The sequence below is a fragment of the Dickeya lacustris genome (assembly GCF_029635795.1).
Taxonomy (GTDB): Bacteria; Pseudomonadota; Gammaproteobacteria; order Enterobacterales; family Enterobacteriaceae; genus Dickeya; species Dickeya lacustris.
This window is the reverse complement of the sequence record NZ_CP114280.1, coordinates 3,284,539-3,342,209: the sequence shown is the minus strand read 5'-3', so window position 1 is coordinate 3,342,209 and position 57,671 is coordinate 3,284,539. Positions and strand designations below refer to the sequence as shown.

Below are 57,671 nucleotides of genomic sequence, written 5' to 3'. Positions count from 1 at the left end.
ACCACGAACAGGGAAGCCAGCACAATGCTCACATCCACCGCCATCTGGAATTTTCCAGCGCGGATTCCACTTTTGTCCTGCAAATAGAGCGCCAGAATATTCACTCCGCCAAGGCTGGCGCGATGGCGGAACAACACGATAAAGCCAAGCCCCATCACCGTGTTGCCAAACAACGTGGCATAAACCGGTTGCAGATGATCGAAATGAATAAATAGCGGGTGCAAATCCGAAAATAGCGACACCAGCGCCACGGCACAGAACGTTTTTAGGGTAAACGCCCATCCCATACGGCGGATCGCCAGATAATAAAACGGCAGATTAAGCAGAAAAAACGCGCTGCCGAACGACAGTTTCACCGCGCTGTGCTGGGTAACATAATGCAGTAAAAACGCCATTCCCGCCGTGCCACCGGTTAACGCACCGGCCTGACGCAATAAAATCACGCCAAATGACACCATCAGCGTACCAATCAACAGCGCCAGAATATCTTCCAGCGCGCTGTGTGAAACGGTTTGAGGGGAAACAATGTTGTCCATAAAAGGTCTGCCTGAAATAATAACGCCAACGAACGATAAGCCAGTTCAAGCAAAAACCGCACCAGTTCACCCGCGCCCGACGAAAACCCGACGCCACAAGCAGGTTAAACCGCGCTAACACCTTGAATAAACATAATGAAAAATGATGATTGTTTCGTGCATTTTTTAACGGCTAATCGCTTTATCGTGTATTAATCAATGAGTAATTACACCAATCATGCGAAAAATGCACTTTAACAGGGCAACTCATGCACTCAATTAGAGCAAGGGTGACGCCGGCGTCATCAGCCCATTCTCTTTTAGCCGGTTCAGCACCACCGAGGTTTTCAGGTGCGCCACGCTTTTATTGCGCGCCAGAATCTGGCTAATCAGCGCGCTCAGGCTATGTAAATCAGCCACCGCAACCTTCAACATGTAATCGGCATCACCGGTGGTTTTATAGGCATCAATAATCGCCGCTACATCGCCCAGCATCTGGTGGAAGCTGTCTACACATTCTTGTGTGTGATTGATAAGCCGTACCTCTATCAGGCCCAGCACTTCAAGCCCAACGGCATCCGGCGCCAGCCGGGCGTGATAACCCAGAATCAGTTGCGCCTGCTCAAGCGCAATACGGCGGCGGGAACACTGCGAGGCCGACAAGCCGACCAGCTCACTCAACTCCTGATTGGTAAGGCGTCCGTTGGCCTGTAGCAGTGTCAGCATTTTCAGGTCGAAATCATCAATGTGGTACATAGCCCTGCCTTGCCAAAAGTCACAAAAATAACAGACTAACAGCTTTTTTTGCCACCGGAAGCCCGTTATGTAACATCGTCATCGCACTGGCGATTTTTTACCACGCCGCACTGCACCATACTGGTTCATGGTTGTGTATTAAGGTGGTTATTTTGGCTCAATTTTTGCCAAAAACCCGTTATTGATGCACAAAAAATCCACACGCCCGCCATAAGCGCAAGAAACGCGCGCCGCGATTTTTCTATCGTGATTCAGCCGGTTAACGCGCCGCCCGCGCACAACCGCGACAGCCAGCAATCCAATTGGCCCGATAATTGCTGTGTTGCAGGCAACATCATAACAATCACCGTCTGTTTTTGGGGGCAAAGGATGGATACACAGCAGCAACCTCAGCTTAAGCGCGGGTTAAAAAACCGCCACATACAGCTTATCGCGCTCGGCGGCGCCGTGGGCACCGGGCTCTTTCTCGGCATTGCCCAAACGATTCGCATGGCCGGGCCGTCTGTTTTACTCGGTTATGCCATCGCCGGCGTTATCGCGTTTTTCATTATGCGACAGCTAGGGGAAATGGTGGTGGAGGAACCGGTCGCAGGTTCGTTCAGCCATTTCGCACACCGCTACTGGAGCGGTTTTGCCGGGTTTATGTCGGGCTGGAATTACTGGGTATTGTATGTTCTGGTGAGCATGGCGGAACTGAGCGCCGTGGGCATTTACATTCAATATTGGTGGCCGCACGTGCCCACCTGGGTGTCAGCGGCGATTTTTTTCGTGGCGATAAATGCCATCAATCTCACCAACGTTAAAGTCTATGGTGAACTGGAATTCTGGTTTGCCATCATCAAAGTCGTCGCTATTCTTGGGATGATTGCCTTTGGCGGCTACCTGCTGTTCAGCGGCCTCGGTGGGCCGCAGGCCAGCATCACCAACCTGTGGCAGCAGGGCGGCTTTTTTCCTAATGGCCTCAGCGGTATGGTGATGGCCATGGCGGTCATCATGTTTTCGTTTGGCGGGCTGGAGCTGGTCGGTATCACGGCCGCCGAAGCCGATGACCCGGCAAGAAGTATTCCCCGCGCCACCAATCAGGTTATCTACCGGATTTTGCTGTTTTATGTGGGAGCGCTGGCAGTGCTGCTCTCACTCTACCCGTGGCAGAAAGTGGTGGAAGGCGGCAGCCCGTTTGTACTGATTTTTCAGGCGCTGGACAGTTCGCTGGTGGCGAATATCCTCAATCTGGTGGTGCTCTCCGCCGCGCTGTCGGTTTACAACAGTTGCGTTTACTGCAACAGCCGCATGCTGTTTGGGCTGGCGCAGCAAGGTAACGCGCCGCGCGCACTGCTGCGTGTCAACGCGCGCGGCATTCCGCTTATCTCACTAGCGGTCTCGGCGCTGGCGACGGCACTGTGCGTGCTGATTAACTACCTGATGCCGGGCAAAGCCTTTGAATTGCTGATGGCGCTGGTGGTTTCCGCGCTGGTGATCAACTGGGCAATGATCAGCATCACCCATCTGAAATTCCGCCAGGCCAAACAGCGTGCCGGGCAGGAAACGCGCTTTAAAAGCCTTGGCTACCCGCTCACCAACCTTATCTGCCTGCTGTTTCTGGCCGGTATTCTGGTCATTATGGCGATGACGCCGGGCATCCAAATCTCCGTCTGGCTTATTCCCTTCTGGCTACTGGCTCTGGGGGCGGGTTACGCCATCAAACAGCGCAAACAGGCGGTAGCAGTGTTGACGGTAGAGTAACGTTTTCGGGCTGTTGGTAAACAGCCGGGGTGCTGCTGGCGAATGTGCTTGTCGAATGTATGTGGGGACGGAGGGTGATTTCGTGCGGGATAAACCGAGTCGCTTCTTTGCCACATCATCGCACGCACGACAAGGAGAGGTGCAAGCGCCACCTCTCCTTGACCTCTGGCTTGATGGCTAAACTACGCCGCTGCGCGGTGCCTTCGCTGTTCGGACCGCCCATTACGCGTTTACTCGCCCCATCCCTGGGGCTCGCCCTTCGGGCCAGCGTAAACGCTGTTCAAAAACGCTCCCGGCGTTTTTGTCAGACGCGGAATGGGCTTGCACGGCATCCATGCCGTGCATCCGGCGAAGTCGCCCACCTCAGCGTAGTTTTAACGCCAGTAAACCCGTCAAGCGCTGCCTGTGCGGCAGTGAACGTTGGCAGCATTAATGCGCTGCCACAGCCAGCTTCCTAAGCTGCCTATCCGGCAGTGAACGCCAAGCCTGTGAGCCGTCACCTTCTAGGGCTTTTCTAAGCTGCCTATCCGGCAGTGAACATTTATCGGCCCCAGCGAGGGTGAGATTGCTTTTTCTAAGCTGCCTGTGCGGCAGTGAACAAGTGAAACGCTTTTGTCGAGTGCCAGAAGGCTTTCTAAGCTGCCTGTGCGGCAGTGAACTGGCCAGGGTTACAGCGTCATAACCGCTGTTCTTTCTAAGCTGCCTACTCGGCAGTGAACATGCGCGGGTGTCCGGCGATGCGCAGGTGTCCTTTCTAAGCTGCCTACTCGGCAGTGAACTTCCCGTAGCCCAGCCAATCGTAATCAATGCTTTTCTAAGCTGCCTATCCGGCAGTGAACGCTCTCTTCGTTGATTCCTGCGCTCTCACGCCTTTCTAAGCTGCCTATCCGGCAGTGAACCAACAAGCAAGGGCAACGCTCCACTGCAGCCGTTTCTAAGCTGCCTATCCGGCAGTGAACGAGAATAGCGCTAACCATTCATGTCGCCCTTTTTTCTAAGCTGCCTATCCGGCAGTGAACACCATCTTACTCTGGTTTATCCCCAGCAAGCTTTTCTAAGCTGCCTATCCGGCAGTGAACCTGGTTCGGGGGGATGGTGTAATGGTATCGATTTTCTAAGCTGCCTATCCGGCAGTGAACCCCTGAAGTATGTGCCTGCCGTGCCTGTCTACTTTCTAAGCTGCCTATCCGGCAGTGAACCCACGGGCGCTAATCTCTGGCCGCCTCAAACATTTCTAAGCTGCCTATCCGGCAGTGAACCAGTCCCCAACGATTCCAGTTAGGTTTCTGTCTTTCTAAGCTGCCTATCCGGCAGTGAACTTGAAATCGCCGGAAATCCGGCGTCAGGTCGTTTTCTAAGCTGCCTATCCGGCAGTGAACGAGTAGAAATGTATTATTACCTCATTCCAGACTTTCTAAGCTGCCTATCCGGCAGTGAACTGTAGCGAATAATCGCTTATCACCTGATTGTTAAAGAAAAATTGCCATTTTCCCGGAAAAACCCTTTTTTCTGGCGGTCAAATTGCGGTATTAAAAATCAATACGTTACAACTGGCCGCAAAAAAGGGTCAAAACCACGGGATGGTGGCGGTCGCGCTTAAGCCGTAGCTGGAGAACACACCGGCGACCGGTTTGTCCTGCAGCGGGCCGTGCTCGACAAACAGTAAAAACGTTTGTCCGCTGGAAAGGCTACGCAGCGGCAAATACGGCAGCGAGGTGCGTTTTTCCACCGCATAGGGAATGCGGGCATCGGCTTCATCCGCAGTCATTCGGCCTTTACTCACCGCCCGGCGGCGCAGGCGCTCGGCGCTGCTTTTCACCTGCACCCGGCGCACGGTGCGGTACTGCGCCCCCGCTGGCACCGGTAGTGCCTCGGTGATGGTGCTATAGTCGCGCAGCCCTGTGCGCCAGCCGGTTTGTTCCAGTGCCGTCAATGCCTGCACGCTGCCGTGCAACCGCAGCCGCGCACCCAGCGTTTTGCCCACCTCCGGGAAGCTCACGCCGATGGCACCCGTTGCGTGCTGCCCCAGCGCCCGGTGCAGCTTGGCAAACAGCGCACTTAGTAACTGCACCGCGCTGAACTCCAGGTCAGGCAACACCCGAATCTCGATATAGTAGTCCATAGGGTTACTCACCTTTTTCGCCAAACACCCCGCCGCGAATCAGTGTGGCGATCACGTAGTGCTGCTGCGCCACGTCTGGCACGTTGCCCTTGATAACCCAGCTATCCAGCAGGGTGTAAAAATCCATCTTGTCTTTTGGCTGGCGATACGCACGGCCACGACTGGTGACAGAACCATAGGGTTCAACCGCAATCGGCCCGGTTTCTGCCGCTTGCGGGTGCCAGTCATCCACTGTGCGCAGCGCATTGCCGATTTTCTGGGAATGCATCGCCGCCACGCCGTTAACCTGATACAGAATTTTGCTCTTGCCGTTGCGGGCGCGCTCATCCAGCACCAGTTCTTGGGACGGGAACACCTCCTGCCCATTGCCCAGTTTCACCTGCGCTTCCACACGGAAAAACGCCGAATCGCTGCCCGCCAGCGCCTGCTCAATGGCGTGGGCCAGTTCGGCCAGTGCGCCTGAAGGTTGGCTAAACTGGCGCAGTGAGTAGTCTTCGCCATTGAATTCCCAGCGCTTATCCTCGTGCGTCACCACCACCTGCACCGCTTCTGCGCCGATGCGGTTGCGCCACAAGAAGCGACCGCTGGCGATATTCTCGGCGTAACGCGCCGCCAGCACGCCAAACCCCTGCTCGCGGGCGTAACCGTTAATCAGTTCGGTCAGTGCTTCTTGGTAATCCTGATCGTTACACACCGACGGCAGCGCCAGATTGCCCAGCACCCGCAGGGTGAAGGCCACTTTCAGCGTGTCGGCATCAAACGGCAGCGCTGCCACATCCACCGTTTGCAGGTTGGCTTTTTGAATTTCGGCATCCAGTTTAGCCGGGTCACTGCTGAGGGCATTTTTTAACCGGTTGGAGATGGTGCCGCGTACCGATTTTTCCTGAATCACCACCGGCTGCCAGTTCTCCTGCTGCCAGTTGCCCGCCAGCATCTGAGCATCGGAATTCGCCAGTTTGCGCTCAAACGCCAGTACCGATGCAGTTTTCAAGGTAGTTGCTGCTTTTGCCATGGTTTCAATCCTTGTCTCAGTAGTTGAATTCAAGTTCTGGATAATCATCATCTGCTGCGCTGTCTGCGTCGTTGACGGTTTGCAGGCAGCGGTAGGTGTGGTGTTGATTGTCGCGTTGATAGAGGTAACGCCAGAAAATACGGTTGATGTCGTCAATACGGTGTGCGCCACGCCACTCGCCAACGCCGTAAATGGCTTCGGCAAAACAGAACGGGGTGGACGGGTCGCGGGTTTTCGCCACCTCGCCGGGGTTGTACAACGGTGAAATGGCGCGGTAGCCGGTCATCAGCGGCACCAGATAGCCGCCTTGCGGTTTCGGCAATGGCTGCCAGCTTACCGCCTCATCCGGGGAACGGACTGCCTGATATTTCAGGGCAGCGAAATCCAGCCAGGCATCCAGCATGTCCGCCTGCGGGTTGGTCTGTTGCAGGGTGTCAAGATGCGACGATAACAGCGCCGTGCGGTCTACCAGCACAAAGCCCGGCAGTAAACGGCGCATCAGGCTGCGGGTGGCAGTGCCATTGGCAGGGATGTCATGGAAGCTTACCTGTTCGATATCCACAATCAGCCCGCCCGCCAGCCGCTGTTGTTGTACCTGTTGCTGCACCTGCTGGCGAAGCGCCTCACGCCCGTCTTCACCGGGCAACATGCCGTGGCATTCGATAAGCAGCGACACGGTGAGGTGCATTCGCCCCTCTTCGTTAAAAGCGGCGGTTTTTTCCTCTTTGGTCAGCGGGTTACGCGTCAGCGCAAAGCTGCGGTTCCAGCCGTTGCCGTAAGCGTGAACCTGATGCTGATGGCACACCACACCGCAGCCTTCCAGCCGCAAACCGTGGGATGCCTGCAACTGGCGCGACAACGCATGGGTAAAGCCGAGAAAATGGCTGATGGCAGGAAAACCGTAGGTGTGCCCGGCAATGGCGTTGGCGTTTTCCACTACAATACGTCGCAAAATCATCAGGCTACTCATGCCAGTTCCTCCTTCAGCGCGCGTTCGGTTTCCCGCAGGCGCTGCTTAAACAGCGCGGCGGTGGACCACTCGCGGCGTTCCACCTCGCCGAAAATCAGTTTTTTGTGCTGCAATCGATCATTTAGCCACTGGCCAAATTCATGGGCGACCTGTTCCTTCCAGTCCCCTCCTTCGCGTGCATAACGAAAAGCGTCATCATGCTGGCAGCGCCTTGGGTCAAGCCACAGTTGCAGAGGGACATTCAGTTGGGAATACGTGCTCCAGCCCGCCTTGCCCAGGTTTTGTACCGTGGCGACATAGTCAAATAGGGCGTTGATCAACCGGTCGAGGTAACGCCTGCGCTGGTTGCGAATATCGCGGTTGTTGTCCACCTCTTTGACGCTGAGCAGGAATTGCTGCAGCTCCCGGCGCGCAGTGTAGGTCAGTGCATCCACCTCACCCCGTTCACGGAAGATGGTGTCATGCTCCAGCGGCAGTTTGATTTGGCTGAGCCACTGTGACGGCGCACTGCTGAGCAGATAGGAGCGACCACTGCGGGCAGAATTAAGCGCGGAAATATTTTGCGGCTTGGTGCCGCCCATATTCTGCACTGCAATACCGGGGTAGCTGACATAAATCTCATCGTGCCAGCGCTTCTCATACCGGGCCTCGCGGATGGCTTTGGCCTGCTCACCAAAGCGCACCGCGTTCAGGCGTTGGTCCAGCGCCTGCGACAGTGAAGAGGAATAAAGCGGGCTGAGTAAGTGGTATTCGCCGTCACCCACCGGAAAATAGATCTGCTTTGCCAGCTTGTGGGAACTGGGTTGTTTATCGCTCAACACCTGCCCGAACCCGGCCAGCCACTGTGCAAGCTGCTCTGCGTTTTCTGCCAGCGCTTGCAGCGCGCGGTGGTCGCCCCGCTGTAGCGCCGCCACCAACGAATCACCCTGATGCTCGGTTTGCAGCAGTTTGGCCACATCCAGCGCTGCGGCGTTGCCGACGGCATCAATCGCTGGTTGCGCCAGTGATGCGGTGGAGAGCACATCCGTAGCCGTTGCAGGCTCATTGCTGAACACACTGCTGCCTTTGGCATCGCTGTGGGTGAATTTCAGCGCGTGGGTCACCAGGCTAATCTGCCCGGCGCGGCTGGCGGCATCCGTCAGCCAGGTGCGCACCTCATAGGCCTGCTCAATCTCACGCCGCTGCTGCAAAAGCGCCACTTCCGCTGCAGCCAACGCTTCACCGCTTAACGCCGCCCGTTGTTTGTCGGCGGCCTTATCGAAGGCATCCAGCTTGGCCTGCTTTCGGGTTTCGATATACGACAGGATAAACGCTTGCAAACCCTCACTACTCATAGTCGATTCCTTGAGCGTGTTATCAATTGTGATTAGTTACGGTTAATATTTATAGAAAAAACCGAGAACCACTGGGCCTTTACTGACGAGTCCGGTGGATTACTGACAGTCATAGATACCGGCCTCATCAGCAGACCAGCAACAATACAAAGTACCGCGACACACAACATCTCTACGTTAGCTGGCCTCATATCATTAACGCCTCTTATCAATAAAGGATGAGGCGCATCATAGCTCAGCCGGAACAAAAATATCAACCTATATACCTCATCTTTTATTTCATCACTTTTGCCTTTATCAATATGACTCGATACAATAATTTCACTGCCGCATAGGCAGCTTAGAAGTATATGCATCAACTATTATCATTAACTGCCGCACAGGCAGCGGCGCACTCACTTGAGTGCGCCAAACACCCCGAGCCACGGGTGCCAGCACCACACCCGGTTGTCGCGGGTGCTGATGCTGATTTCACCAAAGCGGTCGCTGACTCTGGCGAGTTCCCATTGTTTTTCCTCGGCCAGTTGCAGATAACGCGCGGTGTAATCCATCTCTACCCAGAGGCTGACGCCATCGGCCATGGCCTGTTGCACTGAGCGAATCTCATCGATTTCTTTCCAGCCGCTCGGGCCGTCGTCCTGCAACATAAAGACCGGATCGTCGCCTTCGTCTTCCAATCGCAGCCAGTAACGCTGCTGCGGGTCTGAGCGGCGAAACGGCGTGTGCCGCTGCAGTTCGCCGTTCCAGTGCAGCGACTTGCGCCACCACAGCACAGCCGTTGGTTGTGAAGACGACCCGTTTTTCGGCCCAAACAGTTTTGTTGCCAGCGCCGCATGTTCCAGCGAAATCAACGTGAAGGGTTTTTTCAGCACCGGCTCGGTAATGCGCGGTGTGGCGCTGATGGTCTGGTAATCCTCCGGTTTGAGGATCTCCCGCAGGTCGTGACTGGCAAGCGTTAAGCCGTCTTTCGATTCAAAACCCGGCTGGCAAAACGCCACCGTCTCGCCTTTCAGCGCCCGCACGTTGTGGCTTAACAGATAAAAGTTGGGTGAGGCTGGCACATACTCGTCACGCTGGCGGTGGCGCAGAATACGCCCGGCCAACTGAATCACAGAACGCATCGAGCTGGGTTCGGCGATGGCCCAGTCATAATCGTGGTCACGGCCCACTTCCGCCACCGAGGTGGCCAACACCACAAACAGGTGATGCTGCGGCGGCTGCTGTTCGATGGCGTCACGAATTTCCGCCACCTGCCACAGTGCCTCGGGGTCTTTGCGCATCAGGGCTGCATCCAGCCGTGCTTCAATGTGGGAGCGCATCGCCAGCGGGTGCTGGCTGTGATAAACGCAATAGTGCACGCAGTGATCCGGCGGTGAAGGCATCGCCATCAGCGCACGCGCTACTGCCACCAGCGGGTTGATGTTTGCCATGCGAATCAATCCCAGCGACACGGTTTTGCCGCCGGAATGCGTCTGGTGATGGTGCTGATGCAGTGCAAACAACCGTTGGTGCAGGGTTTGCGCCAGCGCCTGACACACCGCGCTCGCCTCTCGCGTCGGGCTTGCCACCGGTTCAATTTCCGCCCAGCGCAGCCGCTGCTCCTGCTGTTGCAGCTTGTCGATACGCCCGGCGACAAACGCCTTATGCTGTTTGGCAAAAGCGTCGGTATCAGCAAGCTGATGGCACTGGCTGTCGAATTCATCAAACCAGCCGCAGCAAATACTCAGCGGCGTACCCGGTTCCCCGTAAGCCTGCTGCCAGGCTTCGCGCCCTTTCAGGTAGGCTTCGAACAGCGCGCGGATCAACGCCGGTGGCAGCGTGGCGGAGGACAGCAATACCCGTGAGCCGAGCATCCCCGCCCAGTTCACCAGCCGACACAGCGCGGGCAGGTCTTCCAGCCCAAAATCGTCCGGCTCGTCCAGCACCAAATCCGAGGTGAGCAGCCGCAGCATCGGCGCAATCTGGTGGCCGCCGCGCAGGCTTTCGGTCGCGGGCATCAGGTGGTCGATAGTCGTCACCAGCACCGGCGCACTCAGCAGTTGATGCAGCGTCGGCGATTTTTTCAGCCAGGTTTTCAGCCGCCCGTCATCCAGCGAGCCGTCGTAACTGACGTACTGATGCTCGCTAAACAGCGACTCAGCCGATTCGCTGCCGGTTTGCACCACACGCGTTTCCTGCTCCTGCTGGCGCAGCTCATGCAGTTCCTGCACCGCCTGCGAGCCAATTAACACCGCCAGGTCGTCCTCATCTAACGTCAGGCGCTGGCGCAGGGCATCGCCGGTTTGCAGCGTCAGGGTGCGCAGGCCAAGTGCTACCGAAAAGCGGCACCCGACGGATTCGTCTGCCAGCGCGTACATAATGCGGGCATTCGCCAGCGTCTTGCCGCGCCCGGTAGAGGCCATGTTGACGCCAAAGAAACCGTGGCGAGCCGCCTGTTCACGTATCGCACAGACCTTGTCAAACGTCCGGTCTTGCCAGCGGAAGCGCGCATCGGTGCTGCGCTGGCGAAAGCCTTTGTGCCGGGTGATGGCTGGCAGCGTATCGCGCAGGTGCGGCAGGCTGCGCCCGAGCAGCAGCGCATTCTGCGCCACGCCGACGCAGTGCTCGTCCAGCCGCTGTTTGAACACGTTTTTCTCGGTATTAGCCCACACCGTATACTGCGGGTCTTGCCAGCCGGGGGTGGCATCGGAAGAGGAATAATGGTGGTCTGCCAGCATCAGCGACAGCCGCGCCAGATGCACCGTCAGCCGTTGGTCCAGTTGGCCGAAGGTCATCAACGAGGGTAACTTCAGCGCACGGGCAGCGAACTTGCGCGCCTTTTCACACCAGACGCGGCTTTGCAGCGGCGTGCCGTGCGGGAACTGCCACACCTGTCGCCATTCCTGCGCGCTGATATCCGGGCGCAGGTGGTTAATGGCATTCCAGCGCGGCGAGAGATGTTCATTGAGCCAGCGGTCGATGAACTCCAGTTGCGGCGCTCCACCCGATTCGCCTTCCGTCAATCGATGAAACATCGGCAAGCGATGGTGCGAGACAATCAGCCAGCCCACCACCTGCGCCAGCGGCGGCAGGCTGTTAAATGGCGACGACTTGGAGACTTTCGCGTCCTGCTGCAAGCGCGCCAGCAACGCCGCTTCCTCCTCCGCGCGGATAGCGGCCAGCGCCGTCAACCAGCCGGTATCGTCCTGCTCGCCGACAAACGCCTGAAACAGCCGCAGCGACACCCATTCATGGCGCAGCGGCTGGCTGCGCGGCCCCTTGCCCCGCAACCCGGCCTGAAACAGCGCATTGGCCTTGCCGATGTCGTGAAACAGCCCGGCCATCGCCGCCAGCAGGCTGAAGGCTTCAGCACTGTGCCACGGGTTTTCATCCTGGCTGCGCAGAATATCGCGCTCGGTGCGGTTGGTCGGCACGCTGCCTTGCGGGTTGAAGCGCCGCAGGTTGCCGACAATCCACAGCAATTCGGTGTGATTGGCGCTGCGGATCCAGTGGCAGGCCACCGCTGTGTTGCGCCGCGCGGTTTTACGCAGCAACTGGCGCAGTGTTTTCAGCCCCTCAGCGGTAATGGCGGTCTGCCAGGTGCGTTCCCCTTTGCGCTCGGCGAACTGGTCCAGCACCCGGCGGGTTTCCACCAGCGCCCGCTTGTTGCATTCGGAAATCAGCAGGATGTTCATTGCGCCCCCTGACTGCCGCTTTTCGCCACCTGGCTTAATTGCTGCGCCACCTGTTGCAGGCTGTCGATCATCACGTCCAGCGCCTCGGCCTGACGAAACGACGTCAGGCAGCGCTGGCGAAAGTCCTGCTCGTCTTCCCCTTCCATGGCGGCGATAAACGCCTGCGGCAGAATCAGCGCGTCTTTCATCAGATCCGCCACATCAAACACCAGCCCGCCACGGCGGGTTTTGCCGTGCAGCACCGCCAGCCCATGCGGCAATCCCAACACCCACAGCGCCACCGCCGCTAACCCGTAAGCCAGATAGTTGCCGTGGTCGAGAAATCGGTTCGCCATGTCGGTACCGCCACCGCGTTTAGCGCGGGTAAACTCGCCATAACTCACCGCGTTGGCCGCCAGCCGGTACAGCGCTTTGGTCATCATCGCTTCCTGCACCAATACGTCGTTACTGGTGTGGCAGTTCGCCAGCCCCTGCTGATAGCGGTTAAGCAGTGCTTCCACATGTTCGGGTTTGATGGCGAAACGCGACTCGCGCGCCAGTCGCCCGCCCAGCCAGTGCTGGCGAATCTGGCCGATGCGCACCTGCTGAAAGGCAACCGCCGCCGCCAGCCGCTGCTCTTCGTGAAACCAGAAGCTGACCCAATCCTGCAAATACTCAGTAGGGCGGTATTCACTTTGCGGCGACAGCCACGACACCGCCACGTCGGCCTCATTGGCGGCGAACAGCGGTGTGCCGCCACCGCCGCAAAAACCGACCATCACCCCGGCACGGGCAAATTCCCGCATCGCCGCCTGCGTGACCGAAGTGCCGGTGCCGAGCATCACCACGCTGGTATTGGCAATCGGGATATTCCAGTACAACGACTGATTCCCCTCTTCGGTGACATATTCCACCCGTCCGCCATTCACCAAAATACGGCAATGCTGGAGGTAATAAATATTGGCGCGTTTGGAATGCAGAATGGTTTTTAAATCCGACGGGCTGAATACGTTATCCATAAAACGGTTTCTCTGTGGTGGTGATAAAGCAACCCCACCCGCGTAATAACACGCAGGCTAATAATTGATTGGAAAACACGTAATACACTGGAAAGTAACGAGAATTAACCTATCACAACCCAAGCAGGAAAGTGAATGACGCCGAAAAGACTTTCCTTATTTGCACACCCTTTTTTTTCGCTGCTATTTTCGATACTGAAAAATCAATCAGTTACCGATAGTCGAAAAAAAAGGGTCTGACAGCGAAAATCGCCAATTGCGGGCAGGAATACAACGGGTTAGAGTCAACGGGCTACAGTTCACTGCCGGATAGGCAGCTTAGAAAGAACGGCAAAGAACCATTTTGAGGAATAATAAGTTCACTGCCGGATAGGCAGCTTAGAAAGATGACCGAGATGCGCAAAGCTGCGCTCATCTGTTCACTGCCGGATAGGCAGCTTAGAAATCTCTTTCCACCATATGTAAAAATGGAAATACGTTCACTGCCGGATAGGCAGCTTAGAAAAGTCGCTCGCGCTCGGCACTTGTGAGGGGTGGGTTCACTGCCGGATAGGCAGCTTAGAAAAGCGGTAGTTTCCAATGTCACTGCTTGCTCAAGTTCACTGCCGGATAGGCAGCTTAGAAATGTAGTGCCGGATGTTGGCGATCTGCCGGAGCGTTCACTGCCGGATAGGCAGCTTAGAAACTTAAATCACAGGGATTCATGTCTGGCATTCAGTTCACTGCCGGATAGGCAGCTTAGAAATAAACCCGATGGCTGTTAAAGCCCATCTCTACGTTCACTGCCGGATAGGCAGCTTAGAAAGCTTACAATCTGGGGCGTCTTAACTGGAACGAGTTCACTGCCGGATAGGCAGCTTAGAAAAAAGCGGGGAACGTTGTAAGAATATTGCTGTTGTTCACTGCCGGATAGGCAGCTTAGAAAAACCAGCTATCAGAGCTGGGATGTGAATCCGAGTTCACTGCCGGATAGGCAGCTTAGAAATTGGATGGCGAACAGTTTGCGCAGTTGAGCGTGTTCACTGCCGGATAGGCAGCTTAGAAAATCGCACCGGGGCTTGCGCCCATCGACGGTCTGTTCACTGCCGGATAGGCAGCTTAGAAACAACGTATTCCGATGAAAATACGGGGAGATATGTTCACTGCCGGATAGGCAGCTTAGAAATGCATGCGGATACCAAACGGAGCAATAGCGGTGTTTCACTGCCGGATAGGCAGCTTAGAAAATCTAAAGCAGAATTCAAATCAGAAATGAAACGTTCACTGCCGGATAGGCAGCTTAGAAAACTGCGGAAATTGCCGCAGCGTTGGGGCGGGTGTTCACTGCCGGATAGGCAGCTTAGAAAATCAGGTAGCTGGTATCCGGCTACCTTTTCTTGTTCACTGCCGGATAGGCAGCTTAGAAAGACTTAAAATCTCATGCGCCACGTTGATTCCTGTTCACTGCCGGATAGGCAGCTTAGAAATAACGGAATCGCATATGGCCGAAAAAACCCCCGTTCACTGCCGGATAGGCAGCTTAGAAATGATGGATGAAGGCTTTGTTCATTGGACGCTGGTTCACTGCCGGATAGGCAGCTTAGAAATATCACAATCAGCTTGGGCGCGGTGGCTACTTGTTCACTGCCGGATAGGCAGCTTAGAAATGAATACCCAGGAACAGAGCGCGAGCGGCTGGGTTCACTGCCGGATAGGCAGCTTAGAAATGCGCCTGGAGCGGAAAATCATGTTCCTCCACGTTCACTGCCGGATAGGCAGCTTAGAAAAGCGGGTTTTTCTTAAACATGATTGTCAGGTAGTTCACTGCCGGATAGGCAGCTTAGAAAAGTTGACGCTGAGTGGCCACAACGTTGCTAATGTTCACTGCCGGATAGGCAGCTTAGAAAAGCAAAGCGGTAATCATCGGCCAGCACTCTGCGTTCACTGCCGGATAGGCAGCTTAGAAACCCAACAAAGGGGGCGCAGCGATGGATGCGGCGTTCACTGCCGGATAGGCAGCTTAGAAATTGCTGCGCTACGTCCTCTAGCGTTTTTCCGCGTTCACTGCCGGATAGGCAGCTTAGAAAAGGTAGGCCATAAACAGCCACTCGGTTAGCTGGTTCACTGCCGGATAGGCAGCTTAGAAATTACTCGTTCGGGTCTTTTGCGTAAGTGTCGAGTTCACTGCCGGATAGGCAGCTTAGAAAAGGCGACCGGCGGCCGATACACCCGTGACGGTGTTCACTGCCGAGTAGGCAGCTTAGAAAAGTGTGTAGTTACCGGCATTCAGCCCATAAAACGTTCACTGCCGAGTAGGCAGCTTAGAAAGAAGTTATCCGTGTTATTTGACGTTCACTGCCGAGTAGGCAGCTTAGAAAGACATCAGCGAGTGATACTCACGCATTTCACCGTTCACTGCCGAGTAGGCAGCTTAGAAATGAGCGGCTGGAGCATTTGTGAGTATTTGTTGGTTCACTGCCGAGTAGGCAGCTTAGAAAACGCAGGATTTCGATAATTTCTTGTGCGTTCAGTTCACTGCCGGATAGGCAGCTTAGAAAAGTCTGCATCGCTGATAATGAAATCGGCTTTGGTTCACTGCCGAGTAGGCAGCTTAGAAAACACGGTATCGACGCAATCATAGCCTGCGTCGGTTCACTGCCGAGTAGGCAGCTTAGAAATGTGGTGCGGGTGGATGTTTGCCAGCATGTTCGTTCACTGCCGCACAGGCAGCGCTTGACGGGTTTACTGGCGTTAAAACTACGCTGAGGTGGGCGACTTCGCCGGATGAGCGGCATGGATGCCGCGAAAGCCTGTGCCGCTCCGGGAGAGCGTCACAGGCGGTCCGAACTGCGAAGGCGAACGCCGAAGGCACCGCGCAGCGGCGTAGTTTAGCCATCAAGCCAGAGGTCAAGGAGAGGTGGCGCTTGCACCTCTCCTTGTCGTGCGTGCGATAAAGCTGCTAAGAAACAATGCGGTTAATCACGCACGAAACGCTTCACCACACTACCCTATACACTACGCCCTTAATCCAACAGCGCTGTCACCGCTTCAGGGATATCCGGTCAAAACGACGTCCAATCACTATTGCTACCCGCTATGGCGGCCCGCTTTTCCGGCAACGCCGGAGATAGCGCCACTGGCTGGTGGGCTGATGGCGTTGCGCCGCTGTTGCCCTGTGGCGGCAGACGAAATGCGCTGACGGCTTCGGCCAGCAGAGAGGCTTGCGACTGTAATGACAACGCGGCAGAGGCCGATTCTTCCACCAGCGCGGCATTTTGCTGGGTGGTGGTGTCAATCTGTCCGACGGCGATATTAATCTGGCTCATGCCATCGCTTTGCTCATGGCTGGCCTGCGCAATTTCATTGATGATGCTGTGAACATCATTAACGTGGCTGGTCAGGCTGCTCATGGTGGACTCGGCATTATCGACCAGTTCCATCCCTTCGTGAATTTTATCGACCGAGTCGTCAATCAACTCTTTGATTTCTTTGGCAGCCGTCGCACTGCGCTGGGCCAGCGAACGCACTTCACCGGCCACCACAGCGAACCCCCGCCCCTGCTCACCGGCGCGGGCAGCTTCAACGGCGGCATTCAGCGCCAGAATGTTGGTCTGAAAGGCAATACCATCAATCACGCTGATGATTTCCGCCATGCGCTGCGACGCTTCACGAATGCCGCGCATTTTATGGGTGACGGAAAGCATCACCTCACCGCTGCGTTGTGCCGCCGACGACGCCTGGTTAGCGATCGCCGTCGCCTGATGGGTGTTATCCGCCGTATTCTTAATCGTGGAAACCAGTTCCTCCATCGAGGCCGCCGTTTGTTCCAGCGAACTGGCCTGCTCTTCGGTGCGGGATGATAAATCCTGATTACCGGCGGCAATTTGTGAAGCCGCGCTGGAAATAGCCTGCGCGCCGTCGCGCACCTGCCCGACTATCTGGCGCAGGCTGGCATTCATGTTATCGAGCGCATGCAGCAGTTGACCGGCTTCATCTTTACGTTCGCTCGCGATATGTAACGTGAGGTCGCCTTGTGAAACGCGGTCAGCCATCACCAACGCCTGTTGAATCGGTTGGGTAACACTGCGAGTAATCGCCAATGCGACCCAGATACTGAGCGCCACGCCAAACCCCAGAATAGCCAGCAGCACCAAACGGATATCATGGTAAGTGGCCGACATGCTATCTACCGTTTTTCTCATGACGTCATCCTGATAATTCACCAGTTGACGCACCGCCTTGCGGTAGGCTTTTTGAGCCGGATTCAGGTGCTGATTAAACTCGTCAATCGCACCATCGCGATCGCCCGCTTTTACCTGTGCAATAATTTTTTGGCCTGAATTAAGAAAGTCTGCACGAATGGTGCGAATATCACTAATAACCCGTTGGACATCGGAATTATTTTCCAGATGAGCCTGTTTTTCTAATTCATCCATTAATCGGGTTATTTCCTGTGAGACTGGAGGGATTTGCTCTGTCACGGCCTTAATTTTTTCATCACCAGCAACCAGCAGTAATTGCTGAAATATCCTGACACCTTCGTTGACATTCTCAATCAGATTATTGGCATCGACGGTTTGCGGATAAATATCCTGAACAATATCGCGGGCATTCTCATGGAAATTACCCAATTTAACGATGGCCAAGCCGCCTACAATCAACAACATTACCGCCAACGCCGAAAACCCTGCGCCCATACGGGAACCGATCCGCCAGTCAGATAAACGTATCATTAGCTCTTCACTCCTTTGTTAAGAATAAAACGCCATACAGATAATGTCAGGTGCGGGCCCGAGTAAACATGGCAGAATCGACTCCCACGCCACCAATAATCGTGATAATCATGCCGCGCTCAATGAGTAATACTTTTCGGCTTGTCATCACAATGACAAATTCCTTATCTATTGCCGGGAGAATAAGGATTTTTTCTACTATGTTTAGCAAGTTCGTGTTTAGCAAGCTCGTGTTTAGAAAGTACGTGTTTAGAAAGTACGTGTTTAAAAATACGTATTTAGAAAACAGCGTGCTTAAAGAACATATTTAGAAAAAATATGTTCATAACTAAATATGCTTAGAGCCCAAAAACAATAAAACGGCGCGGAAATAATGCCGGGATAAAACGGATGCTAAATAATCATACGTTTTTACTGTTGCCGGTACATAACGCCGCTCCCTGATTTTTACCCGCGTTCCATTCTAACAACCTTTACGTTTCGATCGATAAAAACATTCAAATATAAATCAAAAATAGAATAAAACTATCAATAACCGTTTATTGATCGGAAATAGCAACAATAAAAACACAAAAATAACAGTAACGACACATTATTTAGTTAACAAGCTAACAGTAACTTAATAAACAATAAGCAAGAGAGGTGAAATGGGATCAGCACGCGGGTATAGCCGCCCTCTCCGGCAGTCAGCGCATGAGCAACGATGACTGCGCTGCCTTCTGAGCCGCCAAAATTCTTGCCTCGCTGGTTGACACTATTTTAACCATTGACTATTACTTGATCAGTAATATGGGCATCCTGACTGAGCAACACCCGATGCAACCAGACAAAAGCGGTAAGTTTCCCTCTGATGACGCAAACCGGGTGGCGTGGCTGGTTTTTGCCAGCGCCGCAGCGCGACGTCAAACCTGCTGGTGCCACGTATATACCCCCAATAATTCAAGTTGCAGGCCAACGCACCTGCAACCTGAAGTATGACGGGTTGAAGTATGACGGGTTGATGTATAACGAGTATAGATGGATATCTGTCACGGGGGAGATATCCCAACCCGGTTGAGATTCGCAATCCTGTATTTTCTATTAGCCATTGCGAGTGGGCTGCGCGAATTAATGCAACGGATTAGTGAGAATGCCTGATAAAAGCCCGTGTCTTCGCGTTCTGATATCTGGCGGGTGCATTCCAATCAGAAGCAGGTAACTATTATTACAATGCGAATAAAAAAGCGGCTGCGAATTAATCTGTTGCATTTGATTCTGTTCATGTCTCTCGCCAGTATGTTTACGACGCTGTTGAACAGCTATCTGGCTATTTATAGCGTGCAGAAAAAATTACTTGTTGAGCAAGCCGTTAAGGTGAATGCCAGCTACTCAGCTAAATTAGCCTCTACGGTGGATACGTTTTTCACGGCCTCGGAGGAGCAGCTAGCCTATAGCGCCAGACTGATTAGCGCCAATGTCCAGTCAGGGAATTTGCTCCAGCTACAAACCGAGTTACAACGCATCCATCAACTCAGCCATCGCTTTAACTCTATGCTGGTCGTCACCGAAAAGAGCCAGGTGATCGCCGCATCGCCGCCATCGCTGAATCTGGCGGGCGTCACCCTTAATAGCGAAGGGCAGCAAAAAACCCTACAGTCAAAACGCTTTTTTATTAGCGCGCCGTTTGTCTCGCCGCGCGGCAATTATATTATTTTTATTTCTTACCCGGTGCTGGATGAGCGCGGAAATTATCTGGGGTATATCGGCGGCTCGCTTTATCTGAATAATCACCGCATTGAAAACGAGTTTATGAATACCCAATTTAGCAACGACAGTTTTAATACTTATGTCGTTGATAATAATGGCACTATTATTTATCACCACGATGCGGAGAAAATCGGCACTCAATTGCAGCTACCACACTTTTCGGCACAGTTAGCCAAACAACCGAAAGGCGATTTTATGATGCCCGATGAGCAAGGCATTCCTTCACCGGCAAGCTATATCCGTACACAAAAAGTAGACTGGGTTATTATTACGCAGCAATCATTCCATTCCATAGAAGAGGCGCTGAATAACGTGATGTTCAGCGTGCTGCGCCAGGGCACGCCGCTCGGCATCATTACGCTGCTGGCATTGACGATTTTGGCGTTTTACATCGCCAGGCCGCTGCGCCAGTTGGCTAAATCCGCCAGCACCATGGAACAAGCAGGGGTTATCGGCAAGATTAAAGCCGTTAATGCCTGGTATCTGGAAATCGAGCAGTTAAAGCGCGTGCTGCTGATGGGGACGGTGCTGCTGCATAAGCGCATCGGCAGGCTCAGTTCAGAAGCGCATACCGACCCGCTTTCCGGCATGCTCAACCGCAGAGGAATGCAGGAGAGCCTGGATGAAATCCGCAATGAACATAAAAAAATTTCGGTCATCGCCATCGATATTGACCATTTTAAATCGATCAACGACTCATTTGGCCATGATGTCGGCGATGAAGTCATCCGTAAACTCAGTCAGCAGTTGCGTAAAAATTTCCGTAAAAGCGATCTGGTGTGTCGGGTTGGCGGCGAAGAGTTTGTTATCTTGCTGCCGGGCGCCGACATCCACATCACCAGCGTGATAGCCGAACGCTTACGTAACACCGTCGCCAGCACCACTTACCTGCCCGAAGCCCCTCTGCGCCAGATAACCATTTCACTGGGCGTGACCACCTTCAACCCGCAAAAATCATCACTGGATGCCGCGCTGAAAATCGCCGATAACGCCTTATACAGAGCCAAACATGCTGGCCGCAATCGGGTGGTGGTGGATTACCTCTCAGACGATATTTCACTTATCCAGCATTAGTGGCCACCGTTTATGGTTCCACCGTTATTCCCCCTGCAACGTCACCACCAGCGAGCGGCTGCCGCCGTGGTTGCGGTGCTCACACAGGTAAATGCCCTGCCAGGTGCCGACCTGCAAACGGCCATTGCGCACCGGTAGCGTCAGGCTACTGCCGAGCAGGCTACTTTTCAGGTGTGCCGGCATATCGTCGCTGCCTTCATAAGTATGGCGATAATAAGGCTCGTCTTGCGGCACCAGCTGGTTAAAGAAGTTCTCGAAATCCTGGCGCACCGTGGGGTCGGCATTTTCATTGACCGTCAACGACGCCGACGTGTGGCAGATAAACACATGCAGCAACCCGACATTTACATTACGTAAATCCGTCACCTGCCCCAGCACTTCATCGGTTATCAAATGAAAGCCACGGGCGCGAGGTTTAAGCCGAATATCGTATTGTTTCCACATTTCATCTCTCCTGTGGTGGTGAGTGATTGGCATAAAAAAGCGCGGCTCGCCGCGCTTAACAAACCTCATCTTGCTGGCGGGACTAACCCCGATCCAGAATCGGTTTCAGGAACCGGGCAGTGTGGGATTGTTCGCACTGGGCTACCGTTTCCGGCGTGCCGGACACCAGAATCTCGCCGCCGCCGCTGCCCCCTTCCGGCCCCAGATCGACAATCCAGTCGGCGGTTTTGATAACATCCAGATTGTGCTCAATCACCACAATGGTGTTGCCCTGGTCGCGCAGCTGGTGCAACACCTCCAGCAGTTGCTGGATATCGGCAAAGTGCAGCCCGGTGGTCGGCTCGTCCAGAATATACAGCGTCTGGCCGGTGCCACGTTTTGACAGCTCACGCGCCAGCTTCACGCGCTGCGCTTCGCCACCAGACAAAGTGGTGGCCGACTGCCCCAGCCGGATATACGACAAGCCGACGTCGATTAGCGTTTGCAGCTTACGCGCCAGCGCCGGAATGGCATCAAAGAACTCGCGGGCATCTTCGATGGTCATCTCCAGCACTTCGTGGATGCTCTTGCCCTTGTATTTAATCTCCAGCGTTTCGCGGTTATAGCGTTTGCCTTTGCACTGGTCACAGGGCACGTAAATATCTGGCAGAAAATGCATTTCCACCTTGATCACCCCATCGCCCTGGCAGGCTTCACAGCGGCCACCGCGCACGTTAAAGCTGAAACGGCCAGGGTTATAGCCACGGCTGCGCGCTTCCGGTACACCGGCGAACAGCTCGCGGATCGGCGTGAACACGCCGGTGTAAGTAGCCGGGTTGGAGCGCGGGGTTCGACCGATCGGGCTTTGATCGATATCGATCACCTTATCGAACTGCTCCAGCCCTTGAATCTCGCGGTACGGTGCCGGTTCGTTCAGCTCGCCGCCGTTAAGCTGGCGCTGGGCAATCGGGAACAGCGTGTCGTTAATCAGCGTCGATTTACCGGAGCCGGACACCCCGGTAATACAGGTGAACAGGCCAACCGGCAGCGTCAGCGTCACGTCTTTGAGGTTGTTGCCGCGCGCACCAATCAGTTTTAACACCTTCGAGGGATCGCCCTGTACGCGCTGCGCCGGAATGGCGATTTTGCGCGCGCCGCTCAGGTATTGGCCGGTCAGCGATTCCGGCACCGCCATAATCTGCGTGGCCGTACCTTCGGCAATCACCTGACCGCCGTGTACACCCGCGCCGGGGCCGATATCGATAATGTGGTCAGCGGCGCGAATCGCATCTTCATCGTGTTCCACCACGATAACCGTATTGCCGAGATTACGCAGGTGAATCAACGTTTCCAGCAGGCGCTCGTTATCGCGCTGGTGCAGGCCGATTGACGGCTCATCGAGCACATACATCACCCCCACCAGCCCGGCACCGATTTGGCTCGCCAGACGAATACGCTGCGCTTCGCCGCCCGACAAAGTTTCCGCCGAGCGCGACAGCGACAGGTAATTCAGCCCCACGTTGACCAGAAAACGCAGCCTGTCACCAATCTCTTTCAGCACTTTTTCGGCGATTTTCGCCCGCTGGCCGCTCAGTTTGATGTTTTCGAAAAAGGTCAGCGCATGGCCGATGCTCATGTCGGCAATCTGCGGTAGCGTGGTCTGCTCCACGTAGACGTGGCGCGCCTCTTCACGCAGACGCGTACCGTGACAGCTGGCGCACGAGCGGTTGCTGATAAATTTCGCCAGTTCCTCACGCACAGCGGTCGATTCGGTTTCCTTGTAGCGGCGCTCCATATTGTTGAGCACCCCTTCAAACGGGTGGCGACGCACCGAAGTATCACCGCGATCGTTGATGTACTTGAATTCGATATTTTCTTTGCCGGAACCGTAAAGAATCACTTTCTGAATCGATGCGCTAAGGCTGTCGAACGGCGCTTCCACGTCAAATTCATAGTGTTCCGCCAGCGAACGCAGCATCTGAAAATAGTAGAAGTTACGGCGATCCCAGCCGCGAATCGCGCCACCGGCCAGCGACAGCTCGCCGTTTTGCACCACGCGCGCCGGGTCAAAAAACTGCTGCACGCCCAGCCCGTCACAGGTCGGGCAGGCTCCCGCCGGGTTGTTAAAGGAAAACAGCCGGGGCTCCAGCTCATGCATGCTATAGCCACACACCGGGCAGGCAAAATTGGCGGAGAACAACAGCTCAGGCGCGTTCGGATCGTCCATATCCGCCACCACTGCGCTGCCGCCAGACAGCTCCAGCGCGGTTTCAAACGACTCGGCGAGGCGCTGCGCCAGATCGTCACGTACCTTGAAGCGATCCACCACCACTTCGATAGTGTGTTTTTTCTGCAATTCCAGTTTCGGCGGATCGGAAAGATCGCACACCTCGCCGTCGATACGGGCACGGATGTAACCCTGCGTCGCCAGATTTTCCAGCGTTTTGGTGTGCTCGCCTTTGCGATCTTTCACGACCGGAGCCAGCAGCATCAGCCGTTTGCCTTCCGGCTGGGCCAGCACGTTATCCACCATCTGGCTGACGGTTTGCGCATCCAGCGGAATATCGTGTTCTGGACAGCGCGGCTCGCCAACGCGGGCAAACAGCAGACGCAGATAATCGTGGATTTCAGTGATGGTGCCGACGGTAGAACGCGGGTTGTGCGAGGTAGATTTCTGCTCGATGGAAATGGCGGGCGACAACCCTTCAATATGATCGACATCCGGTTTTTCCATCAGCGACAGGAACTGACGCGCATAAGCCGAGAGCGACTCGACATAACGACGCTGACCTTCAGCATACAGCGTGTCAAACGCCAGTGAGGATTTGCCAGAACCGGATAACCCTGTCACGACGATCAGTTTATCGCGCGGAATAATCAGGTTGATATTCTTCAGGTTATGGGTTCGGGCACCACGAATTTCTATCTTATCCATGCACACTTTTCTCGCAAAAGACACCGTGTTGGCCCCGGCACACCGGCTGTATGCCAAAGAAAGCCAGTAGAAACGATCGATTATGGCACAAACAAAACTGAATGGATATCCAGTATCTGACGGCAATGTTCATCGCCGGGAAATAAAGAATGCGGCACGGCTCGCGGGTATTATCTGTCACGGTGGCGTGATAGAATTGATCGCTTAAACTTTAAAAAAGTGATTCTTCAGGAGACACCAAATGGCCAGCAGAGGCGTTAACAAAGTGATTCTTATCGGCAATCTGGGTCAAGACCCGGAAGTTCGCTACATGCCGAACGGCGGTGCGGTCGCCAACCTGACTCTGGCCACGTCAGACAGCTGGCGCGATAAGCAGACCGGCGAGCAGAAAGAGCGCACCGAGTGGCACCGTGTTGCCCTTTACGGCAAGCTGGCGGAAATCGCCGGTGAATACCTGCGTAAAGGCTCTCAGGTGTATATCGAAGGTCAGTTGCGCACCCGTAAATGGCAGGATCAGGGCGGCCAGGATCGCTACACCACTGAAGTTGTGGTCGATATCTCCGGCAGCATGCAAATGTTGGGCGGCCGTAACGGTGGCGGCGCACCTGCGGGTGGCAACATGGGCGGCGGCAATATGGGCGGTAACGCACCACAAGGTGGCTGGGGCCAACCGCAACAGCCGCAGCAAGCCAACCAGTTCAGCGGCGGCGGCCAGTCCCGTGCGCAGCAAAGCGCGCCGATGCCAGGCAACGAACCGCCAATGGATTTTGACGACGATATTCCGTTCTGATAACCGCGTTATTCTCCATACACTGCGCCCTGTAAAAACAGGGCGTTGTTTTATGGCCACCCTTTTTATGACCACCCGTCTTTTGTATCCGCCGTATCAACTCTCTTTCGCGTCAAAGGCGTCGCCAATCGCATAGTAATGGCCACCGGCCACATGGTGCAGGCTGCGCAACATAGGGTCGGCATCCTCGAAATGCCAGTGACCGTCACTAAAGACTCGTGAGTCGGCCCAGGCTCCCACCACCTCGCCGATAAACAGATCGTAGGTTTGCTGGTTGTGAGGCTCAGGGATCAGTTTGCACAATAACCAGGCCGCGCATCCTGCCACCAAAGGGACATCCGACTCGCTGCGACGAAACAGTTCCACCTGACAGCGCGCCAGCTTGTCCGGGTCATTGCGCAGGCTGATGCTGCCAACCTGATTCGTCAACGCCAGCTGCGCCACCGTTGGCACCTGAATAGCGAAATAGCCGCTATTTTCCAGCAGTTCGCGAGTTTTCGTTGCCTTATCGAGTACCACCGTCAGTTTTGCCGGGGTGAAGTCTAACCCGCAGCACCAGGCGGCCGCCATCACATCATCAATGCCGGCATGACTGGCAGACACCAGCACCGTCGGCCCGTGATTAATCAGCCGATACGCTTTTGCCAATTCAACCGGTAACATTTCGCTATTCATATCTCATCCTGCTTTATGGGGTTTTCCTTAACGTCATACCAGGCGTTCAGGGGTTATCGTTTGTATGCCAGCGACGGGCTGTAGCGCTGCTGTCAGCAATGCCTCTGCAATACGTCCCGCCGGGTTAATACGCCAGCGTGGTGGCAGCAACGGATGTAGCGCGCGCAGTAACTGCTGTGCCGCCCATTCGCCGGGCCGACGCTCATCGCGCTCACCGCCAATTAACCCAGGTCGCACCGAGGTGAGTGAGGAAAATCCCACCGCAGCCAGATCGCGCTCCAGTTCGCCTTTCACCCGGTTGTAGAAAAAACGCGAGGCGGCGTTAGCGCCCGCCGCCGAATTCAGTACGTAGGTCGGCGTTCCCTGTGCATGAGCCAGCCGCGCAACGGCCAATGGGTAGTCGTGATCGACCCGGTAAAACGCCGCCTGACTGCCTGTGGTTTTGATGGTGGAGCCGAGCGTGCAAATCACCGCATCCACCTGCCACCACGCGGCGTCTTGCGGCAGATGTTCAAAATCCACCCGTGGCGCCAGCAGCTTATCGTGCGCCGGTAATTCACGCCGCACCGGTGCCACCACCTGAGCAATACGCGAGTCAGCCAGTGCCTGTAATAACACCTGTTGCCCCACCAGCCCGGTTGCGCCGACCAGTAATAATCGCATGCTGATTTCTCTGTTTGAGGTTAGGGAGCGAAACGACATCGCCATAATGGCAAAATACGCTAACAGAGCGTGCTCTGAATTGTATAAATGCATCAGGCAAGCCGCATGTCCTGACTTAGGTGAACGCACCATACAAGTTTTGCACCAATGCATTCACCTATCGTATCCATTCAGCTCAAATGTTAACTATGGGTTACAAACAATTTTTTTACCTTCAATTTTCGAGAATTTGAGTTTCTTGTCATCGACTATCCAGGCTTGCTTAACCTGTTTTGGCCACGGCGTCTCCTCTGACGGAATGAACGTAATCGCCGTGCTATAAGAATTCGTGTCGTCAACATCGCAAGAAACGATTTTCGATGCAGGATTTTCTTTTGGCAAAGGAGACATCAATACATCCTTAACGACGCTACGGCGTTCAAGCAGTAAATATTCTCGGCCGCATATTTGCCAGAAAGTCAATGTCCAGGGATCACCGTCTTTTTCCATTCCAAATGCACCATGATTTTCCAGACCAATGTTTTTGTATCTACCTTCGATAGTAACAACCCGATCGTTTGGCGTATGACGCCCGATTAATGCTGAGGGAATATCAGTATTGCAGGTAACACCATCAAACCATTTTTCAGCACCCGTTGCGTATGATGAAACGAGCGCAAGGCTTAAGAGAAAAAAAAGAGAGCGACCAAGTGTCATGTAAACAGCCTCCAGACAGATAAAAGAAAAATAAATGATACCCACCCGAAATGAAAGAAAGGCAAAGCATGCACTTTAGACTCTATTCAAACAACGGGGTTAGGCAGCAATTCGGGTAAGAATATCATAGAGATTCTCTGCCCAAAAGATTACCAACAGGTTTATTTTTTAATAACATAAACTCTTACATCATCATTAATCGGATTTAATTATTATTTACCCCGCCAAATCTCCGCTCACTCTTTTCGTCATACCTTTCATCAGTAATACTGTTTTTTATTCACCACATTGCAACACTAAAAAAGTGAAAACATCGTTTTCAAATAAGGACAACAGTATGATTTCCGCGTCTCTTGATTATCTGGCGAAACAGCTAAATCAATATTTAAAGAATATGCTGAAGCTGCATGATGAGCTGGTCGTCATCGCTAATCCGGCGGATGACGATGGCAAAATGTTTCCACTCACCAAAAATAAACTCGTGGTATTTTTAGCCGGTATCGAAAAGGAGACGCTGCCGCATCGCAATCAGGCCATGATGTCAAATAACCGTTATACGCTGGCCACCCAGCCATTGTATGTACGGGTGAATATTATGGTGGCAGCAAATTTCACCGGCACACAATATCCTCAAGGATTAACGATGCTGGCGCACGCTATGGCGTTCCTGCATAAAAACCCCCAATTTAATCGTTATAACGCCCCAGATATGGATGGCGCTATTGAGCAAATATTAGTGGAGATGGAAAACCTGCCGCGTCATGAACTCAGTGTATTGTGGCAAATGCTGGGTAGCCGTTATTTACCGTCAGCGGTGTATCGCCTGCGGGTGATGATAGCGGGCAGCCACAGTATTCAGTCGCAAGCAGAAAGCGTCGGTCAGGTTGAGGTTGCAGTCAGCAAGAGTTAGCGCACATGAGCCATTACGCCACGCTATTTGAATTGCACATTGAGCACGGTTTTTTCCCGGCTGATGAGCCGCTGCCGTTTTACAGCAAGCTGGCTTATGCCAGTCAGCCGGTCGCGGCGCAGTACGGACTGCTGATAAAACCCCGGCCCAATGGCGTCAGCATACTGGCGGATACGCATAGCGCGGCGTTAGCGCTGGCTGATGACGGCATTCGGCTGCAACTGCTGTTCTTTATGCAGGATGCGCAGTTTTCCTGTTATACCGCGCACGCACCGGGCAGCGGCGGGTACAACTTTTATTGTTCGCTCTTCGCACCGTTGTCGCAGGCCGTGCGACTGAGCGCGCATGATGGCATCGCGGCGCATGTTGAACGCCAGTCACGCCGCCCGGACTGGGTGGTCGATGTACGGCTGGCGCCACCCTTCATCGCCGCGTTTATCGCACAGGCGGCCTTAGCGCCGGGCGCACAAACAGCAAGATGGCCGCAGGCACCCTGTATCGTGCCATTGATGGCCGCCTGCCGACGCTGGAAATACCTGTTGACGGCACCTTATGTTACACCGCAATGCCATATTCGTGATGAAACCGGTACGGAAATATTTGATTACCAGGGGACGGAAATATTATTAAACGGGCAACTCGCCCAGGTTTTTATTTCACAACAACCGTTATGGATACAAAAAAAATCGCCCTATCGTTTTCAGTTGCACCAAAACGGCAAGGTATTACGACAAACGCTGCCGCTGGCAATGCCATTACATTTATGCCGAATGAAAATAAATCACCAATACGAAATATTGGCAGAAATCATCGTGAATGATTAGCAAACAATAAATACGCAGTCACCGTACCAGGCACCGCTGTTATTTAGGCGAAAAACCCGCAGGGTGAATTTATTTAACCAAAAGGAAATCGTTTATGGGCGTAATGAAAACCCCAGGCGTTTATATTGTCGAAAAAAATGCTTTTCCCAATTCAGTGGTGGAAGTCGCCACGGCGGTGCCTGCTTTTATCGGCTATAGCGAAAAAGCTGAAAATGGCAGTGTTTCACTGCGCAATAAGCCGTGGCGTATTACGTCCATGTCGGACTTTCGTCATTATTTCGGCGGCGCACCATTGCACAAATTTGATATTGTCGAAAAAACAGCAGATCGCCCGGAAGATATTGCCTTTAATCAGGAGGGGAAAAGCTACACGCTCTCGCTGGCAAATACCCGTTATTTGCTCTATTACAGCATGCTGTTCTTTTTCCAGAATGGCGGCGGCCCTTGTTATATTGTCTCGGTGGGCAGCTATCAGGACGATATTGATGCCAGCGCGTTGAAAAATGGCATTACGCCGTTACTCAAAGAGCCGGAGCCCACCATGGTGCTAATGCCGGAAGCCATCTGCCTGAAAGAGGATGACTGCATCAATGTGCAGCAGGCGGTGCTTGAGCACTGTGGCGGTAACATGAGAAACCGCATCGCCCTTCTTGATATCTGGCAAGGTTATAAAGACCGGCAAGACCCGACGGGGGATTGCATCAGCCAGTTTCGCGACAAGCTCGGCATCAATTATCTCGATTACGCCAGCGCCTATTATCCCTGGCTGCACACCTCGATTGTGCAAGACAGCGACATCAGTTTTGCCAACATCAATAATCCCGACGAACTCACCCGCGTGCTGACGGCAGAAATCACCGCTGCCTTTAAAGAGCTCGAAGGGCTCACTGAGGAACAGTTAAGCAGCGGCGGCAACAAACTGAAAGCGGCGAAAAAACAGCAAATGCTGGATGAAATCGCCAGGCTGTCGGCCACCGAGGGCGCAACGCAACACGCGCTGTTGCATAAGACGCTGTTCTCCATCAGCCCGGTTTATAAAAGCCTGCTCGATAACCTCAAGCGTCAGCAAAACCTGCTGCCGCCCGCAGCGGCCATGGCGGGTATCTACACCATGGTGGATAACACGCGCGGCGTGTGGAAAGCCCCGGCGAACGTCAGCCTGAGCGCGGTGGTGTCACCCAGCGTCAACATCAGCGCCGATGAGCAGGAAGACCTGAACGTCACCACGCAGGGTAAATCGATTAATGCGCTGCGCACGTTTATGGGGGAAGGCACGCTGGTGTGGGGGGCGCGCACGCTCGATGGCAACAGCCTTGACTGGCGCTACGTGAACGTGCGCCGCACCATGATCATGCTCGAAGAGTCGATCCGGCTGGCGGCCAAAGCCTATGTGTTTGAACCCAATACCGCCAATACCTGGGTGTCGATGGAGAGCATGATAGAAAACTTTCTGTTCGGCATCTGGAAACGCGGCGGGCTGGCCGGTTCTTCCCCGGAAGATGCCTACAGCGTTGATGTCGGGCTTGGCAAGACCATGACGCCGCAAGACATTCTCGAAGGCATCTTGCGTATTACGGTGCTGGTCGCCATCAGCCGTCCGGCGGAATTTATCGAAATTACCTTCCAGCAGCAGATGCAGAAATCCTGAGTCTGTGTGGATGATTTTACGTTTTATTTCCCCCATCAAGGAGAACACTCATGGCAGATGACGGTTCAGCGCAGTCCGGCACCGTATGGCCGATGCCCAAATTTCACTTCGAAGTGAAATGGGATGGTGGCGCAGGCGCCGGTATGGTGGCGTCGTTTCAGGAAATCACCGGCCTGGATATCGAAGCGCAGATTATCGAATACCGCGCCGGTAACAGCCCGGTTTTTTCCACCATCAAAATGCCGGGCATCATCAAGTCAGGCAATGTCACGCTCAAAAAAGGCATCTTCGTCAAAGACAATCACTTCTATGACTGGTTTGCCAAAATCAAGATGAACACCATTGCCCGTACCGCCGTCACCATCAATTTGCTCGATGAGAGCGGCAGCCCGGCGATGACCTGGAAACTCAAGAACGCCTGGCCGACTAGGGTCAGCGGCACTGATTTGAAATCGGACGGCAACGAAGTGGCGATAGAAACCATCGAACTGGCGCATGAAGGGTTACAGGTTTCTGTCTAAGGCGTTACCCCGCTGGCCGGTGCGACAACGGGCCAGCTGTATCAGCACGCTTTTGACAGGATAACGGCAAACAGGCGGATAGACCGATGCAAAAAACCAGCGCGCAACCGGAGTGGCCGCTCGCGGCGTTTTACTTCCGGGTCAGTATTGATAACGGCAGTGACGATCAGGCCTTTGAAGAGATTAGCGGCATTGAAACCCACCTCGAAACCCAGCCGTTTATCGAGGGCGGCGGCAACAGTGTCTATCACCTGCCGGTCGGTATTCGCCAGCAACCGCTACGCCTGCGCCGGGGGCTGACGGCGGCCAACTCGCTGTTGGTGCGCTGGTGCAAAAGCTGCCTGGAAGGGCAGCTTAATCAGGCGATTGTCACCAAAGACCTGAGCGTCAGCCTGCTCAATGAGCAAGGCGACCCGCTGCGTACCTGGCTGTTTTACAACGCCTACCCGATTAGCTGGCAGGTGGGGCGCTTTCACGCCAGCCGCAACGAGGTGGCGGTCGAAGAGATTGTGCTGTGCTTTAGCCGCAGCAAACGCAAGCAGTAGCGCGTTTAGCTGTCATCACCGAATTCGGTTTCTCACCCTTTGACATCTGGAGCCCGACATGACCATCGAAATACGGCAATTAACCATTTACGCCAACGTCACCCATTGTGGCGATGCGCCGACACAGGCAACCGATGACGCCGCGCACACCCCGCCTGCGGCCACCGGCCAGGACGACCCGGCTGCGCCACCGTCAGACGAGGCGATTCATCAACCGCAGGCAGAGCCGCGCGAGCGCTAGTCGCCGCGATGCTGCCCATGCCGAAGCCCCCGTTAACAGAGGCCTGCCATGCAAAAACTGAACATCCGCACGCTGGATAAAAAACAGCAGTTTAATGTCATGCTAAACCCGGCCACGCTGCACCACAGCCACGGCATTGACTACAGCAATCAGGCTCGCGGCAGCCGCCCACCGGGTAGCCTGGCACCGCGTTTGGGCTTTGCCAGCTACCAGAGCGAAAGCCTCAGTTTTGACATCATCATCGACGGCACCGGCGTGGTGGAGTCGGCGCAAAAAAGCGATGTGGCAAGCCAGATTACCCGGCTAAAGGAGGTGGTATACCGCTATGTCGGCGACAAACACGAACCGAGCGTGGTTGTCCTGAGCTGGGGCTCGCTGTCGTTTAAAGGGCGGTTGACCCGGCTGACCATTCACTACTCGCTGTTTGATGCCGCCGGTGCGCCGCTGCGCGCCACGGTCAGCCTGCGATTTCACAACTACCTCGACAGCCGCGAGCAAGGGTTACGCGCTAACCGCTCCTCACCGGATCTCACCCACTGCGTGGTGGTGCAGCAAGGCGACACCCTACCCAGGCTTTGTCAGCAAATTTATCAGGATATCGCCTACTGCCCGGCGGTCGCCCGCCATAACGACCTCAATACGCTGTGCCACCTCACCCCCGGCACCCGGCTCTATTTTCCGCCGCTGGCGTAACCGGGCGGATATCACCATGACCAAAGGAGACCGCAATGGCGGATTCACCGGCAAAAAACAGTGACGGCGTGGTGACGTGTACGCTGCACAGCAACGGGCGCTCGCTCGGCAGCGACATCCCGATTATCGCCATTGACGTGGAAAAACACGTCAACCGTATTGCGCGTGCCCGCATCGTGATAGCCGATGGCGACATGCCGCAAAACCGCCTGCCGCTCAGTGATGACAGCCTGTTTTTACCCGGCAACACCCTGAGCCTGTACGCCGGTTATGCCAGTCAGGAGCAGTGCATTTTCAGCGGCGTGATTGTGCGCCACGGTATTCGTATTGACGAGGGCAACCAGCCGCAACTGGTTATCGACTGCCGTGACAGCGCCATTGGCATGACGCTGGCGCGGCGCAACGACAACTACCTGCAACAGAGCGACAGCGATATCTGGCAACAGCTTATTGGCCGCTGCGCGGGCGTCAGCGCCGCCATTGCACGCACATCCGGGCAGCACGGCGAGCTGGTGCAATTTCACTGCACCGACTGGGATTTTCTGCTCGCGCGCGCCGAAGCCAACGCAATGGTTATCTGTAATGAAGACAATAAGATAACCATCGCACCGCCCTGTCTGGACGGTTCAGCGCAACTCACGCTCACCTACGGCGAGGATATTATCGCGCTGCATGCCGATATCGACGCCCGCTACCAGTTTCGCGCCGTCACCAGCGTCGGCTGGGACCCGGCCAGCCAGCAGCCTCTCTCGCAGCAGGCAGCCGCGCTATCCGTCAGTCAGCAGGGCAACCTCAGCGCGGATAAGCTCGCCGGAGCGCTAGGGCTGGAAGGTGTGCGCCTGCAAAGCGCCACGCCGCTGAGTGCCGGGGCGCTGCAACACTGGGCGCGCGGGCAACAGGTGAAATCCGCGCTGTCACGGCTGTGCGGCACGTTAACCTGCCAGGGCACGGCGCGGGCGCGCCTGAACACGCTGGTGGCGCTGACCGGCGTCGGCGCGCGTTTTAACGGCAATCTGTATGTCAGCGGCATTCGCCACCAGATAAGCCAGGGCCAGTGGTTGACGCACCTCAGCTTCGGTATGCCCGCGCTGTGGTCGGCTGAACACCGCGACCTGGCGGCACCGCCAGCAAGCGGCCTGCTACCGGCGGTGGAAGGCTTGCAGATAGGCATCGTCAAACAGCTCGACGGCGACCCGGCAAAACAGCACCGCATTCAGGTGAGCGTGCCGGTGATGCAGGCCGAGCATGATGGCATCTGGGCGCGTCTCGCCAGTTATTACGCCTCAAACGGCATCGGCGCGCAGTTTGTGCCGGAAATCGGCGATGAAGTGGTGCTCGGTTATTTCAACAACAACCCGTCAGACCCGGTGGTGCTCGGCAGTCTCTATAGCAGTAAAAACCCGCCGCCGCTGGCGCTTGAGGGCGAAAACCGCCTGAAAACCCTGCTCACCCGCAGCCAGTTAAGCCTGCAATTTGATGACAAAGAAAAAAGCGTCACCCTGCTCACCCCCGGCGGCAATCAGTGGCGGCTCAGTGACAAAGATAAAACCGTCGCGCTGCAAGACCAGCACGGCAACCGCGTCACGCTCAATGACAGCGGCATCACGCTGGAGAGCCCGAAAGACATCACGCTCAACGCCAAAGGGCAAATCACGCTCAACGCCGCGCGCACGGTGGATATCAGCGCCAAAGGCGACCTGAGCGCACAGGGCATGAATGTCAGCCTGTCGGCAAAAACCGCGTTTAGCGCCAAAGGCTCGGCCACCGCCGAACTGACCGCCTCCGGCCAGACGGTGGTCAAAGGCGGCATCGTGATGATCAACTGACGCCCGCGACGATACGCGTCACACCACACGAGAGACGACCATGCCGCCCGCAGCCCGACTGACCGATTTACACACCTGCCCGATGGTGACACCCGGATTACCGCCGATCCCCCACGTTGGCGGCCCGGTGCTTGGCCCCGGCGTGCCCACGGTGCTGATAGGCCAGCTACCGGCGGCGGTGCTCGGCGACAACTGCCTGTGCGTCGGGCCGCCGGATGTGATCATCAAAGGATCGGCCACGGTGCTGATTGGCGGCAAACCGGCCGCGCGCCTTGGCGATAACACTGCCCACGGCGGCAGCATCGCCCTTGGGCTGTTTACCGTGTTAATCGGAGGATGAATGACCAACGACAATGCTTTCCTCGGCACCGGCTGGGGGTTTCCGCCGCAGTTTGACCCGTACACGCTGCACATTGGCATGGTCAGCGGCGATGAAGATGTGCGCCAAAGTTTATGCCTGCTGCTTGCCACCCGCCCCGGCGAGCGCCTGATCGCACCGGATTACGGCTGCGATCTACAGGGCCGGGTGTTTGACACGCTCACTCTCTCGACCCTGACCGAGATGAAAACCAGCATTGAACAGGCGGTGCTGTTTTTTGAGCCGCGCATTCGCCTTGAGTCCGTCACGCTTGATGACAGCCGCGCCGCCGACGGCACATTGCTTATCCACCTCGACTACACGCTGATTGCCACCAACACCCGCAGCAACATGGTGTACCCGTTCTATCTACGGGAAGGCACGTTAGTCAGCGCCTGATAACTGACGCCGCCGGTGCGCAGCAACGCCGTATGCCTGCGCTATCGGCTTAACCCAACACACCACCACAAGGTACTGCCCCGATGACCGATACTTGGGCTCCGCCGCCACCGCCGCCTGCCACAGCACAGCACCAGCGCTTACCCGCCGCGCTGACCGACGGCTATTTTCAGGTCGATGAGTTGTCGTTTGAGACGCTGCTGGTGCTGGCGCGAGACATCGCCGCCAACATCACGTTTGATGACGGCAGCGCAACGCCCGCTGGCAACTGGCGCGCGCTGTTTGATAACAGTGATATCACCGCGATGGCAACGCTGCTGTCATTGGATGCCCGGCGCGAACAAAGCCGCTTTCGCCACGCCCGTTCGCAAGGGCTCCCGGCGTTACTCACTTATCTGTTGCAGCTCTATTTCACGCTGGATAACAGCTACCGTACCCTGACACCCGGCCACAGCCCAGGCGCGGATCGCCTGAGCCTGATGATGCAAACGGTAATCAGCGCTTCGCTCGCCCGGCCCTTTCAGTTACTGGTGATGCTGGCGCAAGCGCTCTCGCCGGGCCACCCGTCGCTGCTGGCACCCCCCGCGCTGCATCAGCTCGACCCGCTATGGGGCATCCGCTATCAGTCGCCGCACTTTCATGCCAGCACTTACCCGCTACTGAGCGCCGCCGAATTGCCCGCGCTCTCGGTGCTGGATGAGCAGCTACAAGGCTGCTTTTCCTGCGCGCTGAACGCCATCATTCAGTGGCAGCGTGACTGCCGCAGCGCATTCGAGGCCGCGCTCGCGCATGACGGCCATGCGCCGCAAATGGCGCTCTACCTCAGTTTTTTGCGTCAATTGGCGCGTGCGCAGGCGCGCATCAACCGTTTTACCGAACGCCATCTCGATTTTTACTACCGCGATGTGTTGCAACAACAGCCGCTGCCCGGCCCGACAGATGCGGTATTTCTCAAACTGTCGCTGGAGGCGCGCCAGAGCGAGCCGGTGTTGCTGGCGGCAGGTAGCGCGTTTAGCGCCGGTCAGGATGCACAACAGCGTGATATCCGTTATCACAGCGAGCGGCCGCTCTGGGTCAGCGACGTCAGCGTGACCGCCGTCTATTCGCTGCTACTGAAGCGCGACCCGCTGATGTCGCCAGAGCGGGAGTTAGGTTTTGTCACCGCCATCCATAGCGATAGCCTGTGGCCATGGCAGGCGGATACCCCGCGTACCCGCACGCTGCTGGCGCTGTTTGGCGAAACGCCCGGCCTGCATCAGCATGCGCAACCCCGCTCACCGGGTATCGCGATTCTTGACCCGGTGCTCTATCTCCCCGAGGGGCGGCGTCAGGTCAGCCTGACGCTGAATTTGCACGAAGCCGAACGCCCGGCGCTGGCGCAGCAGGTCGCGCTGTTGCGCGATGCGCCGCCCTACCTGTTGCCGCACCGCCTGAAAACCGCGTTGGCGATACTGGCTCAGTCAATGCCCGCGCTGTTACCGGCAACAGGGGCTGATGCGGCGATTAAGCAACTGGTCGCGGCACTGACGCCGATGCAGCGATTCGCCCTGCGCCAGCGCAGCGAGCCTGAGGTCATCACGCTACTGTACAAATATTTCTTGCTCGGTTTGTTGTCTCAGGCGCAGGACGCCACACACTGCTGCCGACTCATCGGCCAGCTCTTTAGCCGCCAGTTGTTAAGCCGCACGCCCTTTCTGCACCACGATGACCGGGCGTTGATTTTGTCGCTCAGTCAGCCTCATCTGCCGGCCAGTAGTCTGGCGGTGCTGGCCGAATGGCTGGGTTACAGCGCGCAGGCCGGGTTCCACCGGCTGTGCGACGGCCTGCTACGCGTGCGCCTGAGTAGCGAGACCGGCTGGCAGACGGTGGACACCTACCGTTTGCAGCCGTTATCTGCCGACGACGACGGCCCTTACGGGCTGCGCCTGAGTTTTACGCTCTCACCGGGTTTTGCCGCCGTCATTCCCTGCGACCCGCAACGGCATGGCGACATCGGCTCTGGCGCGTGCGCCGCAATCGTGCTGGACATGCAGCCGGACACGCCTTTTTTCCCCTACTCACTGTTGCATGACTGGGTGCTGGGCAGCGTGATTATCGACACGCAGGTCGATGGCGTCACCGCGATAGAGGTACACACGCCAGACGGACAGGCCGATGCCAGCAAGACGTTCTACCCGTTTGGCACTCAGCCAACCTGCCCTTCGTCGCTCACCCTTGCCAGCTACGAAGTGGCGCAAAAGCCGTTGCACGCGCTCACGCTGGCTATCGACTGGGCAAACCTGCCGGGCGATAACGACGGCTTCGCCCGCCACTATCAGCGCTATCCCGGTGACTACCGTAATCAGGCGTTTCGCGCGCAGCTCTCGGTGCTGCGCGACGGCGAATGGAAAAACGTCGGCCAGCCGGTCGCGCTGTTTGGCAGCGATGCCACAAGCCAGCGGCTACTCCCCGGCATACAAATACACGCCGATGTGCAGCATGATTTTAAGCCCGAGCAAAGCGCCTGCGGCAGCGACGAACCCTCGTTTGACTCGGCGCGGCGCAACGGCCTGCTGCGCCTGACGCTATGTGCGCCCGGGCACGCCTTCGGCCACCGCCGCTACAGCGCGCTCGTCAGCGACACCTTGCTGATGAATAGCCCATTGCGCCGTCGATGGCTGGGCCGCCGTCAGCCCTTGCCCGCCCCCAATCCGCCCTATACGCCCGCTATCCAGCGCCTGACACTCGGCTATCGCGCCCGTTCGCGCCTGCAACCCGGCGAGCCTGCGCCTGCCGGTGCGCGGCACAGCCACCTTGTGCATTTGCACCCGTTTGGCCATGCGCAGCGTTACCCCGATGACTCCGCCAACGGGCATGGCTGCACGCTTTTTCCTCGCTATGATAACGATGGCAATGTGTTTATCGCGCTTCAGGGCCGCGCGCCCGGCAGCCTGCTCAATCTGTTTTTTCATCTTGATGACCGCGCCGCCGGTGTGCATATCGGCCCGGCACCGGTATTCCACTGGCACTATCTGGTGGATAACCGCTGGCAGGCGATGTCGGCGTCTCAGGTTATCGCCGATACGACCGAAGGGTTTACCGTGTCTGGCATTATCACGCTCGAACTCCCCGCCGACATCAACGATAGTCACACACTGATGCCCAACGGCCATTACTGGCTGCGGGTTAGCACCGACGAGGGTATCGGTCACTACGCCAACTGCCTGCACGTGACGCCCCATGTGGTACGCGCCACGCGACAGTGGCCCACGCCAGAGGATTCGCCGACGGCCACCGGCGGCGACACCGCAGGGGCTATGCACCGTGGTGACACACCGCCCAGCGCGCAAGACACCCTCAACTGGCGGGTACTATCGCCACAGGCCGGGCTTGGGCATGTGGTGCAGATGTTACCGCTGCGCCCGACGCCCGCACGCGAGTCTACCGACGCCTTTCGCGCTCGCGTCAGTGAACAGTTGCGTCATAAAGGCCGCGCGCTGACCGGGTGGGATTATGAACGTCTGGTGCTACAACACTTCCCGGATATCGGGCAGGTTCGCTGCTTTGCCCACACCCGCTTTGGTGTGCCGGGCCATCATCCGGGGCGGCTGTTGCTGTTGGTCTACCCGCGCCATCACGCCTGCCAGCATCAGCCCTGCCAGCCTTTGCCGGTCAGCGCGGCGCGGCTGGCGCACATCCAGCGTTATTTACAGACGCTGTCGCCACCGTTTGCCGCCATAGACGTGCGCGCGCCGCACTACGAAAAAGTGCAGGTACGCTGCACGGTCACGTTCGAGGCGGGGCAGCATACCGGGCTGATGCTGCGCCGCCTGAATCAGGACATCAACGATTACCTGTGCCCGTGGCGCGAAGAGAGCGTCAACCGGGGCTTCGGCCACACGGTAGCGTTGCGCCAAATCGAGGCGTTTATCGCCCATCGCAGTTATGTCCGTTTTGTCACCGGCTTTTCGCTGTTTACCCTAAGTTGCCAGCCGGGGATAGACACTGCGCCACCACACTGGCAGCTGTTTGACAGCGCCAGCGAGCCCGCCGCCGCACAGATCCGCAATCCCGCCGAAAACAGCGCGCTTCTGACCGGGCTAACGCCACGCTATCGCTGGAATATTATCTTGCCGGTGGAACAGCACGACCTGCGGGTCAGTAGCGAACTGACGCCTCAGCCTGCGCGCAAAACCGGCATTGGCGACCTGACGCTGGGTGAAAGCTTCATCACCGTCGGGTAGCCCGTTCACCGTGGCGGCGGCAGTCCCCCTCGCTGCTGCCGTCACGGTTAACTGTCTACCGGGTAACTGTCTACCGGGTAACTGTCTACCGGGATAACCAGACTGATATCACCAGCACGGGAGAGCAACGCTGTGGCCAAACGCAATCGCAATACCTTGAAGAACTATTTCCGCCAAGGGGCGATGCCATCCGCCGAACATTTTGCCGACCTGATTGACTCCTCCGTCAATAAAATCGAGGAAGGGTTTGATAAAACGCCGGATCAAGGGCTGAAAGTCTCGACGCTGGATGCCCACGCCCGGCTGATGACATTTTATCGCGACCACGACCCTACCCGTGAACGGTGGTCACTGACGCTGCAACCGGATACCCATCATCTCGCCTGGCAGCGCCATACCGACAATGGGCGCGGGCAAAACGACGCCACCGCACAGCTCACCCTGACGCCGGAAGGGTACACCGGCATTAATACCGCAACACCGCGCCATGCGCTGGATGTGCAAGGGGTCATCGCCTCTGAGGGACGCTGCGGCACGCAGTGGGCCGAGCGTTTGCCCGCCGATGGTCAATGGCACGATCTGACCCCGCCGCTGGAAGGCTGTCAGGCTTTTGAAGTGGTGGCAGGCGTCGGCATTCGTCATTCCGGTCGCTATGCGCTGATGCATGCCATTGCGCTTAACACCTGTGCGCCGGATGGGTTTTGGTTCAATCTGTTTGGCCATAAAAATCGCATCCGCCCCCGTCACGCCTACTACCATTCACGCGCCGACAAACTGGCGCTGCGCTGGCACCGCGAGAGCGCATCCTCTGACCGCCATAGCCCCCTTCGCCGCTATCGGTTGCAAATTCGCACCCAAACCGCTTACGGCGAAGGCATTGTGGTGCGCTGCCACCTGACGCAGCTATGGCACGACGCGTATATGCAAGGCAGCCTGCCGCTCGTCAGTGAGGTGTAACATGACGGCCGCCTCGTTTATTAAGAGAGACGCTCCCCGGCAAGACCCGGACAATCTGGCCTCGCTGCTGCGCGACGCGCTGGCCGACGTCCAGCGCTTAAGCGGCCAACGCTGGAGCGATTACAACCGACACGATCCGGGCGTCACGCTGCTGGAACTGCTGTGCTTTGGGTTGAGCGATCTTATCTACCGCACTGATTTTGCGCTGCCGGACTACCTGACGCGCCCGGACGGTACGCTGGATTACGCCGCGCAAGGGTTGATGCTGCCGGAACAGATTTTCCCGGCCCGCCCCTGCACCCGGCAGGATTATCAGCGCGCGCTTCTCAGCCACTTTAGCGACATCGAACAAGTGTGGGTCAATAGCGACGCGCAGGGCCGCTACCATATCCAACTGCTGCCAAATGACCAAGCGCGCCAGCGCCTGCTTGAGACGCCCGCGTTACGCGAGCGCCTTATCCATGACGTGGCGCGCTTTTATCAGCGTCAACGCAACCTGTGCGAAGATCTGGCTGACATCAGGCTTATCGACAGTCAGGGCCTGCAACTGCATGCCGACATCGCCTTGCTACATCACGATGATGCTGACGCGCTGGCGGCGGAAATCTACCACCAAACCTTACTGTGGCTGGATGATGACAACCACCCGGATCATTCGCTGTACGATGCGCCCCCCGCACAGCGCCCGCTTACCTCGCTCTATTCACAGCTGATTACGCTCGATGCGATAGCGCACATTCAGCGCTTACAATTACTGAGCGGCGACCAGACGGCACCGCCCCCGACCCACATCGGCCCCGGCGACTGGCTCTTGCTGCCCAGACACCCGGCCGATATCCACCTGCATCTCACCTATCAGGGCCAGACGCTGGCGATAGATTTCAGCACCATGTTGATTCGACTGGCGCAACGCCAGCGCCAGAAAAGCACCCTGAGCGAGCAGTTACGCCGTCAGTCAGCCAGCCTGAACCTGCCGCCGCAAGGCCATTTCCGCCCGCTGGCAGCATATCGCTCGATTCAGGCGCTGTTCCCGGCGGTCTACCGGCTGGACGCCCCCGCCTCACCCGGCGCGCTTAACCGCCAGGAACAGATGCAAATTCAGCAATTTCGCGGATACATCCTGTTATTTGAGCAGTTGATGGCTAATTTCTGCGCCGGTCTTGCAAACCTGCGCGACCTGTTTTCCACCCGGATTGACGCCGGATGCAGTTACCGCTTCGCGTTGCTCGATGACGCACATTTTGCCGGTATCAGCACGCTTTACCCCCGTCAGCCGGAACAGGTTTTTCCGGCGTTGCTGGCGAATGTCGATCACTACCTTGAGCGCAAAAGCCGGTTATTTGACTACCTGCTGGCGCTGTATGGCGAGCAGCCGGATGCGCGCTTCTGGCAGCCGCTGGACAATGAAAGCGAACCGTCAGCCACCCCGCGACGGCTGCGCTACCCGCAGCGCTTTCTTGCACAGATTGCCACGCTCACGCGCGAGCGCTGCGGTGCAGATTGCCTTGATGACCCCACCCATCGCGGCGGATTTAGCCAGCGGCTCGCCCTGCTGCTCGGCATGGATGACGCCGTCGGCTGGCCTTACAGCCAGGTGCTTGAGCAGCCTGCGCAGCGCTTTATCGACGATGAGGCGTTTCTTTACAGCGACACCGGACGCTGGCAATTGCAGTGGCTGCCAGACGAAATTGGCGACGCGCTGCTGGATGTGCCATTAACCTCGGCGGCCACCGCCGACCATGACGCCGACAGTGGCCTGACTGAGGAAGGCCCGCCGCCTGAGTTACTCTGGCCGCAGGACGACAACCCGGTCGGCGCGCGTTATCGGCAACTGCTCGCCAGCCAGCCGCAGCCGGTTGCGCTGCTTGCTCGCGGAATTCATCTGGCGAATTACCAGATCTTCGCCCGCCCGCAACAGGGCGATTATCAGGCGTTATTCCGCCTAAACAGCGCGCCGGGGCTCTGGCTAAGTCTTGGTTGCAGCAGCGACCCAAAACCGCTGATTACCTTCATCAACCAACTGAGGCGCGCATTGCTGCGCCTGAACCGGTTATGCGAAGGGGTCTATGTGGTCGAGCACGATCTGTTGCGCCCTGCGCATCCGCCTCAGCCCGCTGCCAAAACCCCCGATGCGTTTTTTGCTCAACTGAGCCTCATCTTGCCCGGCTACAGCGCCAGAGGAAGCGACCCGGTGTTTCGTCATCAGGCTGACCGGCTTATCGCCAGCCAAAGCCCGGCGCACCTGCTGGTGCGCTGTCACTGGCTCGACCTTGAGGCGATGCGGGCCTTTGAGCGCAACTACCTTGACTGGCGCCATGCCCGCGCCCATCAGCCCGATAGCCCCGCCTGTCATCAGGCGGCAGCCCGCCTGATGGCCTGGCTGACGCTACGCCTCTGCGCCATTGAACCCGACGCAGGCCGCCCCTGCGCGACAGAGATGACCTTTTCCCCACCCCCTTCCCCACCACAAGGACAGGACGCATGACCCAGCCACACCGCATTGATACCGCCATCCTGACATTCGATGTTGACACCCCGGCGCTCGCCACCCAACTGGAGCAACAGGCACCACGCTGGGTGAAACACGTGCTGCTGGAGCATATGGACACGCTGTTCGGGCGTTTTTCCCCGCCGCACCAGCATTGGGTGATTGACCAGTTAACGCTTGATCTCGGCGTACTGCCCGCCGATGACATCGCGCAACAGGCCACCCCCGCGCTCGAACGCCAGTTGGTCGCGCTGTTCGCAGCGTCGCCTGCCGCAATGACCGACGCCACACCGACGGATGCGCCGGGCACACCGCCGCCGCTGACCAAACAGGATGCGGCTCCCCCGATTACGGTATGGGATGACGCGCAGGCGAGCTGGCAACAGTTACACTTTTTTTTACAGCGGGGCGTCATGCCCTGGCACTACCCAAGCCGTGTCGGGTGGTATCAGGGTGAGGATGGCCGCCACTGGCTGGCAGAGGCGGTACGCCTGCATCACACTCGCCTGATGCAGCTATTACGCACGAGCGCACAGCCGCACGCCCTGCTCGCCCGGCTGGTGTCACAACTGCCGGCCAACGCACTGAGCCGCTGGCTGGCGCGGCTTGACCCTACCTACCAGACGATAGCGCTGCACAGTCTGGCCATCCGTCGGGACACGGCGGCCCTGCCCGCCGCGCTGCGCCTTCAGCTACATCACCATTGGCATCAGCGCATTCATCAGGCGCTGATGCAGCGGCGGCTGCATCAGGAACTGTTACCGCTGTGGCCTGAACTGATTGGCCCGCAGCGACAGCGCTTTCAGTTGGCGCTCTATGCGTGCAGCCAGCAGCCGGAGATTATCCGCGCCATCGCTCAAGCGCTGGATGATGCGTACTTTGATGATGTTTTGCTGTTGCTGGCGCCGCAGGCTCACCCGTTTCTTCGCGATGTTATTCGCCAGCCGCACTGGTTTACCCCGGCAGAAACACCACCGGCGCCAGAGACGTTGGCCGGGGCGCGCCACCATTTGCACGAATTCACGCTGCATTACCTGCTGGTGCAGCGCGGCAGCCAATTCAACAAACGCCGTTACCTGGCCGGATTGGTGGCGCGCATGGCGGCGCATTACAATCTGGCGCACACCGCCATGCTAGACAGCCTGCATCAGCACCTGACGCTCTGGCAGGGCGACAGCGCACTGCGCCAGCAACTGCTGTCACTGTTGGCGCTACTGCGCGACACGCTGGCACCCCCCGCCCAGCGGGTTCCCCCCTCGCAAGCGTACCCCGCGCAGCCGGTAGCCGGGGAACGCCACCATGACGAGCCGGATGAACCCGCGCGCACCGCCTCGCGCTGGCTGTGGTGGCAACAGGCGCTGCAACACGGCGATGAGGAGACGGTCAACCTGATATGGCAGCGCTGCCACAGCGAAGACTTACCGCTACTGAGCCACCTGTTATTTAGCTGCGCGCAGGCCGAGCGGGTGCGCCAACACTGGATAGCACATTTCGGCATACCGACCCGTGAGCGGCTGTTAAACCTGCTGGAACCGGCGGCCGCGCCCTTTATCCACCTGGTGCTGACCGAGGTGCAGGCGAGCGCCCCGCCGCCGACCGGCGAGGGCCTGAATACCCCCCAACTGACCGAAAGCCTCTGGCACCTGACGCTGAACTATCTGCTGGCGGCGCGCGGCAGCGAATTTAATCGCCGGGCTTACCTGGACATGCTGCTGCGCCAGGTGGCGGCGCACCATAATCTCAGCTACCCCAGACTGCTTGAGGCGCTACAGCACGCCTTACAGCGCCCGCCGGTCAATACGGCGCTGCATCAGTCGCTACTGGCGCTGCTCGCTGCGCTGGCCTGCGAGCCCCCTGCGTCATCACCGGTTCAACTCGCCTCGCCACCGCCTGAGCCCGATAACACCGGTGCAGACGACACCGGGCAATATGCGGGCGACGCCGCCCCGCAATCTCATGAATTGCATGAATCGCATGAATCGCATGATGCGACGCCCGCTGACGCCGCTACTGCGCCCGACCTCCCGGTCTGGCGCAGTGAGGAAGACATCGCGCCCTCGCCCTTGCCGCCGCTCGACAGCGCCTGCTATCAGTACCTACAGCACGTGCTGCGCCACGCCAACCCGACACGCCGTTTCCAGCCGCCACAGGAGGCGTATGCACACTGGTCACAGCATCGTCACGGTGAACCAGACGATGTATTACGCTGCCTCGGCTACTTACAGGCCTACAACCCGCTGTTAATTCAACGCTTGCAGGCCACATCAGCCTGTTACCCGGCGCGCTGGCAGCGGCTGTGCGCGGCCCTGCGCCCATCGCAGGCGGTTCGCATCGTGATGCTGTTGCTACAACTGCGCCAGCCTGCGCTGCGCCACCACCCGATAACCCGCGCGCTGGACTACGCGACCCGCGCCCTGAGCCCGACACAGCGGCAAGCCTTTTACGGCGAGGTGATGGCGCAACTGGCGGCCAATCAGTTACCTGACTGGCAGGCCATCCGTCGCGCCGTCAGCCTGTCACCCGCGCCCCGCGTCACCGCACCGCCCCCGCCAAACCCCACGCCGAAGCCAGCGGCGCGGGTCTCACCGCGCGCCTCTCAGCGGCTAACGCCCGACCAGGCACGAGACTGCCTGACGCGTTTTTGCGCCGATGCCGCCCCCAGACTCACCGGTGAGGTGATTGCCGCGCTGCGTACCTTGCTGGCGCACGATATTGAGGCGCTGTGTCGCTTACTGCTGCCCTGCCTGCGCTCGGCCAGTAACGCCCGACAATTAGCCGCACGACTGCCGGAGAGCCTGCACACCGCCCTGCTATCGCACCGCTGCCGGGATGATTTCATGGCGCTGTATCCTTACGCCCGCCTGATAACCAACCTGTGCCTGCACCACCCGCTGTACCGGGCTAAACCACAAACGCTGGAAAGCCTGTTTTGGTATGGCTTGTATCAGGCGCTACCGACCACGGGCGCGCGCGTCGATATCGCGCCATTTATCCGCCGCTATCTGGCGTTACTGGGCGCAGACTGGCAACAGCGCAGCCACAGCGATGCGCCAGAGCCGCTCTACCGTTTTCTGCTTGAGCAGGCGGCCACGCACGTCTTGCCCGCCACACACCGGCTGACTGAACGGTTGCGAGCCTGCCTGCAACCCCCGTACTTGCCGCAGCCTGAAGCCCGCCCCGATAGGCACGACGGCGCGCCCGGCAAGACAGCGGCAGCGCAGACGCCCGCCCATGACGCGACGCCCACCTCGCTACCGCTGCCAGTCAGCGCTGCCGTGCCTGACTGGGGCGGCGACGAACCACTCGGCCCCGATGACCCCATCGTGGTGACAAATGCCGGTCTGGTGCTGTTTGCGCCGTACCTGCCACGCCTGTTCACCACTCTTCGGCTAGTGCAACAGGGCGAGTTTTGCGGCGAGTCTGCGCGCTATCAAGCGATTGCCTGCCTGCACTCGCTGGTGGATGCAGGGCCGATGGGGGCGGAATATCAGCTGGCGCTCAACAAACTGCTCTGCGGTATGCCGCTAAACGCGGCGCTGCCCGCCACCGCCGCGCCGGATAGCGACAGCCGCAACACCCTCGTCAGCCTGCTTGACGCCGTGCGACAACACTGGAAAGCGTTGGGGCAGACATCCAGCCTCGGGTTGCAACAGACCTTCTTACAGCGTGAAGGCCATTTGTGGCGACAGGCCGATAGCTGGCGGCTGGAGGTGCTGGCGGGGCCTTTTGACATGCTACTTGACCACCTGCCGTGGAGTTTTAGCCCCATCAAATACCCCTGGATGGCGCACCCATTACAGGTGGTGTGGCGTTAACGCCGCATCACGCACGCTGCCTTTCGGAGATTTGCTCACCATGAACATGCAATCTGGCACAGGATTCGCCTTCTCCCTTCGCAGGCCACTGGCGGCGGCAGCGCTGCTGCTCGGTAGCCTGCTGTCGCCGACGACTCATTCCGCGCCGCCCGCCGCCAATACGCTGGCGGCATCGGCGGGCTATGCGCAGTGTTTTCAGGCGTTGTCGCACATGGATGGCCGACGGTTTACGCATATCACCCAGGGTAGGCTGGCGATGATTTACCGCGACGAGCCTGACTATCAGGCCGATTACCACCAACCGGGCGACTACCTCGCCGATGGCATCTTTGGCCCGAAAACCCGCAAATGGCTGGCCACCTTTTGCGCTGAATTCGCCATTGATCCTGCGCCTAACCGCAACCGTTTCGCCGAGGATTTGCTGGTCGCCTTGACCAAAATCTCAGAGCTGAATCAGCTGTTCCCTTTTTGGCGCAGCCGGTTAAGCCCGCCCGAGCTGCTGCAATGGCCGACGCAAAAAACCATTGAGTTTCTCAACGCCCAGCCACCTGGCGAGCAGGCGGTCGTTGAACCTTTGCCGCAAGGCTACTACCTGTTAAGCGATGCAGACCTGCGCACACTGTCAGAACACCACCGCCTGCAAACCCAGCTTGATGCGCTCACCAGCCAACAGTTCACCAATCCGGCAGCGCTCAATAACGCCGTGCGCCCGCTGATTCGCCAGTTACGCGGCGACGAGCAGCAAATCTTGCAACAGATTGTCGAAACGGTGCCTGCACCGGACAGACGCCCTCAACGCCCCAATACAGCCGCAGATGACGCCCGCGAACCGGGCGACAGCGCAGAGCCGGAGCCGGAATCGGATTCCGAATCGGCATTGGGTTCGGTTTCAGCATCGGCATCGGCTTCAGCATCAAATAGCAACCGCGCACCGACCGCGCCCGCGCCGGTCACGCTGTATGCCATCAACCCAAATGCGCTGGAGTTGGCCTATCTGGATCTGCATCTGGTTTCGCTGGATGAGCGCGCGCTGGCGCAGCTGGCGACGCTGAAAAATATCCCGTTTGCCGATCGCTACCATTTGCAGGTTGCCCTGAAACTGGCCGGGTTATCTTCGCTCGGCAGCGAAAACTGGCAGCGCCTTGTGAACCTGGCCTACAAACCCGGCCTGGCGACACCGCGTTTGCCTGCCATGGTGTGGCGGGCGTCAGAGCATTGCGGGTGTGAAGAGAGCCAGCCCAATATCAGCGGCCCGCAGGCGCTCTTCTACGGTTTTTATCCTTACTGGCGGCCATTGACGGAGGGACAAAGCCTCAATTTTCGCCATCTGGATCGCATCGGCTATTTCTCGGCGTCGGTGCTGCCCGGCGCGCGCGGCCCGCAATTGGTGTTGCCACCGAACTGGCGGGCCAGCCGCCCTGAAGCTGATTTTATTCGGCTCGCTCACCGCTACCGAACCGATGTTGATCTGGTGGTGTCCACGCCGCGCAAGCTGTCTGCGCCGGTGCTGATGAGCCTGCTGACGACGTCGCTGGTCACTCACTTGCGCGACAGCATCCAGACGCCGCTTGCCGATGACTGGGTTAATCTGGCGCGCCCCTGGCTGACTTTCGGCCACAGCGCGCCCTATACCCAGGGCGATGGCCTGACGCTGGATTTCGACCTGACGCGCCTGACCACCCACGCCAGCCAGCAGGCGTTCATCCGTTTTGTGCAGGTGCTATATCGCAGCCTGAACCCCCAGCCCCGGCCCGTTGACGGCGCGCCGCTGTACGCGATTAACCTGATAGTCCCGCCGGAGGCGCTCATCGCCGGGCAAGGCTTCTACCGGCTGGAGAATCTGCGCGAACTGCTGCCCTATATCACGCTGTTTATTCTGCAAACCGACAGCGGCGATAGCCCCACGCCTGCGCCCAACACGCAGACGCAATTGCGTAACCTGCATGATTTTCTCAGCCAGCAACCGCAGGCCGACGTCCCCGCGCTGTATCGCAAGATGGTGCCGGTGCTTATCCACTCAGGCACGCAGCCGTCGTCGGCGGCGTTCAGCGAGCTGGTGCGCTATAGCAGCTGGAGTTTTTCCGGCGCGGCTTACTGGCCGCTGCCACTTGATGAGGAGAGCCAACAGGTGATTGAACGCACTTTCTACCCGCCAGAGACCACGCTGCCCGCGCCGCTGGCGTACATGGCGCGCGGGGTCGAACAAGTGATGGATGTGGTCTGCCCGAACCGCTGGGTATTACGCCTGACGCTATTCGTCACCTTTTGGCTGATGGCGTTAAGCTGGCTGGTCAGCCTGTGGTTTTTCCCTCTGCGGCGCATCATTGAGTCCGTCTGGTTTAGCGGTTTTGTGGTGCTGTTTAGCGCCGTGCTGGTGCTGGCGCTGCTGGCCGACCCTTACTGGCAGCAGTATCAGATGCTGCTGTTGTTGCTGTTTGCCGCGATTATCGTGGCGATTTTAGTCAGGCAGCATTTACGCAAGAACCGGCGCGAGCGCAATCCGTAAGCGATGCGGCTGGTACGGCTGATATGCCTGGCGCGATATCCGCCCAGACCAATCAGCCTGAGGCAGCCAATGGCCGTGACACGACCTTCCCCTGCGGCATTGGCTGCACCGTATTATTATGCGGGTTAATCCCCTGCGGCTGGCCGATAAACTCCCAGCCGCTCTGATGTGGATTGAAGTGCATCACATTGGCTGAAACCGGCATCAACGCCACACTGTGGGGCTGGAAATACTCTTTCTCGCTAAATGCATCCACCCGGCTACCGGCATGCTCATGAATCAGGTCGCTCTGTTTTTGTCTGGTGGGGTGCTGGTTATGAAAGACGCGATAATAATCGCTACGCTCCGGGTGCTCTCTCACCTCCAGCGAACAGCCATTCATCCCAGGCGTGAAGGCAAAGACCGCGTTGTCATGTGCGGCGGCCAGGCGCGGGTTCTTCGGTATATCGGTATAGCCCGGCAGAACATCGCCGCTTTTAAACGGGATCCAATGGGCGTAAATCGCCTGCTCCGCCTCTCGGGTACTTGCCACGGTGACGGGCTTGAGGCTGACTTTATTTTTATCCATCGCATCGGGAATCAGCGCAAAGTACCCCTTTTTCGGGCTCTCGTTGAGCTGCATCGGCGTGCCGGTTTTATCATTCGCACGCATCACCCCGGAAATATCCAGCAAGTGATGCTCAAGATAACGCTGCGGGTGTTGTTTAAAGGCCTGAGTATGCGCCAGCGCGTCTTTTGACAACGCCGAGGCGCGAATGACCTCAGCGGCAGACGCCGCAGACGACGCCCCGGCGTGCGGGGAGGCGGCAGAACGAATGAACATCATCGCTTTCCTGTGTAATGGACATGACAACGTTAAGTGTCCGCCACGTTGCGGCCAGTTCCATCCCACAGGAATAATTGCACTGAGTGACTATCGGGCTAATTCAGGCTGGCTGGCAGGCCGCCAGCCGGTCAAACCGCGCACTCACGAGGCGCTCGCAAACGCCCTGTCGTCGCCCTAAGACACGCCGACGGATGCGCCAGCCGGTGTTGCCAGCACCGATTCACGCACCACCAGATGCCCGGCCAATTCAATCCGCTGGGCAATACCGAGCGCCTGCGCCGGTAGCAATTGTTGCGTCAGTAACTGGAGTGCGGCGCGCGCCATCTCCTCAAACGGCAAATGGACGGTGGTGAGCGACAGCGGCAGCATGTCGAGCGGCAGGATGTCATCCATGCCCATCACCGACATGTCTTGCGGTACGCGCAAGCCGTGGTGATTGAGCGCATCCGTCACGCCGATGGCCTGATTATCGGCTGCGCAGAAGATGGCCGTCACCCCCAGCCTATCAGGATGCGCAGCCAGCCAGTGGCGCAGCGCATCGCGCGCGGTCAGCGGCTGAAAATCCGGCAGCGACAGAATCAGGCGCTCATCAACGGCGATACCGGCCTCGGCCAACGCATCACGATAGCCGCGCTCGCGCTCACGGATGGTCTGACGTGACGGCCAGGTGAGGTGCAGAATGCGCCGGTGCCCCTGCGCTATCAGGTAGCGCACGGCGGCGGTGGCCGAGTAGTGATTGGCTGGCATCACCGTGTTAAGGCGCATGGTGGGGTCTTCGCCGTTAATTAACACCGCCGGTACACCGCTTTCCGCCACCGCATTGAGCAACGTCGGGTGGTCGTCGTTGACGATCAGAATACCGTTGGCTTTATCGGCGTGCAGCGCCTCCAGCAACTGCTGCTCGTTAATGCTATCCGGCTCGCCGACAAACGGACTGAGCTGGATATTGCGCTGCTGGCACAGGGCTTTTAGCCGGTTAATCAACGTCAGCGAAACCAGATTCAGCTCGCTTTCCAGCATCAGGTTACGCGGTGTCGCCAGCATAATATGGCGCAGCGGATCGGGGGTTTCGGCGATTTTAGCGGCTTTATGAAGCGGATAGCCTTGCTCGGCGGCAATCGACATCACCTGCTGGCGCACTTTGGCGCTGATGGGCGCGCTGCCGCTCAACACCCGCGACACCGTGCTGATAGACACGCCCGCGCGTTCGGCAATCTCCTTGAGTGTCGCCATCTATTTCATTCCCGTATTGGCAATGCCGGTGGTGATATATTTTTGCAGGAACACAAACACCGCCGTCACCGGTAAAAGCGAGAGCATGGTCATCGCCAGAATGTAGTGCCACTGCACCGAGAACTGCCCCTGAAACGCATTAAGACCGATTTGCAACGTAAAATTATCCTGGCTGGACAGCACGATTAACGGCCACAGGAAGTCATTCCAGCGCCAGATAACCGAGAAAATCGCCAACACCGCCAGCGCAGGCGCGGTGAGCGGCAGAATGATTTTCCAGTAAATCCGAAACTCGCTGGCCGCGTCAATGCGCGCAGCTTCAATCAGTTCGTCAGGAATGGTCAGCATGTATTGGCGCAGCAGGAACACCCCGGTCGGCGTGGCAATAGTCGGGATAATCACCCCCCACAGGTTATCGCCCATATGCAGGCCAATGACCACCAAAAACGTCGGCACCATCACCACCGACAGGGGGATCATCATGGTAGACAAAAACAGCGTCAGCACCGTGCCGCGCCCGCGAAACTCATATTTCGCCAGCGCAAATGCCGCCATCGAGCTCAATAGCAGCGTCAGCAAAGTCGCCATCACCGTGACGAATACGGTGTTTTTCAGATAGGTCGCGAAGTGAAATTTCGCCAGCGGCGTGGCGTAGTTATCCGTTTCCAGATGCAGGGTTTTCTGCGGCGTCAGGTTTTGCACCGGCACCCGAATCACCTCTTGCGGTGCTTTCGGGTCAACCATTTGCGCCAGCAGGCCGATACGCCGCACCATCGCCAGCGTTTTGTCACTGCCATCTTCAAGTTTCGCCTGCCACAGCTCCAGCGGTTTGGGGTACTCAGGCAACGTCACCGTGCTGGCCGCCTCCGGCAGAAAACTGGGCGGAAAGCGGTTGATTTCCGATGGGGTTTTCAGCGATGACATCGCCGCCCACATCACCGGTATCAGCACCAGCAATGTGCCGATGACCAGCCACACCCAGCTTAAAATATCGGTGACATGAATCCGCCCTGGATAGCGGGTACGGGTAAGAAATGCAATGATCTTCATGATGCCGACTCCCGGTTATTTTTTGCCTTCCAGACGGCGGGTAAGCAAGAACTGCAATGCCGTGAGGATCATTAACACCAGCCCCATCAGCACCGACGCTGCCGATGCCAGCCCATACAGCGAGGCATTGGAGGAAAACGCCGTCTGATAGATATACTGCACAATAAAGTTGTTGGCGGTGCCCGGCCCGCCGCCGTTGGTCAGCACCCAGGCTTCATCGAAAATCTGCACGCTGTTGATGGTCAGCAGAATCACCACCACCAGAATATTGGGCGCCAGTAACGGCAGCGTCAGGCGATAAAAACCGCGCCAGCGCGAGGTGCCGTCCACCGCCGCCGCTTCATAAATATCGCTTGGGATAGCCTGTAACCCGGCCAGCAGAATCAGGGTATAAAAGCCAACGTGAAACCACACCGAGACAAATACCACCCAAAAGCGCGCCAGCGACGGCTCCAGCAAGAACGTGATAGGTTGGCCCCCCAGTGATGACAACACCAGGTTAAGCAGGCCATTGCGGTTAAGAAACCACTGCCACACCAGCCCCACCACCACCGGTGAGAGCAGTACCGGATAGAAAAAGATGGCGCGAAAGAACCCTCTGGCCATGATTTTGCGATTGAGGATCAGCGCCGTCACCAACGCCACGCCGAGCGTACACACCACGTTGAAGAAGGTGAAGGACACGGTGTTGTAAATCCCCGTCCAGAACAAGTCCTGCTCGCAGGAAGCCGGTTCGGTGTAACGTTCGCAACTGAGTAAGGTGGTAAAATTCTGCAACCCGATAAACGGGCGATCCCACAGCAGGATGTTGGTGCCGCCGGTAAAGGCGTAACACACCGCCAGCAGAATCGGAATAAACACAAACACGGCAAACAGCAGCATGTTCGGGGCGATAAAAAACCACGGCATCACCCGCCGCCCACCGAATTTTTGCAGCAAATTGACCGATTTCTCCACTGGCGTGACCAAGGTATCCACCAGCGATGCACCGGGCTGGAACAAAGGATTTTGCTTCATGGCGCTCTCCGGTTATCAGGCTTGTGGGTCAGTCAGGCGAGTCAGTGTCTCACCGCTATCGGCATCAAACAGGTGGCAGCTGGCCTCAGGGAAGCGCACAAAAACCAGCTCGCCGCTGCGAAACTCATGGTGGCCTGGCAAATGCACGATCAGTTCATTGTCCATTCCGGCGCAGCGTCCGTAGATAAAGGTTTCATGCCCCATCATTTCACAGCGGTCAATGCACAGTGAAATGCCGCCCTCCTGATCGCCAACCAACTGGCAATGCGACGGGCGGATACCGAGCTCCACGCATTTTCCGGCTTCGCCGCGAAACGGCAGCGTTAACACCATGCCCGACGGACACTGCACCTCGACGCCATCCGCCGTGCAGTTGCCAAGCGTCACCGGGAAGATATTCATGCGCGGCGAACCGATAAACCCGGCGACAAATTTATTACAAGGCCGGTTAAACAGCTCCAATGGCGTGCCGACCTGTTCGATACGCCCGCCATTAAACACCACGATACGCTGCGCCATCGTCATCGCTTCCACCTGATCGTGGGTGACGTAAATCATGGTGGTGCGCAGTTTTTGATGCAGCCGGGTCAACTCGCCTCGGGTTTGCACGCGCAGTTTGGCATCGAGGTTAGATAACGGCTCGTCAAACAAGAACAGATCCGGGTCACGGACAATCGCCCGGCCAATGGCCACGCGCTGCTGCTGACCGCCCGACAAAGCACGCGGTTTACGCTCCAGATAAGGCTCCAGCCCCAGCATGCGGGCGGCCTGCTCAATGCGCCGCGCTATCTCGTCTTTGGGGAAATGCAGGTTTTCCAGCCCGAAAGCCAGGTTTTTACGCACCGATAAATGCGGATAGAGCGCATAGGACTGAAACACCATCGCTATCTTGCGCTCCGCCGGGCCCAGCGCATTAACGTTACGATCGCCAATCCACAGCTCGCCCTCGGTGATAGATTCAAGCCCGGCAATCATGCGCAGCATCGTCGATTTACCACAACCTGACGGCCCGACAAACACGATAAACTCACCGTCGCGGATACTCAGGTTCACCCCTTTAATCACAGGCACTGCGCCATAACTCTTATGGATGTTTTTCAGTTCCAGACTTGCCATTACCGCGTCCTCACACAGAATGTCGCTGCGCCAGCAGCATCAGCATGACCAGTGCCTGGCCATAGGGCACCGCCACATTGGGAATGTCGTGATAAAATTGCAGGTCATGACCCATCGCCGTGCCATCAGACACGCCTTGCACCACGCCTTGCGGGTCAATTTGCGCCACCACCGCCGCCAGGCCTTTCTCCAGCACCTCTGCGGGGAAATCCGCCAGCATACCGAGCCTGCGGGCATTCAGAATTCCGGCGATGAACCCGGCGCTGGCCGACGTTTCCAGCGGTGAGTCCGGGTCATTGAGCAGCGTGTGCCACAACCCGGAGTGATGCTGGCAGGCCGCCAGTGCGTTTGTCTGCTGCGTTAAGATGGCTTCCAGCGTGCGTTGAACCGGCGGCGAGAGCGGGGTTTGCGCCAGCCAGCAGATTTCCGGCAACACCAGCGTGACCCAGGCATTGCCCCGCCCCCAGAACGCTCCGGCATAATGGTGACGGCCAAGAAACGTCCAGCCGTGATACCACAGCCCGCTGGGGGCATCGGCCAGATAACGCGCGTGCGTCAATAACTGGTATTCCGCTTCATCCTGCAACGCCTGACGGTTGAGCACCCCGGCGCTGACGACGAGAAACAGCCCGGCCATAAACAGCGTGTCATCCCACAGTTGCCCGGTATTCGGGCGCTCTTTCACCGTGTGTTGAAAACCGCCGTCTTCGGTTTTCGGCAACGAATGCAGCAGCCAGTCGGCCCACTCTTCGACCGCCTGTAACCAGTGCGGGCGAGGGTCATCACGGCACAATAGCGCCAGCACCAGCATCGGTGCGGTCGAGTTGATTTGCCGGGGCGGTAATCCGGCCTGTAATTTTTGTTCATACCACTGCGCCAGCGCCGCCAGCATCGCGCCATCGCCACGCTGTTGCGCCAGTTTCCAGAAACCATATAACCCGACGCCTACCTCCCAGTCCCACTCTTCAAACTGGATAGTCAGCGTGTCGCTGGCGGGCACCTCTTCGGTGACACTATCAATCGCTTTCAGGCGGCAAAATGCCAGCGCCACCTTATCCAACAGCGTATCGATATTTTGCGGCGTCAACGGCGGAACGCCCTCAAGAGCCTGTGGCGTGTGTTCGGTCATGTTACTGCACCTCCTCAGTACGCTGTGGTATCACCGATACGGTGTCGGGAAAAACGAACGGCTGACTGTCGATGGTAAAACCGCCCTCCGGCTGCCAGGCCATCAGGCCATAATCGGGGTCATCAAACTGCACGCTACCGTCGGGTAACTGCTGTACCTGACGATGACGAAAGCGCGCGATAAATTCAGCAAAGCCGAGGCTGCCTGCACCGCTATCTACGGCGATATACCAGACATTACTCTCGCCAAACGCCCGCAATTCGCTGTCCGGTTGGCCGCCTTGCGGCGTGTGCAGCTGTAATCCGGCGGGATTGTGCAGCGCGGCATAGCCATTGCCGCCGCGCACAAAACACCAGCACGCCTCAACCACCACCTCATCAAGCGCGGTACGCGGCAAATACAGGTGCGTCCAGCGGCGCAAATCATGCTGCAAATCAAACAGCATCCAGGCGCGGTTACGGTGCTGCATCACCTGCGGCAGGCGGCCATTTCCGGCCCAGTAGGACGGGCGGTGTACCCCGTCAGGGCGGTCTTCACCGGGGTGATTGACCCACAACCGGGCGGCATAATGGCGACCCAGACGGATATCCAGCACGTGCTGCTGGTGCCCCGGTTCGCCGGGATGGTGATCAAACACCGAAGAGAACGCCACATCCTGCTGTTTCCAGGCAATGACGTTCGCGCTGCGATCAAGCCCCTGCACCCAGCGCGCCTGTGCGCCCTGCGGCGAGAGCCACTGCGCGATGGCTTGCGCTTCCTGCGGCGGTTGATATTGGCTCAGGCACATTAACGGCAAGGCGGCGCAGTGCGGGAGCATCCAGCCTTCGCCCCAGAGCAGCGCGCAGAAACCGGCCAGCTCGGTCAGCATGCCTGAGCGCAGCTCTTTGTCATACGCCCGCCCCATGGTGCCGACGGCCACACCGTTTTGGTGTACCCAGGCGGTCATCAGCACGATTCTGTCGATAACGGTACGCGCGCGCTCCCGCAAACTTTCATCGCCAGCCAGCTCTGAAAGCGCCAGTAAACCGATAAGGTCAATCGGGTAATAGGCAGCCGAGTTCCACTCCACCAGGCCGTGCGTCAAAATGGCATCAAACCAGCGATCCAGCCGTTGACGCGCAATCGCATGCTGCTCGCGCCCGGTGCGGCCGCTGCACACAAACACCTCATCCGGGAAATTTTGCCCCGCCAGATACTGGGCGACGTGGAAACACAGGCAGTGGTTTTCGCTCCAAAACCACATGGTGTCGCAGCCCGGCTCATCAATCCAATAACGAAAACCGAGAATGGCGGTACGCACGCGCTGCCACTGCGGTGCGCTCAGGCGCTGCCCTTGATAGCGCTGCCACAGCCAGATAAGCGGCACCAGTTGAAAATCGGCACAGTCTTCACGGCGGCTGATTTTGTGCAACACCTGATTGAGAATAGGGTCGATAGCCTCGGTGCCTTCGCCGGTCGCAAAACTGGCCAGCACCCGGCCAATACGTTCAAAACCGTGTCGCGCCGTGTGGCGCAATAGGTGCTCCCGCCGCTGTGCCAGCGAGGGTAATGCGGGCAGGGTTTGGGTCGGCAGGCGGCCAAAACTGATGTTACGACTCAGCGAGATCCCCTCGTACTCTGCGCGGCACACCAAATCGTAATACCCGACCAGCCCTGCCGGTAACTGAGCCTGCCAGTCGGTTTGCCCGGCACAAAGCGCCTGTTGCTGCTGCCAGGGCGTGACGGATTCATTGACGTTACACAACAGGTGGTGATGCACCGTCACCGCTTCGGGGAGCGGCACCGCAGAATGCAGGGTTAGCGTGTCATGGTTAATCAGGTTCTCGCCAAGCGACAGGCTATTGAGCCAGTTATCCATCGCCCATAAACGCTCGCTGCACGTCGCATCCGGCGCGAGTTGCCAGCGTAATGGCCGCTCATCGAGATAGCGCAGGCTAAACAGGTAGTCCGTATCGCGTTCACACAGCTCTTCTGCATGCACCACCAGCGTATTGAGGCCCAATTGCAGCGGCAGTACCAACTCGCAGAACTGCTCGGTATTGCGGCTAAACGGCGTGAAGCGGGCAATTTGCCGGCCATTGAGCCACAGCGTCACGCCACCGCACGTCCCTAACCTAAAGCGCGCAGCGTGCAAACCATCGCTGTAAATAAAACAGCGGGCAAAGCGCTGCACATGCGTCGGGCACGGCCAGAAGTCGCTGAAATTGACCGATTGGCTCTGATCTCCGCCACTCCAGAGGGCGTTAAAATCGACATGATTCGGCAGGCTTATCTCGCGCGGGGCGGTTTCTTTGAGAAAACGCACGCGGCAGGGCAATACCCCTACATCTACAAAGCCATTAATAAAACGGTAATTAACGGTATCCGGCAACGTATCGACTTCCGCCGGATAATATTTTTCCGCAAGTGAGGTAATCATAAAGCGGTTAATGACGCTGTTCTGCTTTAATACCCAACCGATATTCATGCTGAATCCTTTGTTGCCGCTTTAGCGAATAAACGAAATAT

Annotated in this window: 40 protein-coding genes and 2 CRISPR repeat arrays (1 of these 42 running past the window's edge); of the genes, 19 read left to right on the top strand and 21 right to left on the bottom strand. The window is 57.4% G+C overall.

Going from position 1 to position 57,671, the window contains the following annotated elements; all coding sequences use genetic code 11:
• Together O1Q98_RS15070 and O1Q98_RS15065 are read right to left on the bottom strand one after the other, a co-directional pair.
• A protein-coding gene (locus O1Q98_RS15070) for a YitT family protein (protein WP_125260576.1) crosses the window boundary here: on the bottom strand, positions 1-536 show its 5' portion. The gene continues 94 nt to the left of window position 1, outside the view; 536 of the gene's 630 nt are visible here — the first part of the coding sequence; it begins with the start codon at positions 534-536; its stop codon lies beyond the left edge, outside the window.
• Positions 537-794: 258 nt separating this feature from the next.
• Positions 795-1,271, bottom strand: coding sequence for an Lrp/AsnC family transcriptional regulator (locus tag O1Q98_RS15065; RefSeq protein ID WP_125260577.1), 477 nt, complete (start codon positions 1,269-1,271; stop codon positions 795-797).
• Positions 1,272-1,640: 369 nt separating this feature from the next.
• Here O1Q98_RS15065 and O1Q98_RS15060 point away from each other — a divergent pair, with 369 nt between their 5' ends.
• The gene (locus O1Q98_RS15060; RefSeq protein WP_125260578.1) at positions 1,641-3,014 is read left to right on the top strand and encodes an amino acid permease; all 1,374 of its coding nucleotides are present in this window, start codon (positions 1,641-1,643) and stop codon (positions 3,012-3,014) included.
• A 451-nt stretch (positions 3,015-3,465) separates the two neighbouring features.
• A CRISPR array of direct repeats spans positions 3,466-4,453; the repeat unit is 28 nt; unit sequence TTTCTAAGCTGCCTATCCGGCAGTGAAC.
• A gap of 128 nt (positions 4,454-4,581) precedes the next feature.
• On the opposite strand, the gene cas6f is transcribed toward O1Q98_RS15060, so the two are convergent.
• The 7 genes from cas6f to O1Q98_RS15025 all read right to left on the bottom strand — a co-directional run bounded on the left by cas6f (position 4,582) and on the right by O1Q98_RS15025 (position 17,833).
• Positions 4,582-5,136: a type I-F CRISPR-associated endoribonuclease Cas6/Csy4 gene (gene cas6f / locus O1Q98_RS15055; RefSeq protein WP_125260579.1), complete on the bottom strand. Its 555-nt coding sequence runs from the start codon at positions 5,134-5,136 to the stop codon at positions 4,582-4,584.
• Between the two features lie 4 nt (positions 5,137-5,140).
• Positions 5,141-6,148 carry a type I-F CRISPR-associated protein Csy3 gene (gene csy3, locus O1Q98_RS15050; RefSeq protein WP_125260580.1) on the bottom strand — a complete coding sequence of 336 codons (1,008 nt, stop codon included), beginning with the start codon at positions 6,146-6,148 and terminating at the stop codon, positions 5,141-5,143.
• A 16-nt stretch (positions 6,149-6,164) separates the two neighbouring features.
• Positions 6,165-7,118 carry a type I-F CRISPR-associated protein Csy2 gene (gene csy2 / locus O1Q98_RS15045; RefSeq protein WP_125260581.1) on the bottom strand — a complete coding sequence of 318 codons (954 nt, stop codon included), beginning with the start codon at positions 7,116-7,118 and terminating at the stop codon, positions 6,165-6,167.
• Positions 7,115-8,452, bottom strand: coding sequence for a type I-F CRISPR-associated protein Csy1 (csy1, locus tag O1Q98_RS15040; protein WP_125260582.1), 1,338 nt, complete (start codon positions 8,450-8,452; stop codon positions 7,115-7,117). The genes csy2 and csy1 overlap by 4 nt, the downstream gene beginning before the upstream one ends.
• Positions 8,453-8,847: 395 nt before the next feature.
• A complete protein-coding gene (gene cas3f, locus O1Q98_RS15035) occupies positions 8,848-12,126 on the bottom strand; it encodes a type I-F CRISPR-associated helicase Cas3f (RefSeq protein ID WP_125260583.1) in 3,279 nt (1,092 codons plus the stop codon).
• Positions 12,123-13,124 carry a type I-F CRISPR-associated endonuclease Cas1f gene (cas1f, locus tag O1Q98_RS15030; RefSeq protein WP_125260584.1) on the bottom strand — a complete coding sequence of 334 codons (1,002 nt, stop codon included), beginning with the start codon at positions 13,122-13,124 and terminating at the stop codon, positions 12,123-12,125. The genes cas3f and cas1f overlap by 4 nt, the downstream gene beginning before the upstream one ends.
• A 297-nt stretch (positions 13,125-13,421) precedes the next feature.
• Positions 13,422-15,781: direct repeats of the CRISPR family, unit length 28 nt; unit sequence GTTCACTGCCGGATAGGCAGCTTAGAAA.
• 384 nt (positions 15,782-16,165) lie between these two features.
• Entirely contained in the window at positions 16,166-17,833 is a 1,668-nt protein-coding gene (locus O1Q98_RS15025; RefSeq protein WP_125260812.1) for a methyl-accepting chemotaxis protein, read from the bottom strand.
• A 1,263-nt stretch (positions 17,834-19,096) separates the two neighbouring features.
• Between O1Q98_RS15025 and O1Q98_RS15020 the strand changes: the two genes are divergently transcribed.
• Entirely contained in the window at positions 19,097-20,656 is a 1,560-nt protein-coding gene (locus O1Q98_RS15020) for a sensor domain-containing diguanylate cyclase (RefSeq protein WP_269975711.1), read from the top strand.
• Positions 20,657-20,680: 24 nt separating this feature from the next.
• Here O1Q98_RS15020 and O1Q98_RS15015 read toward each other — a convergent pair whose 3' ends face one another.
• Positions 20,681-21,100, bottom strand: a complete 420-nt coding sequence (locus tag O1Q98_RS15015; protein WP_125260586.1) for a secondary thiamine-phosphate synthase enzyme YjbQ — start codon at positions 21,098-21,100, stop codon at positions 20,681-20,683.
• Positions 21,101-21,182: 82 nt separating this feature from the next.
• Entirely contained in the window at positions 21,183-24,014 is a 2,832-nt protein-coding gene (gene uvrA, locus O1Q98_RS15010) for an excinuclease ABC subunit UvrA (protein WP_125260587.1), read from the bottom strand.
• 241 nt (positions 24,015-24,255) lie between these two features.
• Between uvrA and O1Q98_RS15005 the strand changes: the two genes are divergently transcribed.
• A complete protein-coding gene (locus tag O1Q98_RS15005; protein ID WP_125260588.1) occupies positions 24,256-24,804 on the top strand; it encodes a single-stranded DNA-binding protein in 549 nt (182 codons plus the stop codon).
• Between the two features lie 96 nt (positions 24,805-24,900).
• Here O1Q98_RS15005 and O1Q98_RS15000 read toward each other — a convergent pair whose 3' ends face one another.
• The 3 genes from O1Q98_RS15000 to O1Q98_RS14990 form a co-directional block, all read right to left on the bottom strand.
• Positions 24,901-25,479: a flavin reductase family protein gene (locus tag O1Q98_RS15000; RefSeq protein ID WP_125260589.1), complete on the bottom strand. Its 579-nt coding sequence runs from the start codon at positions 25,477-25,479 to the stop codon at positions 24,901-24,903.
• A gap of 33 nt (positions 25,480-25,512) precedes the next feature.
• Positions 25,513-26,142, bottom strand: coding sequence for a Rossmann-fold NAD(P)-binding domain-containing protein (locus tag O1Q98_RS14995; RefSeq protein WP_125260590.1), 630 nt, complete (start codon positions 26,140-26,142; stop codon positions 25,513-25,515).
• A gap of 186 nt (positions 26,143-26,328) precedes the next feature.
• Positions 26,329-26,838, bottom strand: coding sequence for a hypothetical protein (locus O1Q98_RS14990; protein ID WP_125260591.1), 510 nt, complete (start codon positions 26,836-26,838; stop codon positions 26,329-26,331).
• Positions 26,839-27,175: 337 nt separating this feature from the next.
• Between O1Q98_RS14990 and O1Q98_RS14985 the strand changes: the two genes are divergently transcribed.
• From O1Q98_RS14985 to O1Q98_RS14915, 15 genes are all read left to right on the top strand, one after another.
• A complete protein-coding gene (locus O1Q98_RS14985) occupies positions 27,176-27,748 on the top strand; it encodes a Pvc16 family protein (protein ID WP_125260592.1) in 573 nt (190 codons plus the stop codon).
• Between the two features lie 5 nt (positions 27,749-27,753).
• Positions 27,754-28,572, top strand: a complete 819-nt coding sequence (locus O1Q98_RS14980) for a hypothetical protein (RefSeq protein ID WP_125260593.1) — start codon at positions 27,754-27,756, stop codon at positions 28,570-28,572.
• Positions 28,573-28,666: 94 nt separating this feature from the next.
• Positions 28,667-30,220 (top strand): phage tail sheath family protein, encoded by a 1,554-nt coding sequence (locus tag O1Q98_RS14975; RefSeq protein WP_125260594.1) that lies wholly within the window; start codon positions 28,667-28,669, stop codon positions 30,218-30,220.
• A 50-nt stretch (positions 30,221-30,270) separates the two neighbouring features.
• Positions 30,271-30,741, top strand: coding sequence for a phage tail protein (locus tag O1Q98_RS14970; protein ID WP_125260595.1), 471 nt, complete (start codon positions 30,271-30,273; stop codon positions 30,739-30,741).
• Between the two features lie 86 nt (positions 30,742-30,827).
• Positions 30,828-31,286, top strand: coding sequence for a phage tail protein (locus tag O1Q98_RS14965; protein WP_125260596.1), 459 nt, complete (start codon positions 30,828-30,830; stop codon positions 31,284-31,286).
• A 58-nt stretch (positions 31,287-31,344) separates the two neighbouring features.
• Positions 31,345-31,527: a hypothetical protein gene (locus tag O1Q98_RS14960; RefSeq protein WP_125260597.1), complete on the top strand. Its 183-nt coding sequence runs from the start codon at positions 31,345-31,347 to the stop codon at positions 31,525-31,527.
• A gap of 48 nt (positions 31,528-31,575) precedes the next feature.
• On the top strand, positions 31,576-32,220 hold the full coding sequence (locus tag O1Q98_RS14955) for a CIS tube protein (RefSeq protein ID WP_125260598.1): 645 nt from the start codon (positions 31,576-31,578) through the stop codon (positions 32,218-32,220).
• 35 nt (positions 32,221-32,255) lie between these two features.
• Positions 32,256-34,046: a type VI secretion system tip protein VgrG gene (gene vgrG, locus O1Q98_RS14950; protein ID WP_125260599.1), complete on the top strand. Its 1,791-nt coding sequence runs from the start codon at positions 32,256-32,258 to the stop codon at positions 34,044-34,046.
• Between the two features lie 40 nt (positions 34,047-34,086).
• Positions 34,087-34,386 (top strand): PAAR domain-containing protein, encoded by a 300-nt coding sequence (locus O1Q98_RS14945; protein ID WP_035344103.1) that lies wholly within the window; start codon positions 34,087-34,089, stop codon positions 34,384-34,386.
• On the top strand, positions 34,387-34,803 hold the full coding sequence (locus O1Q98_RS14940) for a GPW/gp25 family protein (RefSeq protein ID WP_125260600.1): 417 nt from the start codon (positions 34,387-34,389) through the stop codon (positions 34,801-34,803).
• Positions 34,804-34,886: 83 nt separating this feature from the next.
• Positions 34,887-39,026, top strand: a complete 4,140-nt coding sequence (locus tag O1Q98_RS14935) for a baseplate J/gp47 family protein (RefSeq protein WP_125260601.1) — start codon at positions 34,887-34,889, stop codon at positions 39,024-39,026.
• A 132-nt stretch (positions 39,027-39,158) separates the two neighbouring features.
• The gene (locus O1Q98_RS14930; protein ID WP_125260602.1) at positions 39,159-39,983 is read left to right on the top strand and encodes a hypothetical protein; all 825 of its coding nucleotides are present in this window, start codon (positions 39,159-39,161) and stop codon (positions 39,981-39,983) included.
• A gap of 1 nt (position 39,984) precedes the next feature.
• A complete protein-coding gene (locus tag O1Q98_RS14925) occupies positions 39,985-42,468 on the top strand; it encodes a hypothetical protein (protein ID WP_125260603.1) in 2,484 nt (827 codons plus the stop codon).
• On the top strand, positions 42,465-46,286 hold the full coding sequence (locus tag O1Q98_RS14920; RefSeq protein WP_240632823.1) for a contractile injection system tape measure protein: 3,822 nt from the start codon (positions 42,465-42,467) through the stop codon (positions 46,284-46,286). Before O1Q98_RS14925 ends, O1Q98_RS14920 begins: the two co-directional genes overlap by 4 nt.
• A 40-nt stretch (positions 46,287-46,326) precedes the next feature.
• Complete coding sequence (locus O1Q98_RS14915) at positions 46,327-48,792, top strand: hypothetical protein (RefSeq protein ID WP_240632824.1); 2,466 nt, start codon at positions 46,327-46,329, stop codon at positions 48,790-48,792.
• Between the two features lie 52 nt (positions 48,793-48,844).
• On the opposite strand, the gene O1Q98_RS14910 is transcribed toward O1Q98_RS14915, so the two are convergent.
• Positions 48,845-49,618 carry a hypothetical protein gene (locus O1Q98_RS14910; protein WP_125260605.1) on the bottom strand — a complete coding sequence of 258 codons (774 nt, stop codon included), beginning with the start codon at positions 49,616-49,618 and terminating at the stop codon, positions 48,845-48,847.
• On the opposite strand from O1Q98_RS14910, the gene O1Q98_RS14905 reads away from it, so the two are divergent.
• A complete protein-coding gene (locus O1Q98_RS14905) occupies positions 49,608-49,796 on the top strand; it encodes a hypothetical protein (protein ID WP_278142121.1) in 189 nt (62 codons plus the stop codon). The genes O1Q98_RS14910 and O1Q98_RS14905 overlap by 11 nt on opposite strands.
• Here the strand turns inward: O1Q98_RS14905 and O1Q98_RS14900 are convergent.
• From O1Q98_RS14900 to O1Q98_RS14875, 6 genes are read right to left on the bottom strand one after another with little or no spacing between them, the layout of a single operon-like run.
• Positions 49,793-50,851, bottom strand: coding sequence for a LacI family DNA-binding transcriptional regulator (locus O1Q98_RS14900; protein ID WP_125260606.1), 1,059 nt, complete (start codon positions 50,849-50,851; stop codon positions 49,793-49,795). The genes O1Q98_RS14905 and O1Q98_RS14900 overlap by 4 nt on opposite strands.
• Positions 50,852-51,901 (bottom strand): carbohydrate ABC transporter permease, encoded by a 1,050-nt coding sequence (locus O1Q98_RS14895; RefSeq protein WP_125260607.1) that lies wholly within the window; start codon positions 51,899-51,901, stop codon positions 50,852-50,854.
• A 15-nt stretch (positions 51,902-51,916) separates the two neighbouring features.
• The gene (locus tag O1Q98_RS14890; RefSeq protein ID WP_125260608.1) at positions 51,917-52,918 is read right to left on the bottom strand and encodes a carbohydrate ABC transporter permease; all 1,002 of its coding nucleotides are present in this window, start codon (positions 52,916-52,918) and stop codon (positions 51,917-51,919) included.
• A gap of 15 nt (positions 52,919-52,933) precedes the next feature.
• Entirely contained in the window at positions 52,934-54,034 is a 1,101-nt protein-coding gene (locus O1Q98_RS14885) for an ABC transporter ATP-binding protein (protein WP_125260609.1), read from the bottom strand.
• A 10-nt stretch (positions 54,035-54,044) separates the two neighbouring features.
• Positions 54,045-55,163, bottom strand: coding sequence for a beta-galactosidase BglB (gene bglB, locus O1Q98_RS14880; RefSeq protein ID WP_125260610.1), 1,119 nt, complete (start codon positions 55,161-55,163; stop codon positions 54,045-54,047).
• A gap of 1 nt (position 55,164) precedes the next feature.
• Positions 55,165-57,630, bottom strand: a complete 2,466-nt coding sequence (locus tag O1Q98_RS14875) for a hypothetical protein (RefSeq protein WP_125260611.1) — start codon at positions 57,628-57,630, stop codon at positions 55,165-55,167.
• Between the last annotated feature and the right edge of the window lie 41 nt (positions 57,631-57,671).

Bases quoted from the DNA above. Each gene is read 5' to 3' on its own strand.
- O1Q98_RS15065 (WP_125260577.1), bottom strand. From the start codon at position 1,271: ATGTACCACATTGATGATTTCGACCTGAAAATGCTGACACTGCTACAG.
- O1Q98_RS15060 (WP_125260578.1), top strand. From the start codon at position 1,641: ATGGATACACAGCAGCAACCTCAGCTTAAGCGCGGGTTAAAAAACCGC.
- cas6f (WP_125260579.1), bottom strand. From the start codon at position 5,136: ATGGACTACTATATCGAGATTCGGGTGTTGCCTGACCTGGAGTTCAGC.
- csy3 (WP_125260580.1), bottom strand. From the start codon at position 6,148: ATGGCAAAAGCAGCAACTACCTTGAAAACTGCATCGGTACTGGCGTTT.
- csy2 (WP_125260581.1), bottom strand. From the start codon at position 7,118: ATGAGTAGCCTGATGATTTTGCGACGTATTGTAGTGGAAAACGCCAAC.
- csy1 (WP_125260582.1), bottom strand. From the start codon at position 8,452: ATGAGTAGTGAGGGTTTGCAAGCGTTTATCCTGTCGTATATCGAAACC.
- cas3f (WP_125260583.1), bottom strand. From the start codon at position 12,126: ATGAACATCCTGCTGATTTCCGAATGCAACAAGCGGGCGCTGGTGGAA.
- cas1f (WP_125260584.1), bottom strand. From the start codon at position 13,124: ATGGATAACGTATTCAGCCCGTCGGATTTAAAAACCATTCTGCATTCC.
- O1Q98_RS15020 (WP_269975711.1), top strand. From the start codon at position 19,097: ATGTCTCTCGCCAGTATGTTTACGACGCTGTTGAACAGCTATCTGGCT.
- O1Q98_RS15015 (WP_125260586.1), bottom strand. From the start codon at position 21,100: ATGTGGAAACAATACGATATTCGGCTTAAACCTCGCGCCCGTGGCTTT.
- uvrA (WP_125260587.1), bottom strand. From the start codon at position 24,014: ATGGATAAGATAGAAATTCGTGGTGCCCGAACCCATAACCTGAAGAAT.
- O1Q98_RS15005 (WP_125260588.1), top strand. From the start codon at position 24,256: ATGGCCAGCAGAGGCGTTAACAAAGTGATTCTTATCGGCAATCTGGGT.
- O1Q98_RS15000 (WP_125260589.1), bottom strand. From the start codon at position 25,479: ATGAATAGCGAAATGTTACCGGTTGAATTGGCAAAAGCGTATCGGCTG.
- O1Q98_RS14995 (WP_125260590.1), bottom strand. From the start codon at position 26,142: ATGCGATTATTACTGGTCGGCGCAACCGGGCTGGTGGGGCAACAGGTG.
- O1Q98_RS14990 (WP_125260591.1), bottom strand. From the start codon at position 26,838: ATGACACTTGGTCGCTCTCTTTTTTTTCTCTTAAGCCTTGCGCTCGTT.
- O1Q98_RS14985 (WP_125260592.1), top strand. From the start codon at position 27,176: ATGATTTCCGCGTCTCTTGATTATCTGGCGAAACAGCTAAATCAATAT.
- O1Q98_RS14980 (WP_125260593.1), top strand. From the start codon at position 27,754: ATGAGCCATTACGCCACGCTATTTGAATTGCACATTGAGCACGGTTTT.
- O1Q98_RS14975 (WP_125260594.1), top strand. From the start codon at position 28,667: ATGGGCGTAATGAAAACCCCAGGCGTTTATATTGTCGAAAAAAATGCT.
- O1Q98_RS14970 (WP_125260595.1), top strand. From the start codon at position 30,271: ATGGCAGATGACGGTTCAGCGCAGTCCGGCACCGTATGGCCGATGCCC.
- O1Q98_RS14965 (WP_125260596.1), top strand. From the start codon at position 30,828: ATGCAAAAAACCAGCGCGCAACCGGAGTGGCCGCTCGCGGCGTTTTAC.
- O1Q98_RS14960 (WP_125260597.1), top strand. From the start codon at position 31,345: ATGACCATCGAAATACGGCAATTAACCATTTACGCCAACGTCACCCAT.
- O1Q98_RS14955 (WP_125260598.1), top strand. From the start codon at position 31,576: ATGCAAAAACTGAACATCCGCACGCTGGATAAAAAACAGCAGTTTAAT.
- vgrG (WP_125260599.1), top strand. From the start codon at position 32,256: ATGGCGGATTCACCGGCAAAAAACAGTGACGGCGTGGTGACGTGTACG.
- O1Q98_RS14945 (WP_035344103.1), top strand. From the start codon at position 34,087: ATGCCGCCCGCAGCCCGACTGACCGATTTACACACCTGCCCGATGGTG.
- O1Q98_RS14940 (WP_125260600.1), top strand. From the start codon at position 34,387: ATGACCAACGACAATGCTTTCCTCGGCACCGGCTGGGGGTTTCCGCCG.
- O1Q98_RS14935 (WP_125260601.1), top strand. From the start codon at position 34,887: ATGACCGATACTTGGGCTCCGCCGCCACCGCCGCCTGCCACAGCACAG.
- O1Q98_RS14925 (WP_125260603.1), top strand. From the start codon at position 39,985: ATGACGGCCGCCTCGTTTATTAAGAGAGACGCTCCCCGGCAAGACCCG.
- O1Q98_RS14920 (WP_240632823.1), top strand. From the start codon at position 42,465: ATGACCCAGCCACACCGCATTGATACCGCCATCCTGACATTCGATGTT.
- O1Q98_RS14915 (WP_240632824.1), top strand. From the start codon at position 46,327: ATGAACATGCAATCTGGCACAGGATTCGCCTTCTCCCTTCGCAGGCCA.
- O1Q98_RS14905 (WP_278142121.1), top strand. From the start codon at position 49,608: ATGAACATCATCGCTTTCCTGTGTAATGGACATGACAACGTTAAGTGT.
- O1Q98_RS14910 (WP_125260605.1), bottom strand. From the start codon at position 49,618: ATGATGTTCATTCGTTCTGCCGCCTCCCCGCACGCCGGGGCGTCGTCT.
- O1Q98_RS14900 (WP_125260606.1), bottom strand. From the start codon at position 50,851: ATGGCGACACTCAAGGAGATTGCCGAACGCGCGGGCGTGTCTATCAGC.
- O1Q98_RS14895 (WP_125260607.1), bottom strand. From the start codon at position 51,901: ATGAAGATCATTGCATTTCTTACCCGTACCCGCTATCCAGGGCGGATT.
- O1Q98_RS14890 (WP_125260608.1), bottom strand. From the start codon at position 52,918: ATGAAGCAAAATCCTTTGTTCCAGCCCGGTGCATCGCTGGTGGATACC.
- O1Q98_RS14885 (WP_125260609.1), bottom strand. From the start codon at position 54,034: ATGGCAAGTCTGGAACTGAAAAACATCCATAAGAGTTATGGCGCAGTG.
- bglB (WP_125260610.1), bottom strand. From the start codon at position 55,163: ATGACCGAACACACGCCACAGGCTCTTGAGGGCGTTCCGCCGTTGACG.
- O1Q98_RS14875 (WP_125260611.1), bottom strand. From the start codon at position 57,630: ATGAATATCGGTTGGGTATTAAAGCAGAACAGCGTCATTAACCGCTTT.